The sequence below is a fragment of the Paenibacillus sp. NPDC058174 genome (assembly GCF_042883865.1).
GTDB lineage: Bacteria > Bacillota > Bacilli > Paenibacillales > Paenibacillaceae > Pristimantibacillus.
On sequence record NZ_JBHVUY010000002.1, the window covers coordinates 761,569 to 813,956 of the forward strand.

Here is a 52,388-nt window from a genome sequence, read left to right on the forward strand (position 1 = left end):
GTCCGTCAGCGTATTTACGATGAGGTAGCCGAATGGGGCGCGCTGGAAATTACGAACTCATCGCCGTGGAACTGGGAGATGAATGCACAAGGCATAACCAAGGCAAGCGCAATTCGCGAGCTTTGCAAGGTGATGGGCATTGACATGTCGCAGGTTGTTGCCGTTGGCGACAGCCTGAACGACATTGCCGCTATACGGGAAGCCGGGCTTGGCGTCGCGATGGGCAATGCGCAGGATGCTGTCAAAGAAGCGGCAGATGCCGTAACCTTGACGAACGACGAGCATGGCATTGCGGAAGTTTTTAAACGATACGTCTTGTAGGAGAGCTGATAGGCAGTGGATATTTTAGGCTGGTCACTGGTCGTTATTTTATTCGTTGTCGGGATGGCTGGTGCCATCTATCCGATATTGCCGGGTGCACTGGCGATATACGGCGCGTTTTTCGTCTATGGCTTCTTCTTCTCCTTCTCACCCTTCAATTGGGTGTTCTGGACGATTCAGACGCTTATCGTCGTTGTCTTGTTTATAGCCGACTATGCGGTTAGCGCATGGGGGGTCAAACGATTCGGCGGCTCAAGGGCATCCGTTGTCGGAAGTACGATCGGCATTATTATCGGGCCGTTCGTCATTCCCGCATTCGGCCTCATTATCGGACCTTTCGCAGGAGCCGTCATCGGTGAACTTTTTGTTGGCACGGGTTTCGTTCAATCGCTTAAGGTCGGATTCGGCTCGCTGGTCGGCCTGTTAACCAGCGTCGTTGTGAAAGTCATTTTACAAGCCGCGATGATCGTATTGTTTATTTTTTGGATTTTATAGATCGGGCACAGAAAGAAGAGACGGACTGCTATGAAAAAAGATTCGCTTATTAAAGGTACGCTTATACTAGCTGCAGCCGCGCTCATAGCGCGGTTTCTTGGCATTTTCCAGCGTATTCCTCTGGAGCATATTCTGCTGGAGGAGGGAATGGCGCATTTTGCCGTTGCCAATACGCTTTATTTAACGCTGCTTGTCGTCGCTACGGGAGGCATTCCGAGCGCGATAAGCAAGCTCGTATCGGAGCGTTACGCGCTGCAGCGCCCGGAAGAGGCGCAGCGGATTTATCAGGCCGCGCTTTTATTCGGACTGGTAACCGGTGTTATTTTGACGGCTCTGCTTTATGCGGCGGCTCCGTTCTATGCCGTTCATATTGCGAAGACGCCGGGCGCTGATCTAGCGATTCGCGCTGTTGCACCGACGCTGCTTATTTTTCCAGTCATCGCGATGATGCGCGGCTACTTCCAGGGCAGACAAATGATGTCGGCCGGGGGCCTCTCGCAAATTGTGGAGCAAATTTTAAGGGTTATCGTCGGGGTTGGCTTGGCGATTCTCGTATTGGCCTGGGGCTGGGGAGACCGCTGGGCAGCAGCCTCCGCTACGTTCGGCAACGTGCTGGGCGGCGTAGGGGCGTTTCTCGTTATGCTCTGGTTCGCACGCAAGCTTAAGCGGATGGATGCGAAGGATCCTGTCGCTCAGAGATCAGAGGCGGAGCGGGCGGAAGCAAAAGCAGCCGCAAGCAAGCTGCCGTACCGTTCGATCTACCGTGAAATTTTCAAAATGTCCATTCCGGTCGTCATTACCGCAATGACGGTTCAGCTCATCTACATGTTCGATACCTCGCTCCTTATCCGGTTGACGGAGGGCTGGTATTACAAGGATTACCGGCAAGCATTGAGTGCATTGACCGAGTTCAGCTTTAAAGCGCAGTCGATTGCAGGCATTCCGCCGATTCTGGCAATTGCCCTCAGCACATCGATTATACCGGTCATTTCCTCTGCCTACTCGCTTCGCAATATGGGGGAAGTGCAGCGGCAAACCTCGCTTGTTATGCGGATTGTTCTGTTCACAGGAATACCGATTGCCTTAACGCTGACGGCCGCCGCTTATTCCGTTACGGGCTTCCTGTTCAGCGGGCCTTCCGGCAGCGGCATTGTTGCTGCGCTGACAGCCGGCACGGTATTCCAGATTACGATGATGACCAGCAACTCGATTCTGTTCGGCCTCGGCAAGCCGCGTCTGCCGATGAAGCATACGTTCGCCGGCATCGGGCTGAAGCTGGTGCTCAGCGTAGCATTAGCGCCGCTTCTCGGCATCTATGGACTTATTCTGGCATCGACCGTCTGCTTCATCGTCATTACATGGCTTAATTTGGACTCCATTCGTGGAGATGTGAAAATTACCGTTCTAGGCCGCCGCTGGCTGCCGTATTTGGCGACAATACTAATCGCTATTGCTGGAGGCTGGGGAACGGAAATTGGCGTCCGCAAGCTGGTTCACAGCTGGCCGGACAAGCTCGAATATTTGACGGCTGCTGCTGCTGCGGGCATCGTTATTGGCGTGCTGTATTTGGCGCTTCTGATCGTATTCCGCGTCGTGACGATGGAAGATGCTAAGTCCTTCCCGGGACCGCTTCGCAAGCTGTTCATGAAGCTCCTGAAACCTTTTGCTAAATCAGCACAGTCATAAGACTAAAATCGCGAGTTTTCGACGTTTTCCATACATTTACAAGCTATTCATCTCATTGTACAATTATTTAATGCTCGTTCTTTTTTTATTATTATCTTTGTGCGAGAGAGGGGACCATTATTTTGAAAAGATTTCTTACTTGGAGAACAGGGCTGGCGTTGATGCTTGCTCTCGTCCTTGTTGTTGCCGCAGGCTGTCAGGCGGTAAATGGACTGAATTTGAACACCGTATTGAAGAACACGCTGAAAGTGACTTCGATGGAGGGCAAGCAGACGTTAGAGCTGAATTTGCTCGTTAACGAAGAGGCTTATGAAGGACTGCCTGAAGAGGAATTGGCACTTATTCAATTATTCTCGAAACTGAAAGTACAGCTGGACGATATTAAATTGCAGGATGCTTCCAATGCTTCTTATAAAGGAAAGCTCATCCTTGGTGAGAAAGCAAGCATAGCTTTCTCCGCCAAAATCTCGCCTAAAGCGATGCTGCTTGAGATCGAAGGGGCGAAAGCGCCAATTGCCATCGATCTTACAGAAGCGGGCCTTGCAGAGCTGACAGGCTTGCCGGTTGATGCGGCAGGAGCTCCTTCGGCTGAGGCTCAAGCTTCGCTTGCTGAGCTGGGCCACAAAGTGATCGACAGTGCAGGAGATTTCCTGATCAACAACTTGCCGAATCCGCAGAAGCTTTCTGTTGAGACTGTGAATGAGCCGATTAATGGCGTATCCACTTCACTCGTACATGTGAAAGCCGAGCTTGACGGTCAAGCGATCTGGGCTTGGATCAAATCGTATGTAGACGCGCTTGCAGCGGATAAGAAAGGTCTGGAGACATTCGTGACGACGATCGTTACGATCATGTCGGAGAATCAAGATATCTGGACTGCGCTTGGCGAAGTTAATCCGTTCGAGGATGTGAACCTTGACGCGGCAACGAAAGAAGAAACAATTAAGGAAGCTGTCAAAGAAATTACAGATCTGCTCCTTAGCCTGCAAGAGGAACTGAAAGCATTCGAGAAAGAAGATAAAGAAACGCTTGATACCATCTTCAACAAAGACAGCTCGGTGAAAGCGGAACTGTTCGTTGACAGCAAGCTGGATATCCGCAAGCAAATTGTAGAAGCAACCTTCAAGCCTTCGGATGATGTGCTGTTCCCTATTCAAGCCATCGTGCTTCGTACGGTTAGCGAGCAATGGAATGTTAACGGCACGGTAAAATCGGATGAGGTGGTTATTCCGGCAGGTGCGATTACGAGCGAGCAACTGTTTAATATGCAAGCGTATGAAACGCTTCAACTGTTCGACAACAAATCGGTCGTTTACGATCTGCTCAAAAACAAGCTGCAGCTAGGCCATCAATCTGTACAAATCTATTCCGACTATGATTATCGGCCGGCAATCGTGACACCGCAATATGTAACGATTATTCCGCTTCGTGACGTTGCTGAGCAATTGGGCGGAGTTGTAAGCTATGATTCCAAGACGAAGCAAGTCAAAGTAGTCGATAAAGCGACAAACACAACGCTTGCGTTTAAAGAAGGCAGCGATATTGTGAACGTAAACGGGAAAACTGTTAAAATGCCATTCCCGGCTACAGTAGTCAACGGTACGCTTTACGTGCCAGCCCGCAGCTTCGCTACAGCGGTCAAAGCTAAAATCCACTGGGAATCCTATGGGGACGGGCAAGTATTTGTACTTGAGCGCGAAGTGGGCTAACATCAAGGAGGTTGCAGGCTGATGAATAAACTAAATACGGAAAACGCGTTCCGTGAAGCGATTCAAAGCGATGCGGTTACGGTAGCGGTATTCAAGACGACCTGGTGTCCAGATTGTCATTACATTGAACCGTTTATGCCTGATCTGGAACAAAAGTACAGCGGCAAGATCTCGTTCTTCGAGGTAGACCGTGACGAGCTGCCGGATATTTGCTCGGAGCTGAACATCCTTGGCATTCCAAGCTTTGTCGCTTTCCGCGGCGGGCAGGAGCTTATCCGCTTCGTAAGCAAGCTGCGCAAAACACGGGAAGAAATTGAACAATTTCTGGATCGTGCCGTACAAGTTGCTGAGTCTCTGCCAAAGGCGTAATTCAATCAAATCCGTGCAGCGATGCACGGATTTTTTTTTATCGTCCGCAGATAAGCATAAGGGTAAGGCGAAGTACAAAAAATAAGGCTTATCAAAGCTTCTCCTTGCGAATCGTCACATTTTCAACATGGCTTTTGCCGATTGTTACCGATATAATGTGAGGTGTAAAGAAAACCCGAAAAAAGGTGATTTTATTATGGTAACCGGCCGTTTTCGCACGCTTGCTATCGCATCGTGCATCGGAATGCTTCTCGTACTGCTTGCCGGAGCATTAGTCACGAACACCGGATCGGGGCGGGGCTGTGGTGATGACTGGCCGCTCTGTAACGGCAAATTTATTCCTTCTTACACGCTGGAATCATTAATTGAGTATTCGCACCGTCTGGTCACAGGCTTCGAGGGGCTGCTTGTATTGGCTGCTTTCCTTGCCACTTACCGGCTGTTCCGCTCCAATAAAGTGGACTTCAAAGAGCCGCTTTATTACGCGGGAGGCGCATTGCTTTTCACAATTGTACAGGCGTTAATGGGAGCTGCTGCCGTATTATGGCCGCAATCTCCGCCAATTATGGCCATTCATTTTGGGATCTCACTGCTTGCATTTGCGGCAACGCTGCTGCTCGTCGTCTGGTCCTACCGGGTCAAGAACGGACGCCAGGCGGTCTTCACCGTTCCGCGGTCCGTATACCCAAGAGTGCTGGCTGTATCGATTTTCTGCTATGTTGTCGTTTATCTGGGGGCATTCATTCGTCACACTGAATCGGCAGGCGGATGTCTCGGCTGGCCGCTGTGCAACGGACAGGTTATTCCTGAATTCGAAGGGGCGACAACGATCGTCTTTATCCACCGGGTTGCCGGTATGCTGCTTGGCCTTTCGATTCTGGGCTTGTATACGCATATCCGCCGGGTTACGAATGGCAAAGCAGGTCTGTTAATTCCAGCAGGCTGGGCCGTGCTGCTCGTCGTTTGCCAAGTGTTAAGCGGCGCATTGCTGACGGCTACACTTACGAATGACAATTGGTTTATTTTCACAAGCTTGCTTCACAACTTAATTATTACCGGTTTGTTCGGCATTTTGATCGATATGCTGATACGTTCCAAGCGGTTGCAGGAGAGGACGGATAACGGTTGATTTTTAACAATTTGCGTGAATTTATTGAGGTACTGAAAAAAGACAATGATTTGGCCATTATCGATGCACCAGTCGATCCTTATTTGGAGCTGGCCGAAATTCATCGTCGCGTTATTGAATCGGAAGGACCGGCGCTGCTGTTCACGAATGTGAAGGGCAGCTCTTTTCCTGTCGTGACCAATCTATTTGGCACAAGCCGCAGAGTCGATTTGGCTTTTGGCCCTCGGCCGGAAGCGCTGATGAAACAAATTATCGGTGCAACGGACCGGATTATGCCGCCTACGCTGAAGGCGATCTGGGGCGAGAAGAACTTGATTTGGGACATGCTGAAGGTCGGCATGAAGGAAACGCCTCCAGCGAATGCGCCAATTCTGCAGACGCTCCGGAAGGAACGTCCGCTTGCCGGGCTGCCACGACTGACAAGCTGGCAGGAGGACGGCGGACCGTTCGTTACGCTTCCGCTCGTCTATACGGAAAGCCTGCAGGCCCGTAAAAAGCATAATTTGGGCATGTACCGGATGCAAATCTTTGATGATTCGACAACGGGCATGCATTGGCAAATACATAAAGGCGGCGGCTTCCATTATTACGAAGCTGAACAGCGCAACGAAGCGCTGCCGGTTTCTGTATTCCTTGGAGGTCCTCCGGCATTGATCGCATCGGCGATTGCTCCGCTGCCTGAGCATCTGCCTGAGCTGCTGATGGCTTCGCTTATTCTGGGAGACAAGCTGCCTGTCGTGCAAAATCCGCAAGGCGGACACCGTATTCCGTCCGAGGCTGAGTTTGTGATCAGCGGCAAAGTGCCGCCGCATCTCCGCCGTCCGGAAGGGCCGTTTGGCGACCATTTCGGCTACTATTCGTTAACGCATGATTTTCCGGTATTTGAAGTTGACCATGTATGGCATCGGAAGGATGCGATCTATCCGGCGACGATCGTCGGCAAGCCGCGTCAAGAGGATTATTATTTGGGCGAATATTTGCAGCGTCTGCTTTCGCCAGCCTTTAATATGGTCATGCCAGGCGTCAAAGAGCTATGGGCTTACGCCGAAGCTGGCGTTCATGCGCTTGCAGCTGCGGTCGTTAGGGAATCCTATTCCCGTGAAGCGCTGTCGACGGCGTTTAGCATTTTGGGTCAAGGCCAGCTGACGCTGACCAAGTTCTTGATGCTGACTGATCAGCCGATCGATTTGTCTAAATTCGATGTATTGCTGGAGACGGTTCTGGAGCGGTTCCAGCCGCATTCCGATCTGTTCGTCTTTGATGAGACGTCTCATGATACGCTTGATTATACGAGCGGCAAGCTGAATCACGGCTCTAAGGCTGTTATGCTCGGCGTTGGTGAGCCCGTCCGCAAACTGCCTGCTATTTATGAAGAAGGCGCAATTGAAGAAATTACGAACGCGCAGGTTTACTGCCGCGGATGTCTCGTAGTATCGGGCGCTTCTTATGAAGCCGAGCCGAAGCTGGCGGAGCGTTTATTGGAGCGTCTGTCGCAGCGCGGCACCGAATGGCCGCTCATTATTTTGGCTGATGACGCTGAGATTGCTCATGCACAGACTCCATTCCTATGGACGGTATTTACGCGCTTTAATCCGGCTGACGATATTTACGCCTATGCGGAAGTCCGCCGTCACCACTTCGGCTACAAGCTGCCGATCGTCATTGATGCGCGTATGAAGCCGGGATATCCGGATGAATTGTTCCCGCGGGAGGATATTTCGTCACTGGTGGACAACCGCTGGAAGGAATATTTCAACAAGTAACGAAATCGCTAATAGAGAAGGGTGCTGATCCGTATGCTGCGATTCATGTTTGGCGAGCCTGAACGGAAAGCCGAGGGCTCATTAGCGGATGCCGTCCGCCCGATGGAGAGCTTTATTTCCATGCTTCAGAGCCGGGTAGAGGCAGGCAAAGATACTGATCACAAACTTCGAACGTATGAAATATGGACCAAAGGCTTAATCGCGTCATTGAATGAGCTTGAGCAGAGCTGCTATGCAGCTCAGGGCTTCCGCGAACGGATTAAAGCCAATACCGTTAACGATATGTCGGCTGAGGAGCTGCTGGATTACCGCCGTTACGTCTATTTTGACAAAAACGCCTTTATCCGTGTCTTCTCGCTAATGGACAAATTGAGCATTTTTCTGAACGATTTCCTGGAGATGAAGACGGAGCGAATTAAGCCGCATTTTTCTTATTTTACTGTGCTGCGCAATATGCGCGAGAAAAACGCGCATCCGAATCTGACCTGGAAGCTGAATGACGTGAAGGAAAGGCTGAAAGAGTCCACGAACCGGCTGCGTAAACGGCGCAACGTAGAAATTCATTATATGAATTCAGAAATGCAGGATGACCTGGCGCAAAGCCACAAAGAGTACGGCGAAGAGGTGCAGTTGGAAAACATCGCTTCGCAATCGGCGGATCTGACGCAAGGATTGGAGCTGGTGACGGAATCACTCCGGCTTACCTTCCAATATGCTTGCGACAAGCTGCGAACCAAGCAAGGGTAATTGCGAGGGGGGAATACTCGTGGTGCTGAATGGCCGGACGGCACTGGTTACAGGAAGCGCAAAGGGACTTGGCAAACGGACGGCGCTGCAGCTTGCGGAGCTGGGCTGCCACATCGTACTGAATTACGTCGACAGCGAGGCAGAGGCGCTGCAGACGAAGAAGGAAATCGAGGGACTGAATGTTAAGGCGACCGTCGTGCAGGCCGATATTGCGACTGTAGAGGGAGCGGAAAAGCTTGCCGCCGAAGCGATGGCGTGGAATGGCGGTATTGATATTCTGGTCAACAATGCGGGGCCTTTCATCCGCGAGCGTGTGCTGTTTGCTGATTATGATCAGCAGATGATCATCCGATTGATGAACGGCAATTTGCTCGGTGTGATGCTGCTCGATCATCAATTGCTCCCGGGGATGCGGCAGAGAGGCTGGGGACGCATCATCCATCTGGGCTTCGGCCATGCTGGTGAAGCCCGGGCATGGCCGCACAGGGCTGTCTACGCCGCTGCGAAGACGGGGCTCGTCTCCTTCACGAAGACGCTGGCCGTTGAAGAGGCGCCCCATGGCATCACGGTCAATATGATTGGACCAGGCGACATCAAGGGAGCGAACAAAGAGCGTTCCATCTCGGAGGTGGCGGGTGAGCGGGACTGTGAGTCGCCAGTCGGCCGTCCCGGAACGGGCGAGGATGTGGCTCGCGTTATCGGCTTCCTCTGCCATCCGCAATCGGATTTTTTAACTGGAAATATTATGAATGTGACGGGCGGCTTTGATCCGATCCGCAACAATATTTTGTAGTAGTGAAATGTGAACAAAGAACAACCCGGCGTTATTAGATCACGCCGGGTTGTTCTTTTATTTATTTGATCCTATACTGCCGTTCTTGAGTCAAAATGTAAAAGTGCAGGTTGTTAGCTGCTTTTTCGGCAATTTCTTGCTTCAAAAGATGACGTAAAGTATTTTGTGTACCAACATTTGGAGCATTAACAAGCACAAAAAAAGTAGGGTATCCTCGGGATGTCGAAGCCACGAAGAAAGGACCCTACCTCATGACTATATTACCCGAAAACCAGCTGAATGATCTATTTGAAAAACTTGTCACCCAGTTCGTCAAAGAAAACCTGGAATCCATTATGAAAGCTGAAATCAAGCATTACATGGACGACAATGCGGATCAGCGTAATAGCCGCAACGGTTATTACACGCGTGATTTACACACCAAATATGGTCACATCGAAGATCTTCAAGTGCCACGTGATCGTAATGGCCTGTTCCAGACTCACGTATTTGAACCGTATCAGCGCCGTGACGGTTGGCTAGAGGAGGCCATCATTCAAATGTACAAAAGCGGTATGGGCACACGGGACGTTGCCCGATTCATTGAAGGTATGTTTGGTAGCCAGTATTCTGCAACTACCATCAGCAACATTACGGCGACGGTATTGGAAGATATTCAAGCCTGGCACCAGCGTTCCCTAAACAGACGCTACTCCGTCATCTATCTCGATGGTCTCTATGTCAAACTCAAACGTAGCACCGTCAGCGGAGAGGTCGTCTATTTCGCCATGGGCATTGATGAGGATGGGCATCGCCAGATTCTGGGCTTTTACGTCGGTGGCCAAGAAAGCGCAAATGGGTGGCGAGACGTGCTCAAAGATCTCCATCAACGGGGGGCTCAGGAAGTACTCCTGGGTGTGTTTGACGGACTCCCTGGGCTGGAAGAAGCGTTCCGAGAAATCTACCCGAAAGCGGATGTGCAGCACTGTGTCGTCCATAAAGTTCGCGCCACCTTTCCCAAAATCCGAGTGCAGCACAAAAGCGATTTTCTGAACGATTTAAAGACCATTTACAATGCGCTGGACCATGACTTAGCTTTAGCTGCCTTCGATACGGTCAAGGCGAAGTGGTCGAAATTGTATCCGAAAGAGATCCAGTCTTGGGAGAACCAACTGTCGACTTTATTGGCCTTTTATTCCTACCCATCAGCCATCAAAGAAGCGATTTATACGTCCAATCCGATTGAGCGTATGAATAAGGAAATTCGCAAACGGCTCAAGCCGATGAACAGTTTAACGAACATAGAAGCTGCAGAAAAGATTATTTATCTCGATGCTTTAGACTACAATGAACGATTCAAGACTCGCGTGATGCGGGGATTCAACAGCTCCGAAGTCCGAGAAAAATTACAAGAAATGTTTGAATCGCGTTATGGTTCGGAGGATACGGTAGACTCCAGCGAAACTGTCACCAGCTCCTTTGAATCCAATACTAAATAGCTGATTATTTAAAACTCTCGATGGAAAACCCTACTTCCTTACACAAACTTCTTGACGCTACCCTTCAAAATGCAAATGTGCATGTTGATTGGCCTAAAATGCTTATTTGGAGTAAATCCGAGGGTTTTCAAATGCACTTTTGCATTTTGAAGGCTGTTTCAGAGCTTTTGGATACCCTTCAGCATGTACTTTTACATTTTGTTGCTCATTCAGGTAAAGGCGCTGCCAGTCCGCAGACAAAAAATAGGGGCGTCAGGGATAATCCCTGACGCCCCTATTCTTAATTAGAATACTTGAACGACTTCTTGAACGCCTTCTACCTCTTCGAGCAGTGCCCGTTCGATACCGGCTTTCAGTGTGATCGTCGAGCTTGGGCAGCTGCCGCAAGCACCCATCAAGCGGAGTTTAACGATGCCGTCCTCCACATCTACGAGTTCAACGTCGCCTCCGTCACGCTGCAGGAACGGACGCAATTTATCGAGTACGTCCAATACTTCGTCGTACATAGTGTCTTGTACTTGTTCACTCATTGCAATCATCTCCTTTCTCCCCTATTATAGTACAAAGTGAAGCGAATGAAAATGGATATCAAACCTTTAAGGCGTGGTGAGCAAAATTGTGTAAGACGACAATCGAATTTTGCGCCGGCAATATGCACCATGATGGCACGGAAGCCTTCATGCAGGAGCTGGAGAAGGATGCCTCTCTTCAAGTGATTGAATACGGCTGCCTAGGCAATTGCGGCGAATGTTATTTGCTTCCGTTCGCGCTTGTCGACGGCTTGATCGTCTCGGCTGCCGACGTGAAGCTGCTTAAGGAACGAGTTATGAAGCAAGCTTGCAGCGATAGGGAACGAGAGGCGAGCGGGGGACGCTCTTAATTAGCATTACCCGAAATGCCGTTTCGATTTCCAGAGCACGCCGCTTTTCACGAGACGCGGAATTTTGCCAACGAGCGGCGTGCCGCCCATAAGACCAAATCCGCTTTTTTTGCCAAGCGATCCGAGAACGCCCTTGAGCTTGAGCTTGCCAAGCTTAGGAGGCGTTTTGTCTTGCCATACCGCATGCATCACTTCGGCAATTTGCTTGCCCTGTGCGCCTGCCGCCTGACCGCTTGGAGAAAGCGGGAGGGAAGCGCAGTCGCCGACAACAAAAACATCGGTGTGATCCGGCAGCTGATGCCATTCATTGATGAGAAGACGGCCTTGATTGTCCTTCGGAAGGTTCAGCTGTTGAACGAGCTCAACGGGCTGAATGCCCGCAGTCCAGACGGTCACGTCCGTTAAAATCGTTTCGCCGGCATTGCTGTCATACAATGCGCCATGCTCAACACGGGAAAGCGAAACATGGCTCCGCATCTCTACTTGGTGCTCATCGAACCATGCGGCTACAAACTTCTGAAGCTGGCCGGGAAAAGCCGACAGAACGCTTGGCCCGCGGTCGATAATCCGGATATTAAGATCCGGACGGCTTTCTCTAAGCTCCGCTGCAACTTCAACCCCGCTAAGGCCCCCGCCAATAATGGATACTTGTCCATACGGGTTTACGTCATTGAGCAACTGATAAGTGCGTCTAGCGGCTGAAAAGGTCTGGATGCTCGTGGAGAACTGCTCGGCGCCTTCAATGCCGTGATAGTTGTCCGTACAGCCTAGTCCGATGACCAGCCATTCATAGGCGATTGAATCATGCCCTTCAATATGCACCATTTTACCGTCCAAATCGAGCCCGGTTACTTCACCGTATTTAGTCGTTATTCTTGGATCATGCGGAAACTTTACGCGCAGCTCGAGGTCGGATACAGTGCCAGCGGCAAGCGCGTAATATTCGGTTTTCAACCCTTGATGCGGCATACGGTCGATCAGAATAATCTCTACGTCAAGCGGGAGCTGCTTATCCAGCAAATCTGCTGCAATAGCTTGACCTCCGTATCCGCCGCCTAAAATCACAAATTTTCTCATTCCGGTTCCCTACCCTATCAAATGTCTGTAATGATGCCGATTATATGATACTAATATGTGCGTCCGTATGGTCAATTACTCGTATACTTTAATTTCGTTATAGAAGGTGTCGCGTTCTACAGGAATACGTCCTGCACCTTTAATGAGCCAGATCAGATCCTCGCGTGTGATGCCTTCCGGCGTCAAAGCGCCCGCTGCGTGGCTGATTCTTTCCTTCACAATGGTGCCATGCGCATCGGATGCCCCCATTGTCAGCGAGACCTGCGTCAGCTGCGTGCCGATGTTAATGAAGTAAGCTTTAATATGCTGAATATTGTCCAGCATGAGACGGCTGATCGCGATTGTCTTCAAGTCCTCGAAGGCCGAGTTGCGGCGGCGAATGCCCGCTTTCGGGTTAATCGGCTGCATTGACAGCGGGATGAACACTTGGAAGCCGTTTGTTTCGTCTTGAAGCTCCCGTATTTGCAGCATATGCTTGATACGGTCTTCATGAGATTCAATGGAGCCGTAGAGCATCGTCGTATGCGTGCGCAGTCCAAGCTCGTGAGCCGTACGATGAACCTCCAGATACTGGCTCACATCGGCTTTGTCGACCCGCATTTTTTTACGGTATTGATCGGATAAAATTTCAGCGCCGCCGCCGGTCAGCGATTTCAGGCCGACCTTCATCAGCTCCTGCAGCACTTCTTTATAGCTCAATCCGCTAATGCGCGAGAAGAAATCAATCTCGGCTGCGGTATATGCTTTCAGAGTGACATCGGGATATTTTTCATGCAACGCTTTGATGGAGTCCACGTAATATTGGAAAGGCACATGCGGATTGTGGCCGCCTACGATATGAAACTCTCGAACGCCCGGGTGAATATGCTGCTCGACGTATTCAATCATTTGCTCCCCGCTAAGCGTATAGGCGCCTTCCTGGCCTTCATCCTTGCGGAAGTTACAGAACGCGCAATGCGCTTCGCATACATTCGTGAAGTAGAGGCTCATATTTTCGATAAAATAAACCTTTTTGCCGTTCTTTTGCAAATTGACTTCGTTCGCCAACTGTCCGATTGTGAGCAGATCGTCGGATTTGTACAGAAACACTCCGTCTTCCAGCGTGAGTCTTTCGCCCCGGCGAACCTTCTCAACGATTTCCTGCATTTGCTTATTCTCGTTTTGTACAGCTATGTTCATGCTGACAGCCTCCTTTGTCTAAATACAGTCCGTATAGACATCATCTAACTACATACGCTTCTATAAAACTGGCGTAACGAAAAGCTTGCCGCGTCTCTAGCAGGAGGCGCAGCTTTGGTGCGAAGGGAATCCTATAGCGATTCGATTCGTTTGTCGAATACGATTGTGAAAAAAAGAACTTGCTATAACGATTAAGAAGCTGTCATTATTATAAACCTGTTCCGAAACAGGGGCAACCATTAAAGTGAATTCACAGCGCTTACAATATTGTTTCGTTTTATGCTGGATGAGACAGGCGTTATTCTCTTGAGGAAGCGGCGGAAGAGGAGTATACTACAGGTAGGTAACGGCTGTTTTACCGCGGCCTGATTGATGTATTTAGTGAAAATTGGAGGGATGCGGCATGATCACAATTAGTGATTCGGCAACAGATAAAATAAAAGAAATGCTGGAAGAGGAAGGCACACCGGGCTTGTTCCTGCGTATTGGCGTTAAGGAAGGCGGCTGCAGCGGCTTCTCCTACGGCATGGGCTTCGACGATGAGCAGAACGACAGCGATAAATCGCTGGAATTGTCCGGCTTGAAGGTTGTTGTGGACGAGGAAAGCATGAAATATTTGAACGGCTTGCTGATCGATTGGAAGGACTCCGCAATGGGCGGGGGCTTCACAATTGACAATCCTAATGCAACTGCTACGTGCGGCTGCGGCTCGTCGTTCCGCACGGCGACGGCAGCGGGCAACCCGGCTGCTGATCCTTGCTAAGTTAAGGGTTTTTGGTGTTTTAGGGACGTTGGTTTTAACTCATACGTTAGCTTTACGAAAGTTATATAACGTAGGATTGTAGATAGTATAGCGAAATTGTACGATAGAGAATACACTAAGTGTGTGCACTCAATCCCAATTCACGTGATTAAAGATTGTTAACTACGACCTCCTTTGACGGTAAATGCGAAAATTTACTCGTTATTGGAGGTTTTTATTTTGGTATTGAATAAACGTAAAAAAGCGCATCATGTTGCGTGGATGAAGTATGAAACGATAAAGTACCGCGATCACATCCATCCAGTTAAAGCGAGATGTAATCAGCTTGAATGTGTTATTTAAGGACAATTTGATTACATTGTTAACCTTTTGTGTCCTTAGATTTAACTAGTTGCTTTTTGGATGGTGAAGTTAGAGTAATGCTTCTGTAGCCTGATCAACTTTATCGAAACAGGATACCTTTTTCCGCACTGCGCGCGGTGACATCGCGGCACGCTGTGCTCAGTCACACGTCGGAGGTCAAAATTCCGGTAGACTACGGAAAGAATTCGCTAGAAGTGTAAATTACGTGTTTTGTTTTTTGTTTTGTTTGAGGTTGTTCGGCAGCATCATAGGCGACAATGTCCAGCTTACTTATTATATAACTTCGTTTTTATGCGTAGGTCATTTATTGATGAGAAGTTGTGTTCTTTATTCAGGGTTAGATATCAAAATTTACCTATAGCTCATTAATGAATGTTTGATAACAGTATAAAGCCATCCATCGTATGAATGGATGGCTTGTTTTGCTTATTTTAAAAAATTCAATATAGGTTCGAGTAATTGTCTTCCGTTATTTACAATCGAAATGATTTGGTCTGTCATACTAATGAAACCAACAAATTTTTTGGTGATTTCTTTTTCTTCTTCACTCTCTGCTAAATCAAAATTTAATAATATTGAACCTAAACTTGATTCTAGAGTGGTTGACAGAACTTCTGAACCCAGAATTTTGTACTGACTTAAACCCAAGCGTATTCTATAAATATTTATAATAAAAATGGCTTTAAGCTGTTTGTTTATATCTAGTGAATGAATATCAGATTCAATACTATTCAATTCGTTAAGTATATTATCAATTTTCTCATCATTTATTGAGTTATCATCGTCTAGCATATCGATTGTATATTCTAATCTTATGAGAGTTTCTTGGTCTACTTTATCACTGAATTTATATAAAGTATCATTACCAGTGAAATCAATGTAGATAAGGGCACTTTGAATAACATCTATAGGTTTTAAATATTTATCTTGATTAGATAAGTTTTTATTAATTACATCCTCCCTTGCTTTTTTAGTCAATTTTATTAGTTTGACAAATGATACTAATAATATATCAAGCTCTGTGGATTTTAAATCAAAAACTTCTGCAAAAGCTTTGGAACAGCTTGTACCTTCACTAAGGTCTTTTAATTTTGTTACAATTTCATACAATCTACTAACAGAGTTACTCATAAATCAATCCCTCCGTCCTATCATTTAACCAGATATATCCATTATCTATGCTTTCTTTGTTAATGTAAAGTTCGTGACGCATTTCAGAAGATATTTTCCTTTGTCTGCATCCCAAAAACAATTGAATAAAATAAACTCCGAGTGTATAGTTATTCATTATAAAGAATAATTATTCATTAGAGGGTGATGATCATGCCGTATAAAGTGTTTGTTGACGGGCAAGAAGGTACGACCGGGTTGAAGATTTTTGAGTATTTATCCAAACAACCGGAAATCGAGATTCTTAGAATAGACTCCCACAAAAGAAAAGATACCGAAGAACGAAGCCGGTTATTGAATGCAGCGGATCTCGTATTTCTGTGTCTTCCGGATTCGGCTGCACTAGAGTCCGTTGCGCTTGTGAACAATGAAAAAACGAAGATTATAAATGCCAGTACCGTATTTAGAACGGATCGCAACTGGATTTATGGCTTGCCTGAGCTGAAAAATCAACGTGAATTGATTCGCAAGGCAACGAGAGTTTCCGTTCCGGGCTGCCATGCGACTGGTCTTATTTTATCCATTCGGCCATTGATTGAGGCTGGCATTCTTCCGCAGGATTACCCGGTTTCATGCAACTCTGTAACAGGCTATTCAGGGGCCGGCAGAAGCGGGATTGAGGAATATGAGAATCCAATTATTGCGGCTGAGAAAAAGCTGAATGTGCCCCGGCATTATTCCATGCAGCTCAATCATAAGCATCTTCCCGAGATGAGGATGTATGCCGGACTATCGTATGAGCCCATATTTACACCGATCAAAGCTAATTATGCGCAAGGCATAGCGATGTCGGTTCCATTAACGGGCAGATATATGAAGGATGCTTCTGCCAAAGATGTCCATGAAGCATTGTCCGCTTACTATGAAGGAGAGCGTTTCGTTCAAGTCATGCCGTATGATTCAGAAGCTTACCTCGATGAAGGCCACTTTATATTGTCCGAATGCAATGATACGAACCGGCTCGAAATATTTGTTTTTGGACAAAACGGCAAAATCAATATTATTTCAAGATACGATAATTTAGGCAAAGGGGCATCAGGTGCTGCTGTGCAAAATATGAATCTCATGCTCGGATTCGATGAGAGCACTGGTTTGTTATAAACGCAATATGCAAAACGGACTTGCCTCTAAATTAAGGCGAGTCCGTTTTTGTCGTTCCAGCTATTTGTATGAAGGCTGCTCCTGCATCTTTTTAATATCCGCTATTCGGTTCTGGCCCCATATGTACATCATCTCCAAAATCGGCAGCAGCGTCATGCCAAGCTCTGTCATCGAATATTCGACTCTTGGAGGCACTTCGGGAAATACTTCGCGATGAATAATGCCGTCATCCATTAATTCTTTCAGCTGGCTGGTTAACATTTTATGTGTAATTTTCGGCAGCAGCCTCTGCAGCTCACTGAAGCGCTGGGGACCTTGTTTTCCAAGATGCCACAAAATGATTAATTTCCACTTGCCGCCGATAACGGACAGCGTTAATTCCTTTTCACAGTTGAAATCCCCGTTGCTGACCTTATCCATAATTTCTTTTCTTAGATCGGACATCTGACTTTCCCCTCCCCGCACAAAGGTTACTTTTTTGTAACTACCGCACATTAAAGTGCATTCTTCTTTTTTTTGAACACATCCATTAGTATTTGAACAGCCGGCAGCTAGCATGATTTTGAACGATAGTCGAATCATTATACCAAAGAATCATTCCATAAATAAAATGCATAAGGAGAGGATTATAGATGGAATTGCAATTAGCATTAGACCTTGTCAATATCCCGGAAGCGAAGGAACTGATTAAAGAGGTGGAGCCTTATATCGATATCGTTGAGATCGGTACGCCAGTCGTTATTAATGAGGGTCTGAGAGCGGTAAAAGAAATTAAAGCGGCATTCCCTGATTTGAAGGTGCTGGCTGATCTCAAGGTGATGGATGCGGCCGGTTATGAAGTGATGAAGGCATCTGAAGCCGGTGCTGACATTATTACGATTCTTGGCGTGGCTGAAGACATGACGATCAAGGGTGCAGTGGAAGAGGCAAAGAACCAACAGAAACAAATTCTGGTCGATATGATTGGTGTTCATGACATTGAAGGACGGGCGAAGGAGCTTGATGCATTCGGGGTCGATTATATCTGTGTGCATACCGGCTATGATCTTCAAGCGATTGGCAAAAACTCGTTTGAGGATCTGATGACGATCAAGCGCGTCGTGAAGCATGCAAAGGTAGCAGTCGCAGGCGGTATTAAGTTAAGCACACTGCCAGAGGTTATTAAGGCGAAGCCGGATCTTATTATTGTAGGCGGAGGAATTACCGGCTCGGAAGATAAGCCGGCTACGGCCGCTGAAATGCAAAAATTAATTAAACAAGGATAATGCCCTTATGCGGACTATTGAGTATGGCGCTGAAATTGTAAAAGAGCTGAATCAGACGTTAGCTCTCATTGCAGAGGAAGAAGCCGGCCAACTTGCCGATAAGATTGTTCGAGCAGGCAAAGTTTTTGTGGCTGGAGCTGGAAGATCAGGGCTGATGATACGGGCGTTTGCCATGCGCTTGATGCAACTGGGGATCGAAGTGTATGTGGCAGGCGAGACGGTAACACCAAGCTTCGGCAAAGAGGATCTGCTCATCATTGGATCGGGTTCAGGCGGGACCAGCAGTCTGGTGTCCATGGCCGAGAAAGCGAAAAGCTTGGGCGGAACGGTCGCGCTTATAACCATTTCCCCGGAATCGGCTATTGGAAAACGGGCAGACATTATCGTTAAATTGCCAGGCTCTCCGAAAGACCAATCAGGCGACGGATCTAAGACCATCCAGCCATCAGGAAATGGATCTAAGACCATCCAGCCTATGGGAGCCTTGTTCGAGCAGACGCTGCTATTGTTTTGTGACGCGGTTGTTCTGAAATTGATGGAGGACCGGCAGCTGGATTCCGCGGCGATGTATGGCCGACATGCTAATTTGGAGTAGGATCTGCAAGGGAGTTATTTGGGCTAGAGCAGCCCAATAATATCGTTATATGTTGAATAAAGCCGTTTTCCTAATTAGGAGAACGGCTTTGTTTGTTTCTTCTATTTCTCCAATAAAGAAGATCTCTTCGCTAACGCCCGATGGTCAATGCTAGGAAGCTGCAATTTTTAATAGATTACTAGATGCGGCCAATGGTAAAATAAGTTAGTATGCTGAAGAAGACTCTTTCAACAGAGAATGGGGATGAAATCGTGAAAGTACGCGGGTTATTAATCGGCCTTGCTATTCTATTAGCTGTAAACGTTGTGTGGCCGGGCGATTGGAAAAGAATTGCTTGGGCGCAAGTAGGTCCTTCAATCGAAATGACAGAGTTCGCCGAATGGCCGGACGATCTGCAACTGAATTATTCCGCTTTTGCAAACGGGGTGTCGGACGGACATCATATATGGATGATCCCTCAGGAGGTGAATCAAGTTGTTAAGCTTGATCCGGCCACGGGGACAATGACGGGCTATGGCAATTGGCCAAGCGGGTTTACGAAGGGCAACGGGGCATTTAGCCAAGGGATCTTTGTCAATCAGTCGATATGGATGATTCCTTCACTTGCCAGCAGCGTTATTCAGTTGGATACGGTGTCAGGGACGATGACGAAGCATAATAATTGGCCGAGTACTCTTACCGTATCAAGCAGCGCATTTTCCGGTGGCATCTATGACGGCCGCTTCATATGGATGGTTCCGTCTACCGCCAATCAGGTGGTGAGAGTAGATCCGACAACCGGTGAAATGACAGGTTATGATGATTGGCCGGATGATTTTACTTTAACCAATATGCTTTTTCCGGCGGCGTGTATGACGGCCGGTACGTATGGCTGGTGCCTAGTACAGCCAACCAAGTCATCAGGCTTGATCCGGTGACTGGAGATATGACCGGCTATGACGGCTGGCCTAGCGGGTTCAATAAGACAGGCTATGCTTTTGGCGGAAGCCTGTATGATGGCCAAAACGTATGGATGTTTCCTTACTCGAGTAATCAGATCGTGAAGCTGGACCCTCAGACCGGTGAGATGACGGGGTATGATAATTGGCCAAGCGGTTTTGATAAAAGCCGCAATTTTTTGAGCAGCGGGGCGTTTGACGGCCATCATATCTGGTTAAAGGGTCAGAACGATTCCAATCTGATTAAGCTGGATCCTGATACCGGGGATATGATGACTTATAACAATTGGCCGGCTGGTTTTAATGGCAATGGCAATTTTAGTGTGGACTATATCGATAGTGAGCTGTGGCTCATTCCCAAAACGGCAAACCGGGTAATTCGGGTGTCCAGCTTGCCTGTACTGAAGTCTGCCGCTGGGGGAGACAAGAGTGCTGTTCTGACCTGGGAGCCGGTGGCCGGTGCAGTGAATTATAAAATTTATCAAAGCTTGACCCCAGGCGGCGGAGGATCGGAAGCGGCTGTCGTTAGCGGTTCGTCAGTGAGCCATACGGTGACGGGCTTGGACAATGGCGTTACGTATTATTTTACGGTTAAGGCGGAGTACTCGTCACATCTGAGCGGTTCTTCTAATGAAGCTAGTGTTACCCCTTTATCCGGCAATGCGGATCTGAGCAGCCTCATATTGTCCGGAGCTGCGCTGAATCCGGCATTTGAAGCTGGAACAACGAGCTATACGGCAGCAGTGGGAAGCGATATCGGACAAGTCACTGTAACGCCGGTCACAACGGATGACGGGGCGACGGTCAAAGTTAATGGAACGGCTGTTCAAAGCGGCAGTGCGAGTGAGCAGCTGCTATTAAATACAGGTGCCAATACCATTACGGTTGAAGTGAAGGCGGCAGACGGTTCATTAAAAGCCTATACGGTAACATTGACGCGAGCTGCGCCTCCTGTAAGCGGCGGCGGAGCGGGAACTGCGCCGGTCAAGCTGTACATTGATTTGAACGGGAAGGCAGTCGACCCCTCCACGTTTGATTTAACGAAATCCTCCGTTACGCTGGAGGCTGAGCCGGTAAAGGGCAGCGTCTATGCCAGCCTCCCGGCAGCCGTTCTTAAGGAGCTTGCAAGCCGGAACTCATCTTTTATCATTGAAATAAAGGCTCCTTATGGCAGCTATCGCATACCTGTAAATTTGGCGTCGATGATCTCAAACTTGAACGAAGTTCGTACAGCAAACGGGCTGGCGATGGAGGATATGGGGTTCAAAATCAGTTTGACGGACTCATCCGCCAAACTTGAATTGGACTCCAAGCCGGCATCCGGATTGCCGGGCGGTAAAGCGTTAGGCGCTGCCGTCGATTTCCGCATAGCGATTGTAAATGCCAAAACCGGGGCCGTTATTGGAGCAGCGGATTCGCTTAGCGAGCCATTGTCCAAAATATTGGCACTGTCTGAGGATATGCTCAATCTTCCAAAACATTGGGGCGCATTCCGCTATAACGAAAAGGCGGGGAAATTTGAATTTGTATCCGCCACAAAGCTTCAGCTTGGCAGCGGAGCGTGGGCGGTGCTTGTTAAGGATGATGTCAATGCCAGTGGCGTTTACCTCGCTGCCGGCAACGAGGTTACGTTCACTGATATCAGCCGTCATTGGGCGGAAGCCTACATTGGAACGGCTGCGGCTAAAGGGCTGGTCAATGGCATTGGCAGCGGGCTGTACGCTCCAAACAGAGGCGTCACGGCGGCCGAGTTTACGATTATGCTTAACCGGGCATTCGGTGATACAGAAGCTGTGAACAGCGGTCTGCCAGCCGGACGGGTATTGACGCGGGAGGAAATGGCAGGTATGCTGGCGGCAGCTATTGCTCCGCTGCAAACTGCCGAAGCGGGTGAAGATGACACTCGTTCGCATCAATTTACAGATTCCGGTGCGATTGATCAAAAATACGCGCAGGCCGTACAACGGCTGGCTGATTTGAATATTATGACAGGAACGGGCGGGGATTTGTATCGTCCTAAGGAGCAGACGACGCGAGCCCAAGCAGTTACAGTAATCATTCGGGCGCTGGTTCAACTGGGCCGAATCGACGAGTTGACTTGACCCCCCGGCGCCGATGAATATTGGGAATTGAAAGCAGGCGATTTTCGGGCATCTGTGGAAAGAATTAGCGTCAGGAGGGTACGGGGATCGATGGCAAGCGATAAAATTACCGGTTATAGAGTCATATTCCGCATGGGCAGATTCAATATGAATGTATATATGAAGCCAGAGTATTATGAGAATTGGAAAGATGTTCGGGATAAGAAAATAAAAGATGTGAGCATCGAGGAAGTGACGATGCATGCGAACCAATTTATCGGATAAGTAAGAGTCTGTGGTAATCGGTTGATTAGGGAGGAACGCATTTATGAATCGTACCGCTTTGCTGGTCATTGATGCTCAAAACGACATGTTAGCGGAAGGAAATGCTGTGTACAATGCCCGTTCCGTTCTGGATCATATGAAGCAGCTATTGGCGGATGCGCGAAAAAGCGGGACTTCGATTTACTATATCCAGCATAACGAGCCGCCAGAAAGCGGCCCATTGGTTAGAGGGACACAGCCGTGGCAAATTCATAGCGAACTGACTCCTGAGAACGATGACGCTCTCATTCATAAGACGATGCCGAATGCTTTTGACGGTACCGACTTGCACGAGCATCTCCAACAGTTGGGGATTCAACAGCTTGTCTTGGCGGGCATGCAAAGCGAATATTGCGTGGAGGCGACGTGCAGAGGCGCCGTTGAGCTGGGTTACACTGTTACACTCGTTAAGGATGCGCACAGCACCTGGGACAGTGGGGGAAATACAGCGTCAGCCATCATAGATCGCTGCAATAAGGAACTTGGAAGTATTGCGGCTGTGAAAACAACAGAAGAAATATCGTTCGGCAACCTATGAACAAGGTTGAAAAATGATAAAAAACAAGAGGCTGCCTGCGAAGGCAGTCTCTTGTTTTTTATAGAGGGAAAGCCGCACACTGTATGCGGCGCAGGTTGTTTTAGGGGCATTCTGCTTTCCTGTCTTTAGGTTTCACATCTTTAAGGAGGGCGCCGGCACTGTGTGGTCGTAGCAGAGGCCGGGGCTGCCGAGCGGTAATAGCGAAGCTGCTTCGCAAAAGAACGAATCAAAGTTCGTTCTTTTGCTGCAGAATGGCATTTGCAGCGGCTGCAGCGAACCAAATTTCGCTTTTCAAGAACACAGCTTCGCCAATTGCGAAAATCTCTTCGCTAATGTTGATGAGCAGCTTCCAATCCCTGGTTTACAGCCAAATCAGCGAAGTACTCTTCGCTATTTAACGAACCAGGTTCGTTGGAACCGAATCGCGCAGCGATCCGGAAGTATGCAGGAAGGGAGAGCGGAGTGATTCGAGTTCAGGACGATTTTTCGCAGATTCTATCCATCTAACATCGTGAAAGCGATGTGATAATGGAATCAAGAATAGCGGCATGAACCGAATCACGTAGCGACCCCGGAAGTATGCAGCAAGGGAGAGCGAAGTGATTCGAGTTCAGGACGATTTTTCGCAGATTCCATCCATTTAATCGTGAAAGCGATGGGATAATGGAATCAAGAATAGCGGCATGAACCGAATCACGCAGCGACCCCGGAAGTATGCAGGAACCCCGGGGTAACGCAAAGTCCGGCTACTTCACATAAGCTCCAATAAACTCCGATACCTCGCGATCGTACGAAACCGGATCGGTCTTCCGCGCCTGACCGTGACCAGCACCAGGAACGACATAGAGCTTTTTATGCTCCGGTCCATTCTCGTAGAGCTCGTAGACCATGTCAGTCGGTACGAACAGGTCGGCATCACCGTGGATGAACAGCATCGGCTTATCCGTTTTTTTCACTTGCTTCAAAGCGGAAGCTTCATTAAAAGCATAGCCGGCGCGTATTTTCGTAAGCAGGCTGGTTGAGTGCAGCAGCGGAAAAGAGGGCAGGCGATACATCCGTTTCAACTGATACGATAATTCATCTTGTACAGAAGTGTAGCCGCAATCTTCTATAATGGCTTTCACTTGAGACGGAAGCTCCTCGCCGCTGGTCATCATAACGGTCGCACCGCCCATGGAGACGCCATGCAGCACGATTTGAGAGCCGCTTCCGCTGTGATTGAGCACACTTGCGATCCAACCAAGATAATCCTTGCGCTCCGGCCAGCCGAAGCCGATGTAGCGGCCTTCGCTTCGGCCATGACCGCGGGCATCAGGCAAAAGAACGTTGTAGCCGAGCTTCTCGTTATACATTTGCGCCAGCTTGCCCATGGTTGCGGCTTCGCCGGAATAACCATGCGCAATAATGACGGTTTTATCAGTTGGAGCAGGAGCTGCCAAATAATAAGCGTGCAGGTTCAGGCCATCGTCAGAGTATAGTTGCCAATCTTCGAAATGCTGCTTCTCCCACCAGTGCTCGTCCCCGTCGATAACGTCAGCTTCTGCAGCCGCTGCGGTAACAGCGAGATCGGGATTGCCGTTCAGGAAGCTTTTGTCATCCCTTGCAATCGCGACATTGTAGAAATAAAAACTAGCGCCAGTAATAACGATTAATAGAAGAGCTGCAATGGAAATTACCAATTTTAACAACATCCTTTTTAACATACATAACCTCCCTTGTCGGTGAATGGATGCTGCATGTACGCATGCAAGGCAGGCGAACACGAGACCAATTCCTTTGCTGCCGGGGAGACTGTGGCTTGTGATAGCTGATTCTAATCATAACAAGAAGCACCTTCCATGATCAAATGAAAAAGGTGCTTTTGTCCAATTTTTCCGAATCGCTCCACTACTCTTGCCGACAGTCAAAAATGCTTGCTGATATAGGAAATGATGCCAATGAGAGCGAGGGCTGTTAAGCTGATCAAAAGTCTTTTCTCCCAGTAGGTAAGTTTTTTCAAGAGAACCTCTCCTTCAAGAAAATGATCACGAAATACAATAAGCTTCTGATCCATTCCAATCTGTAAAAAAATCCAGCAACCTGTTATCATAAGATGACAACGCTTTAATGGAGGTGCCCAAAGAAATGGAGAAATTTGCGATTTGGCCAGAGGGTACGGTTAATGGGGCTAGTGAAATTCCGTTTTTAACTCCTTATTTGAAGGAATCGGACAAGCCGCTTGCGGCCATTGTCGTGCTGCCGGGCGGGGGCTACGCTTACCGGGCTGAACATGAAGGAAAGCCGATTGCGGAATGGCTGAACGATATCGGCCTGCACGCATTTGTATTGGATTACCGGGTAGCTCCTAATCAGCATCCGCATCCGCTGAATGACGCGAAGCGGGCCCTCCGCATCGTGCGCAGCCGAGCAGCAGAATTCGGTGTAGACCCGGACCGCATCGGCATATTAGGCTTCTCAGCGGGCGGTCATCTTGCCTCTGCTGCAGGTACGCATTACGATGCCGGCGATTCTTCGAGCGCCGATCCTGTGGAACAGGTCAGCAGCAGGCCGGATCTTATGGTATTGTGCTACCCCGTTATTTCATTAGGGGAGCACACCCATCCTGGGTCATTGCTGAATTTGCTAGGCGAGGATTCATCCCAGCAGCAGCGTGATTTGCTGTCAGGCGAGCTGCAAGTAACGTCAGACACGCCGCCGGCTTTTCTATGGCATACAGCTGACGACAGCGCCGTTCCGGTACAAAACAGCTTGATGTTCTCACAAGCGCTTAGCGAGCATGGCGTACCTTACGAATTGCATGTCTATGAGTCCGGGCATCATGGTCTTGGACTTGCTTTTGATCATCCAGAGGCGCATACCTGGACGCTTAATTGTGCGAACTGGCTGAAACGGAGAGGCTTTGTGGACGAGCAGCCAATCGTGGAGCGGCAGCTGCAGGAATAAATCAAATTAACCGGTACTGGCTTTACAAAAGGGGATGAGGGAGAAAACGATGAAAAAGCTTGCGATCTTAGCGTTACTGTCGCTTGTTTTGTTATCCGCTTGCGGCGGAAACAACGGAGGCAGTGCGAAGAATGAACATGCCGGCCACGGCAATGACGGGCATAGCAGTCACGCTGCAAACGGCGATTTGCAGGAGGAGACGGCATCAGCTGCTGTGCTTCCGAAGTTTCTCGACGGCCAAAGCGAGGATATGCGACTGGTGTATCAGGCGGCAGGACAAGCTGCTGATTTGCTGGAGTGGATTCCTTGCTTCTGCGGCTGCGGCGAGAGCGCGAATCATAAGAGCAATTTGAACTGCTTTATCGCGGAGCTGAAAGATGACGGCTCAGTAGTCTGGGACGATCATGGAACGCGATGCGGCGTCTGCCTGAAAATTGCTGCACAGGCCGTTACGATGAAGCAAGCGGGCAAAACAACGCTCGAAATCCGCGAATGGATCGATGAGGCTTACGGGAAAGGTTATGCTAAGCCAACTGATACGAAAATGCCAACAGCTTAAACAGCACAAAGAAGGCAGGAACCTGAGAATGACGGTTCCTGCCTTCTTTGTGTCTGTATATCGTCCGTTTAAACAGCTGCCGTGCTTTCTGCGGTTGCTGTTTTTTTCACCGCATTCTTATCCTTATAGGGCTTAACTGCTGCAGCAAGCAGCGAGAGGCAAAGCGCGATTGCTCCAATAATAATTAAAGTAACTGCGGAGGCAGAGGAGAACGAGCTGCCGCCAAAGTAAAGCACTTCGCGTAAAATTTCGGTTCCGAAGCGAAGCGGAATCCACGAGTACAGCCAATCCTGTGTAAAGGCAGGCAGCATTTGAGACGGTAATGCGAGTATCGGCGAGCCAAAGAAGAAGATCAGAATCATAATCGGCATTCCGCCCAAGCCAAGCCAGTTCAACAGACAGGATTGCATCAGGAAGAAGCAATAGCTAATGAACGTAAAATAAATGCTGAATTGCCAGCTGTCTGCAATCGTCATCCCTAGCGTGCTTTTTGCCAGTAGAAGCGTTGCGCCTAGTGCTACCAGCACATACAGCAGTCCGATAACGGCCTGCGAGACAGCAACGCCTGCGTTGCTAAGTTTGCTTGCAGAGCGGGCTTTGGCAGCAGCCTGGAACGTTAGAATGGATGCAATCATCGCACCGAACCATGCCAAAATGGTAAAAGCGACCGGGGCATTGCCGTTCGCGCTATGTGCGGGTACGGGATGCACCATTTCTGTCTGCAGCGTGATGGGGGAAGCCAGTGCGGCTGCCTGTGCACTATTCAAAACATCACCTTGCGCTTTTACGCCTTCCAGCACCTGTTTGCGCAACTGTTCGTTCATACCCTCGCCGATCTTCGTAATGACTTGGGAGACGAGAGTGGATCCGGTCATGTTCATGCCTTGATTGAGATAAACCTCTACCGTTGCTGTTTTTGGCTGCGGACTGAACAAGGTTGCGATATCGGCGCTGAGCGATTCCGGCAGAATCAGCACACTGTAATATTTTTTATCGTCGAGACCTTGCATCGCGACAGCTTTATTGTCAACCTGTTCCCACTTGAGCGGAGGCTCTGTGCTCTGAGCGGTGGAGGCAGCGGCAGTCATGAGCTGCTGTTCGATCATTTTGCCAATAGCGAGCGTCTGGCCATTAGGCAGCTGCACTTCTTTGTCGAGCGAAACGAGCGCTACCGGCATGTTTTTGGGCACCGGATTGGAGGATGAGCCCAGCTGTGCCAAGCCCATAATAAAAATAACGCCGACCACTAATGCTAACCCGATCCACACTAATTTATTGCGGAGCATGTTTTTTGAACCATTCATCGTTCAGTTCTCTCCTTTTTTCTCTTTAATAAATAATAGACAAAATGTTCATTAAGGATCACAATGTTAATTATAATGATGTGAAGTAGCCATTCAATAATCAATCTCGCTCCATTTGTCGAGTAATCGGCATTTTGAGCTTACTCTGTTTATTAATTTGAAAAAAAGGAGTTCGACTGATGGGAGAAAAAACGGATCTGCGCAAAAAAAGAACGAGAAGGCTGCTTCGGACAGCCTTGCTTGAGCTTGTCGATGAAAGGGGACTCGAGCGGGTTACCGTAAGTGATTTGACCGAGAAAGCGGAAATTAACCGGGGGACGTTTTATTTGCATTACCGGGATGTGCCGGATTTAATGGAGCAGATCAAGCAGGAGGTCTTTGTAGGCCTTACGGATGTGATGAGTCATTTGAATCCGTTGGATTTGATCCGCTACGCGGAGAAGGATCAAATTTATCCGGTTAGCTTGAATGTACTCAACTATTTTGCAGAGCATGCCGATTTTTTCCGTGTCATACTGGGGCCAAACGGAGATGCCCGGTTTCCCATGCGGATTAGGGAGTTTATGACCGAACGAATGTACAATCAGACGTTTATGAAAATAGTAGGCGATCGGGATCCAGGTTTCCCAAAAGAATATTTGATCGCCTTTATGACTTCGGCCAATATTGGCATGCTGACACACTGGATTCGCAGCGGCATGAGCCTCCCAGTCGAGGAGCTGGCTCTGTTGCTGACCCGAATTATGTATCGCGGACCTCTGGCCGTCGCTCGCATCATTGAATAACGAACCAGCCCGGCTTCTTCGGAGCCGGGTTTTTCCGACTGAAGTAAAACCAACTAGTAGCGAACTGCTCCATCGCGAATGCTAAAAAATAAAAGCTGCTGCTTAAGCTCCAGTTATTGCTTAGAACGACGCATGACTGTTGCCATAACTAACTTTTCTCTTAGGCGCAGGCGGACCTTGTGTCTGGCCGGGCTTCACACGACGACGGCCGATCACCTAGTTAGCGAACCTGCTTCGCAAAAGAGCGAATCAAAGTTCGCTATTGGGGTACCAACTGGTGCCAATATAAGCTGCAGCGAAGAAAACTTCGCAACTGGTGAACCTAGCTTCTCCAAAAGCGAAATTCTCTTCGCAAATGCTCGCAAACGCATCAAAAGTGGCAGTCTCACGCATAATTTGCGAACCGGTCTTCGTTAAATAACGAAGTAGCTTCGTTCCCAGTTAATGTTGATTTCCGTGCAGCAGGTCGAAGGGAACTTCAAATGTAACTGTCAAACGAAATAGAGCTCGTGCCGCTAAACCGCTCAGCACTAGCCCCATAGCGAACCTCCTTCGCAAAAGAGCGAATCAAAGTTCGCTATTTGAGTACCAACTGGTGCCCACATAAGCTGCAGCGAAGAAAACTTCGCAACTGGTGAACGCAGCTTCTCCAAAAGCGAAATTCTCTTCGCTAATGCTTGCAAATGCCTCAAAAGTGGCAGTCTCGCGCATAATTTGCGAACCGGTCTTCGTTAAATAGCGAAGCCGGTTCGTTCTGCGGTAAGTCCTTGCTACTTCTTGCAAAAGGTTCAGGCGAAGACTCGGGTGATGGCTAACATTTAGGTTACCGTTTGAAAAAGCGGGTTACTGTTGTTAGAAGGATTAAGGAGTAGGGTGCAAGGCTCTTGCGGAGCTGGTTATACGGTTCTAGGATGAGCCTAGAGTTTCGAGCTCAGATGACGGAGGTGAAGTTTGCAGGTATGGAGTGGTTTCCTGCTGAAGAAATCAGCGGGATTGTACAGTAGTTTAGTTTTAATGGTTCATGTTAAGTAGTTGCACTTAGGCAGAGGGTGAGCGGAGTGTTTCGAGTCCGGGCTGACTTTTCGATGATTCTATTCATTCGTGCATCGTGTTAGCGATGGGGGGAAATGGAATCAAGAACGGCAGCACGGACCGAAACACGCAGCGATCCCTAATGTTGTAAGCGTGCTAGCGGACCGAAACACGCAGCGATCCCTAATGTTGTACGCATACGGGCAGCATACTACAAAAAAGACTGCCGAGAAACTCTCGGCAGCCTCTTACTCTACAACCCCACCAACCCTAGCCCTTCATCTTCCGAGCCTTCAGCCAAAGCGGAATCCGGAACACCAGATTGATGAACAGCACGACGAATACAAGCACCGCCGCCGCCTTCTGAGCAATTTGCTGAGCATCAGGAACGATGGCTTCCGACTGTACATACCAAAGGTGAACGGCAAGCGTAGCGCCCGGCGAGAACAAATTAAAGTCCCACATTTCGCCTGACGTCGTTACGCCGGCTGTCAGAATGATAACGGCGCTCTCGCCGAATGCACGTCCAGCCACGAGGCAGATACCGGTGACGATGCCTGTCAGTGCAGCCGGGATCAGCACGCGAGTGATCGTCTGCAGATGCGTGCCGCCAAGAGCGAAGGATGCGCTTTTGAGCTCCTTCGGCACAGCACGCAGTGATTCCTCCGTTACCCTTACCAAGACGGGCAGGTTCAGGAAAGCCAGACTTACCGCTCCGCCGAGGATGGTCAATCCGATCTGGAAATATTCGACGAACAACGCAATGCCGAACAAGCCGAAAATAATCGATGGAACGGAAGCCAGCGCTTCTACGCAAATACGCACGAAGCCGATCAATTTGTTGGCTGGTGCAAATTCGGCCAAGTAGATGCCGGCAGCCATGCCAAGCGGAATGGAAATGACCAAGGAAATGAACAGGATGTAGAAAGAGTTGATCAGCGTAGGGCCGATGCCGCCGCCTTCATCAATCTCGCTTGGCAGTCCGAACAGAAAGTCCCAAGTCAAATTGGGAAGGCCCGCTTCCAAAATAAGAAATAGCAGACCGAAAATGAACAGGATGGCTGCCGCACCTACAACCCAGACGAGCAGCGTGAAGATGCGGTTGTTCAAACGGTTCATTTTACCGACGCCTTGGAAGGGGTTAGCTGTTGGTGTTGTCTTCATCCTTGTACCCCCTTGCGTTGCAGCCAGCGAACGGTAGCAATCATCAGAATCGAAATAACGAGCAGCAGGAAGCCCATCAAGTAAAGGGCATAGTTCCACGTTGAATCAAATGGAACGTTGGAAATTTGCATAACGATGTTACTTGTGAGTACCGATGTCGGCTTCAACAAGCTGTCTGCAAGCTGAGCCGTATTGCCGATAACCATAACGACAGCCATCGTCTCGCCGATTGCACGGGCCATTCCTAGAATGACAGCATACATAATACCGCTGCGCGCGGAAGGAAGAAGTACTTTCCATACGGTATGGAAGCGGGTAGCTCCAAGAGCGTAGGAAGCGTCGCTATATTTTCTCGGTACCGCGGAAATCGCGTCATCGCTAATCCGGCTGATTGTCGGCAGTACCATGATTGTCAAGACAAGTGCAGCTGCCAGAAGACCGTCGCCCATGCCGCTGCCCGTTACATTGCGGATCATCGGGATGAGAACGGTAAGACCGAGGTAGCCGTATACGACGGATGGAATGCCTACGAGCAGATCCAGTATCGGACGCAGCGCATTTTTCAGCCAGCCAGGTACGAACACGGACAAGAAAACAGCAATTGCAATGGATAGCGGAACGCTGATGAGCAGTGTTAATGCTGTTAAAGCAAACGTTCCGAAAATAAAGACTAACGCGCCATACTGTTCATCCATCGGATTCCAGTTGGCAGACAGGAAGAAGTCCGCTAATGAAATATCACTGAACGTTAAAACACCTGTACGGAACATAAGAATGAGAATAAGGAAAAGAATAAGGCAGACGAAGACTGCACTGGCAATACATATGTAACGGAACAAACGGTTCATGGCAAACAGTCGTTTTTTACGGTCGAACGGCTTGCCGCTTCCGGCCATAATACTGCTGCCAAGATCCGATTGCTTTGGGGCAGCGACGGACGATTCTAACATTTTGGGTTCGGCTCCTTTGGATAAAAACAGCCGGCTTCGCGCCTTACGCGCAAGCCGGCCGCTCTTTCCTTCTTATTTCATTGCGGAAATCGGAATGAATTTCAGCTTTTTAAGCGAACCGTTTTGGAATTTCGCACTTTGTACATAAGCGATGAATTCCTTTACAGCGCCTGTAGGCTGGCCTTTAGTCATGTAGTAGCCGTAGCCCCATACTTTGTATTTGCCGTTGATTACGTTAGCTTCAGTTGGAGCAACACCGTTAACGCTCAAAGCTGTCATTTTGTCTGTTACGTAGGCAAGGTCCATATAACCGATAGCGTTCGGCGTAGTTTCGATAGCCGTCTTCATATCGCCGCTCGTTTTTACTTCTTTGTAGTTGTCGCCTTTAGTCATGAAGTCTTCGCCAGCAAGCGCTTTGTCTTGGAAGTTAACGCGTGTGCCGGAACCGAACGTACGGTTTACAACGATGATTTCAGCATCTTTGCCGCCAACATCTTTCCAGTTCTTGATTTTGCCGGAGAAAATGCCTTGCAGATCCTTCGTCGTCAGGTTCGATACGCCAACGTTTTTGTTCACGACAGTCGCGAAAGGAATAACAGCAACTTTATGTGCAACTTGACCGTCGAATTTTTTGAAGCCAGGAACGTCTTTCGTAGCATCCCAGTCTACTGCGCCGATATCAGCGATACCTTTGCGAACCGCTTGCGGGCCTGTAATCGAACCGGCAGCGGATGCGGAGATTTTAACTTTCGGATTCGCTTTTTTGAATTCATTAGCTGCTTGAAGCGTCAATGGAAGAAGTGCGGAAGAGCCATTGATAACAATTTTGCCTGAAAGTTTGCTTGCTGCGTCTGCAACATGCACGGAGCTGAAGCCAATTACAGCGATAAGCGCTGCGATCGTAATTTGTTTAAACCATTTCATTGCATTTTTCCCCCAGATAAATTATTTTGTGATCGTTGTGAATTTGCCGTTGATTGCTACTGCAAGCAAGCCGTTGCTGATAGCTGCAAGCTGACCGTTATTCGATACGATGATTTCGCTGACGCCGTCCGATACGCTATGTAAAAGAGTAGCTGCGCCAGTTGCGGCATCGATGTTGTAAATAGCGTTGCCTTCGCCTTTGGCAGTAAGCAAGTACAATTTATTGCCTTTTGTTACAAGCTGGTACACGTCTTGCTCGTTGAACAGCGGTTTTACCGTTTTGCCAGCGATGTCCACAACTTCAAGTGTACCTGTGCTGTTAGCGTCGTCGCCGAGGCTTACGAAATATGCCTTCGAGCCGTCTGCAGAAATTTGCGTGAAAGCTTTATCCGTTTTATCGTTAGTCAGTTGAACCGGCTTGTTGTCGGCTTTCGCTGCATCATAGAAGTAGAGCTGCGGTTCTGTGCCCGTAGCGTCGATCGCCACGTCGTCCAAGCTAACGTCTTTACCAGCATCGGCTGTAACTTTAGGCTGTTTGATAACGGTGAAGGCAAATTTGCCGCCGTCGGAGGATACGCTCAGATCAGCCTTGTAGTCAACTTTGTCTTCCAGTACTTTTGTTACTTTGCCGTCAGCCAGATCTACTTTAGCGATAACGGAGTTTTTGTCGCCTTGCAGGAAGAACAATGCGGAACCGTCAGCGGACCATTGCAGTTCGTTTTTAATCGAGCTGTCCGTGCTGGCTTGAACCGTTTGTTTTGTAGCAAGCGTAATTACATATACAGCACCGTTCTCGTCGGTATAAGCTGCTTTAGCGCCGTCATTCGAGATTACAAGGTCAGAAGTATTGGAGGAAGCAAGCAGCAATTCGCTGCGGCCTGTCGCTGTATCGATCAGGTAGTCTTCACGTCCGCCTTCGATGGATTTCGATGCAAGCAGTGTAGAGGAATTGATCCATGCGGCTTGTTCGATGTCAGCAAGCAGTTTAATCGAAGTGACTACATTGCTTCCTGCTACATACGTTGCGCCAAGCTTTTCAAGCAGTGCTTTTGGCTCTGTGAACGAATTGCCGCCAACAGACGTAATCGCGCTGCCCGTCAGGGTTGCACTTTTGTGATTCAGTTGAACTTTGATCACGCCTTTGGAAACATTGATCTCAGCTCCGATTGCCAGGGCAATGTCACGCACCGAGACGAGTGTTATCCCGCTCTTGTTGATCGTGCGGATTGCAACTGCTTTGCCGTTTACGGTAAAGGTTGCGTTCTTGATTTGCAGTGCCTGCTGGTTTTGCGAAGCTGCATTCGTTTGTGCCATTACCGGTGTTACGGCTGTTGTTCCAATTGCCGCTGCCAGCATGGAGATGACCACTACTTTTTTCATTTGCATCGGTTTTCGTCACCTTTCTCGATATCGATCTCTTAATTCAAAATCAGTTTAGCAGTCGATTATTATCCCATTATTTAGAATTTGTAATGATTTCGTAAATAAATGTGGGAATGTAGTCCTTCTTTCAGAATCGAAATTGCTTCGAATGGCGGATGGCAAAGGTTAATTTTTACAGTCAAATGTTACCTAATGAATTGGCTCTTAAAGACTAAACGCTTGACAGCAAAGGATATTTATTATATCTTTAATTCAAGATAATTGTTGATGGGGAGGTGAGCGGATGAAGGAAACGACAAATGATGAGCAGCAGACGGCGCTGAAATTGCTGGTTGTGTTGTCCAAATCGTTTAAGAGTGTTATGGATGTTGCGGTTAAAGATATTAAGAGTTACGGCTTGTCCTCTACCGAATTTGGCATATTGGAAGTGTTGTACGCGAAAGGCCGCATCCCGATTCAGCAGATCGGCGATAGAGTATTAATTACGAGCGGCACGATGACGTATAATATCGATAAGCTGGAAAATAAGGGCTATTTAAAGCGTGTGCCATGCAGCCATGACCGGCGGGTGACGTATGCGGAAATTACGGACGTTGGACGGAAGCTGTTCGATGATATCTTCCCTCAGCATGCGCAGCGGATTGAGACGGTAATGAACAGCTTGACGCTGGAGGAACAGAAGCAAGCTATTGAGCTGTTAAAAGTATTAGGCAAAGGAGCCGCCGGAAAGTAGTCTCGGCGGTTTATACCGACCCTATATCTTGAATTGAAGATAACTATTAATATATTAACATAAATAAGGAGATGGATTCTCATGACAAACACTGCAGCATATCGCGAAATTGAAGGCGTATTTCAAGGCTCCCCGTTTCATATGGTAGGCGACGGCTTTCGCGTATCGAATTATTTTCCGGGAGGCAATTCATTCGAGCAGCGTATTAGCCCGTTTGTACTGCTGGACTACGGCGCTCCGGTTGAATTCCCTCCAGGCTCCGCGGTGAAAGGCATCGGCGCTCATCCGCATCGGGGATTTGAGACCGTAACGATCGCGTATCAAGGCCGGATCGAGCATCATGACAGCGCCGGCAATCACGGCATCATCGGTCCTGGAGACGTACAGTGGATGACGGCAGGCTCCGGCGTGCTGCACAAAGAATACCAGGAGAAAAGCTTCTCTGAGCAGGGCGGCGTCATGCAAATGGTTCAACTCTGGGTTAATTTGCCGCAAGCGCACAAAATGACAGCGCCAAGCTATCAGGAGCTGATGTCCTCTTCAATGGGAAGGATTGAACTGCCAGGCGGTGGAGGCAGCGTACGGATCATTGCTGGTGAGTACAATGGGGTTCGGGGACCGGCAAGCACTCATACACCGCTCAATCTGTTCGATATTGCTTTCAATAAAGGCGGGCAAGCAAGCTTCACGCTGCCATCATCATACAATGCGGGATTGATTGTACTTCGCGGTGAAGTCGTCATTAATGAACACAAGTCTGCTGCGGAAAATGATTTTGTTCTCTTCCGGAACGAAGCCGGCGAGATCCGGATTGAGGCGCTGACGGAGGACGCCCTTGTACTCGTATTAAGCGGTGAACCGATCAACGAGCCGATGGTTCAGCGCGGGCCGTTCGTTATGAACACCGAGCGGGAAATTACGCAAGCCTTCCACGATTTCCGGACCGGCGCTTTCGGCAATCCGAATTTTTAATGTCGGCAAGGCCCCGGCTGCCTCTTGTGCAGCAGGGGCTTTTTCGTTTGAACGCCTTTATTGAAACTGCTATCATTAGGAGGTTCAATACCGCGCTTGATTTGGAGGCGACCGTTAGATGTATCGCATATTTATAATAGAAGATGATGAGAAGATCGGCGGAATTTTAAAAGCGAATATGGAGAAATACGGCTTCGAGGTGCGGCGGGCAGAACGGTTTAAGGAGCTGCTGGCTGAATTTATCGAGTATGATCCGCATCTCGTGCTGCTTGATATTAATTTGCCTTATTTCGACGGATTTTATTGGTGCAGGCAAATCCGTACGCGCTCCAACGTGCCGATCATCTTTATTTCGGCGCGCGCCGGAGAGATGGATCAAGTGATGGCCATCGAGAATGGCGGCGACGATTATGTAGCCAAGCCTATCCATCTGGATTTGCTGATGGCAAAGACGAGGAGTGCGCTTCGCCGTGTTTATGGTGAATATGCGGCAGCAGCTGGCGGACTCGGCGGTGGCAACGGCAATGGAGATTTGGAGGCAAATGGACTTATTCTCTATCTGAGCCGCAATGAGCTGGAATGGCAGGGCAAGCGGGTTGAGCTGACGAAAAACGAGCTGCTGCTCGCGGAATGCTTCCTCCGCAGGCCGGAGCAGGTCGTCACCCGCGAAGAGCTATTGGAGGCGCTGTGGGATGACGTGCAGTTCGTCGATGACAATACGCTGACAGTCAATGTTACAAGGCTGCGCAAAAAGCTTGAGGAGCTTGGCATCGTAAAGGCAATTGAGACCGTTCGCGGCCAAGGCTACAAGCTGATTTTGCCGGATATGCAGAGAGGAGCCGGGGCATGAGCTGGAAAGGTTATTTATGGGATCGTAAAATTATGATTGCCTTTTATTTGGGATGCATCGGAATTGCTTCCGTTCTGTTTCTGCTAGATAAGCTGCGTTATGCGGAGCAGGCCGATCCCGGCTTGCTCTATTATTTTATCGAGCTGGCGCTGCTGCTTCTAATTGTGGGACTTGCCATCGATTATCTAAGGCAGCGGGCGTACTACAAACAGCTGACAGAAGCGCTTCAAAAACCGGCATCGCTAAATGATTTGACACTTGTGAAATCAGGGATATCGGTGGAGCAGAAGGCGGTGCAGCAGCTGCTTGAAGCGCAGCACAGCGCTTATATGACCGAGCTTAACAAATACCGACGCCAGCAGGAGCAGCATAACCACTTTGTCATGCAATGGGTGCATCATATGAAAACGCCGGTGTCGGTCATCGATCTGCTTGCGCAAGAAGGAAGGGAGCCGCCGCTGAGCGGGGAGAAGCAAGCAGAGCTGCTGACGAGCTTGCGGGAGGAGACCGACCGGTTGACGCGCGGACTGGAGATGATGCTGCATACCGCAAGATTGGATAAATTTGAGCTCGACCTGCATCCTCGGCAGCTGCAGCTGCATGAAGTTGCACGAACGGTCATCAACGGGCATAAAAGGCAGTGCATCCGCTATTCGATCTATCCGAAAATCGAAGGGGAAGCTGCCGCTGAGTCGGATGAGAAATGGCTGACGTTCGTGCTGAATCAGTTAGTCAACAATGCAATTAAATATGCCAAACGCAAGCCGGGCGACAAGAAGCTGACGATTCGGATAGTTAAGCAGGATAATACCGTCAGACTATCGGTCGAGGATGAAGGCATCGGCATCGAGCCGCAGGATTTGCCGCGTATATTCGATCCCTTCTTCACTGGCGAGAACGGGCGGGCCGTTGAAGAGTCAACGGGTATGGGCCTTTATTTAGCCAAGCAGGTGTGCGGGCGGATGGGGCATGAATTGTCTATGGAATCGCGGGCAGGCGAGGGAACGACGGCAACGGTATCCTTTTACCCGGATGGCATTCACCGGTTTGGGTGACAACATTGTAAGGTTAGCCGTCCCGCATGAAAGGGAAATCGATGGGAGCAGGTGTGCTCTCAAGGATATACTATTCATGCAAGCAACGATAGAAAGCTTTGGGAGGCTAGTTGAAGATGAGTGTATTGCATACGAAAGGGTTAGGCAAAATATACAGCTCGAAAGGGAATGTTTCTTATAAAGCGCTGGAGGATATTGATCTTAAGGTCGAAGCCGGCGAGTTTGTCGGGGTCATGGGGCCGTCGGGAAGCGGGAAGACGACGCTGCTCAATCTGCTGTCGACGATCGACAAGCCGACTTCAGGTGAGCTTGAGATTAATGGTGTTAATCCGGCAAGGCTGAATGAACGCAAGCTGGCGCTGTTCCGGCGCAGAGAGCTTGGCTTTGTGTTTCAGGATTTTAATTTGCTCGACACGTTGTCGATTAAGGAAAATATCATTTTGCCCCTCGTACTGGAGGGGGTCTCTCCCCGGCAAATTGATGAGAAGCTGCGGCCGATTGCCGAGCTGCTGCAAATTACAGCCATTCTCAGCAAACGAACCTATGAGGTGTCCGGCGGACAGAAGCAGCGGGCGGCGATCGCGCGGGCGATCATCCACCAGCCTTCGCTTGTATTGGCCGACGAGCTGACCGGCAATCTGGATTCCAAGTCGGCGAAGGATGTCATGGACTCATTGAAGGATATGAATGAGCGGCTGAAGGCAACGGTTCTGATGGTTACGCATGATCCGTTCTCTGCAAGCTATTGCCAGCGGATTGTCTTCATTAAAGACGGCAAGTTTTTCTCGGAAATTCGGCGCGGCTCAAACCGGCAGGCATTCTTCCAACAAATATTGGACGCACTGAGCGTGCTGGGAGGTAATTTCGATGACGTTCCGTTCGCTCGCGCTTAGCAATATCCGCGGCAACTGGCGGTCCTACAGCGCGTTTTTCTGGAGCAGCGTGTTTTCCGTCATCATTTTCTACATGTACGCCGCCTTTATCTATCATCCGGATGTTATTAACGGCAACATATTGCAGGCGCAAAAGATTCGGACCGGCATGCAGTTCTGCCTTTATCTGATCGCTATTTTCTCATTCCTGTTCGTGCTGTATGCGAATTCGGCGTTTCTGAAGACGAGAAAGCAGGAATTCGGCCTGTTCTCATTATTCGGAATGACCAGGTCGCAATTGCGACGGCTCGTTATCTACGAGAATGCCGCGGTAGCGCTATTGTCTCTTATTACGGGCATTGCGATCGGCATGCTGTTCAGCAAATTGTTCTTTATGGCGCTGGGCGCCATATTAAGCGTGAAGGATCCCATTCCATTCGCGGCTCCCGTCTTCGCGATTGCACTGACCGGCATCGGATTTTTCGCCTTGTCGATGGGGATTGCACTGTTGACTTCTTTACGTATTGGCAAATCGGAAATTGTTGACCTGCTGAAGGCAGCCCGCAAGCCGAAAGGCGATCTCGTTTTTTCCAAATGGCTCGTCGTACTTGCTGTATTATGTTTAGGAGCCGCATATGGCATGGCTTTGAATATGACGGTTGAGACGTTCCTGCTGCTGGCACTGCCGATACTGATTACGGTCACCATCGGAACCTATTTTTTATTTACGCAATTGAGCGTCCTGGCCATCCGTTTTCTGCAGCGCAAGCATTCGGTTTTTTACAACCGGACCAATATGATTGTTTTGTCCCAGCTTGGCTATAAGCTGCGAGACAATGCGCGCATCTTATTTATGGTATCGATCATGAGCGCGGTCATTTTGACCGCCTCCGGCACTTTTTATTTGATGCAAGTGGGCTATAAACTGATGGTGTCGAATTTCTCTCCTTATACCATTGCATATGTCGAGCGCGGCCTTCATACGAATGAGGTCGTTGATCCGGAGCAAATGGCGGGCATATTGGAGAAAAATGGCCACCCGATCACTAGAGAAGATAAGCTGGTCGGAGCGGAGATTACGAAGCTGAAATTGGAATCCGAAAATAAGCAATCCCATGATTACAGCAATTCCAAGGGCTTTGTCATATCGGCCTCTGAATATAATCATAGTGCAGCTGCCCTTGGTCTCCCGGCAGTTGAGGTAGAGCAGGATACCGTTATTTTGCAAGCCAGCTGGATAAAAGCTCCGCAAACCATACAGGGCGTTATTAACGGAGTGACGGTCGATTATAAAATATCGGAAAGTGTAAACAGTACGATAATGAACATGACCAGTTATCTTTTTACAATTATTATGGATGACTTTGCTTACAGCAAGCTAATGGCCTCTATCCCGGAAGAGAAGCAGATTGTCGCTTACGGCTATGAAGTGAAGGATTGGGAAAGCGCGGCAGAAGCTGTCGGTCAAGTGCAGAAGCTCGTACCGGAGAGTAAAAAAGAGCAGACGCATATGACGCGTGCGTCTATGTATCAGGATTATATGCAAGACGCGAATTTAACGCTGTTTATCGGTTTATTCATTAGTCTGCTGTTCTTTATCGCTGCAGGCAGTCTGATCTACTTCAAGCTGTTCACGGAGCTGCAAGAGGATCAGCAGCAATTCCGCGCCTTGAAGCGGATCGGCATGACACTTCAGGAAATCAGGCGGATATCGGTATCGCAAATTGCGATTGTATTCTACATTCCTTGCGTCGTAGGCACAATTCACGCCCTTGTTGCGATGAAGGCTTTGGATACGCTGATGGGATCTTCCGTATGGCTTTATTCCTTTGTCGTCATCGGTATCTTTATCATCATGCAGACGTTTTACTTTATCATCGCGTCGGTCAGCTATATGAAGAGCATTAACCGGCCGGGGCCGGCGTCGTAAATGGTATGGAATTTTAAAAAAGCTGTTGCTTCGTTAATGAAGCAGCAGCTTTTTTTGCGAGTGGAGAGTTGGATTTTAAGTTGAATTGCCTCCCATTGCTTGTCGCGACCGTCGGAACGATGAATCAGCGCCCTATCTGTTAGCCTCGTTCCAGCTAAATCCGGCAACAAAATGCAAAAGTGCAGGCTGATCATGCTAATATAGCATAAAATCGCGATCAAAATGTAAAAGTACATTTTAAATCGCTCCATTTCGCTCCTTTGAGGCTTTCTGGGCTGAACAAACTGCACATTTGCATTTTGAAGCGATAAATGGCCGAAATATCGGTAAACAAACTGCACATTTACATTTTGATTAATGTTCATGACCGCCATGAGCGATAGAGAAACTTTTCCCATGAAAAAAGCGTCTATATATACATATATTTGAATTTCATGACCATTCAATCAGCAGCAGGCTTCGTGCTAGTGGAGGGAGCAGTAAGATGACATTTTTGAAGCGGGCTTCCTTTGACTGGAAAGCAGCGGAAGCGGCAGGCAGGCTGGGGCAGTATCCCTTTCATATCCCGGCCTTGCAGCGGGTGGACGAACTGGATCTCGACAGCAACATTACATTCTTTATCGGCGAGAACGGCTCTGGTAAATCGACCCTGCTGGAAGCGATTGCGCATCTTTGCGGCTTCAATATTGTAGGCGGAAAAAGCTCGCTTTTATCCAGAGAGAAGGACGACGTGTCGCTGTCTTCCATCATAAAGCTGTCTTGGACGCCCAAGGTGAGCAACGGATTTTTCTTTCGTGCGGAGACTTTTGATGCTTTTGCCGATTATATCGATGAATTGGCTAAGGAGGATAGAAGAGCCTACGATTCCTATGGCGGCCAATCCTTGAATGAGCAGTCGCACGGGCAGGCTTTCTTATCTTTGTTTACGAACCGGCTCGGCGGAAAAGGGATTTATTTGCTTGATGAGCCGGAGTCGGCGCTCTCCCCGCAAAATCAGCTAGCCTTTATCCGGCGGATCTGGGAGATGGAGCGGGAAGGCCAGTCGCAATTCATTATTGCGACACATTCGCCGATTCTGCTCTCGTACCCGGGCGCCGCGATATGGAGCTTCGATCATGATCCGATCAAGCGGATCGATTATGAGGAGACGGAGCATTACCGGCTGACGAAAGATTTTTTGAACAATCGCGGACGATATTTTCGAACCTTGTTTGAGGAGTGAATACGGAGAACCAAAGGGGGATTTAAGATGAAGCTTCAGGAATTATCCTTTGCTGCGGTAAGATTGCTGGCTGTATGGATGCTTATACGCGCTTTGCTGTTTGTTGGGACAACGATTCAAATGATTGCAGTCGGAAGCGAAGGGCTGATGATATGGGGGATTTCGCTCTTGCCTGCGCTGCTGCTTACCGGTGCAAGTCTGCTGTTATGGCAAAAAGCAGGCTGGGCAGCCTCACGCATTGCGGGGGATAAAGGGGATGCGGCTTTCGATTGGAATCGTATGGAAGAGGGCGCATTATACCGCTTTGGCTTCTCGCTTGTGGCGGTCGTTATTATAATAACGACGCTGCCGGCTTTGATCGGCAGCGTCGCTCAAGTGTTGCAGGTCTATGCGGAGTCGTACACGATCTCCCAGCCATTCCTCATTAGCGCATGGAGCAGTCTCGTCGTACAGCTGGCGAAGCTTGCCCTGGCGGCAGTGCTGCTGCTGCAGGCGGATGTTATCTATGGCTGGCTTCGCCGTACGGCGCTGAGGGTAAGGGAAAACAACCAGTAGCGGGAGTGCTTTACTTTACCCTTTATTGTTAAATGCCAGATCGATCTGAATGACCTCTGACCGGCTGCCGATTCGAATCGGCGGTCCCCAGCTGCCGAAGCCGGAGGAGACGATGGCATGCAGGCCGCCTTTCTGCTTGTAGCCCCAATCGAGCTCAAACAGTCTGCGGGTAATGAGATGATTGGGTGCCATCTGGCCGCGATGCGTATGGCCGGATAAGGAAAGATCGATACCGTTAACGGCAGCCTGCTCCAAGTCGGAGGGCTGGTGATCCATCATAATGAGCGGCAGTGCTGCATCGACCTCGGCTACAAGGCTGCGGATCGGCAGCCTGCCGCTTTTGTCGTTGCGGCCTGAAGCAGCGGAAGCGTCTTTACGGCCGATAATATAGAAGCTGTCCGCAATGAGCACGTTCTCGTCACGCAATACGCGGATGCCGATCGCATCCATTTCCGCTACAAACTGCTCGATATGGCCGCCGATATATTCATGGTTGCCAAGCACGGCGTATACGCCAAGAGGTGCTTTCAGCTGCTTCATGACATCAGCCATTTTATAGCGGATGAACGGATCGATGTCGTCATCGATAATATCGCCAGGCAGCAGAATAATGTCCGGCTTCATCCGGTCCATCTCGTCTACTAGACGCTGCAGATGCCGATTGCCAACCGTTGTGCCGAGATGAATATCGGAAGCCATGCCGATTTTCAGCTTTTTCAGCTTGCCAGCCTGCTTCGGAATGACAGCGGAATAGACGCGGACAATTGGCGTCCAGGCATTCCAGGATCCCCGAATGAGCAACGCGGCGAGTATAACGACAACTGCTGAACCTACTGCAAGAATAGCGTTCTCGGTTGTAATAGAGGTTTTCGTTAACAGCCAGACGATTAGGTCAGCTGGAGGAAGCAGAAGGACTGAATATTCGAAGACGGCAATCCAGTAGGAGCCGAGCAGCTTCAGCTGGCGGGCAAGCGGCCGGGTAAAGTTGGATTGTCCCATCCTCCCGACGATATAGCCCAGCGCGAGAACCGCAATGACGATGCTGTACAGGACCGGCGACTCCCATCCGAACAGAGTTGAGGCATACACCCAGCCATTCCAGCCGATGTACCAGTTGATGAGGCCGTAAATCAGTAGAACCGATGTAATGACGGCAATTAAGCGGGGCTTCATTCGGGCACGCTCCTAGTTCATTCATAAATTTAGAAAAGCAGATAATGAAGATACTATAGCACACTCGGAATTGCCGGGTAAAATAGAGCGGTTAGCAAGGGGGGAAACCGGATAGTCGGCGGTTTCTCTTTCCTGTGGTAGAATAAGAGGAAACCCGATAAGATTGGAGAAAACAGCAATGAAATCACTTGTTCTGGCGGAGAAACCGAGCGTGGCCAGAGAGCTTGCCCGCGTGCTTGGCTGCAGCCAAAAAAATAAAAGCTACATAGAAGGTCCGAAATATATCGTAACGTGGGCGCTTGGCCATCTCGTTACATTAGCTGAACCGGAAGAATACGATGCGAAATACAAGACCTGGAGCCTGGAGGATTTGCCGCTGCTTCCGCCCAAGATGAACCTGAAGGTGATGAAGGAAACCTCCCATCAATATAAAGCTGTGGCTCAGCTATGCCGCAGGCAGGATATTAGCGAGCTGATTATTGCGACAGACGCCGGACGCGAGGGTGAGCTTGTGGCACGCTGGATTATGGAGCTTGTGCATTGGCGCAAGCCGTTCAAGCGGCTCTGGATTTCGTCACAGACGGATAAAGCGATCAAAGAAGGCTTTCAAGCGCTGAAGCCAGGCAAAGACTACAACAATTTGTATGCCTCGGCGGTGTGCCGGGCGGAGGCCGACTGGCTGATCGGCTTGAATGTAACACGTGCGCTGACCGTTAAATATAATGCGCAGCTTGCAGCTGGACGTGTTCAAACGCCAACGTTAGGCGCTATGATGGATCGCGAAAAGGAAATTCAGCAGTTTCAATCGCAGCCGTATTGGACGATTTCTGCCGATCTAGGCGGGTTTCAAGCGGTATGGCGGGAATCGGATTCGCATGACGGCAGAGTCTGGAAGCATGAGGAGGCAGAGGCTGCAGCAGGCCGGCTGCACGGCAAAGGCGCGAAAGTAGACAAGCTGCGCACCGTTGAGAAAACAGAGCCGCATCCGCAAGCTTACGATCTGACAGAACTGCAGAGAGATGCGAACAAACGGCTTGGCTTCTCCGCCAAGCAAACCTCGAACGTACTGCAGAAGCTGTACGAGCAGCATAAGCTGGTTACGTATCCGCGAACCGATTCCAAATACTTGTCCAGCGATATCGTGCCGACGCTGAAAGGCAGACTGGAGAGCATTGCCGTGGGGCCTTATTCGGCTATGGCACGCAAGCTGCTGCGCGGCCAGCTTCCGGTGACGAAACGTTTCGTTGACGACAGCAAAGTAAGCGACCACCATGCGATTATTCCGACGGAGCAATTCGTCAATCTATCAGCGCTGAGCAATGAGGAGCGCAGACTTTACGATTTGATCGTGCGCCGCTTCATCGCTTTGTTTTATGCTCCGTATCGTTATGATGAGACGAGCGTAGTGCTGACGGTCGGAGGCGACAAGCTCTATGCCAAAGGGAAGGTCATGAAGGATATGGGCTGGAATGAGCTGTACAGCGATCGCGCAGCCGAGGACGATGAGGACGAGGATGAGGGCGGACGCAGCGGGCAAGGGGAACGCCAGCCGGAGCAGCTTCTGCCTGCCCTGACACAGGGCCAGACGATACCGGTTAAGCAAAGCCGGATCAAGGAGCTTCGAACCATGCCGCCTGCCCGTTATACGGAAGCTTCGCTGCTGGGGAAGATGGAGAAGCATGGACTAGGAACGCCTGCTACACGTGCGGACATTATTGAGAAGCTGCTGTCCACCGACACGATTGAGCGGTCGCAAAACCGTCTTATTCCGACAGGCAAAGGAAAGCAATTGATTGAGCTGGTTGTTGATGAGCTGCGCAGCCCGGATTTGACGGCGCAATGGGAGCGGGAGCTGCAACGCATCGCGCAAGGCAAAGGCGAGCCGGCCAAGTTTATGGCCTCCATTCGTGAGCAGGCCAGCAAATGGGTGACGGAGGTCAAGAACGAGACGAAGGAATACAAGCCGCATAACTTGACCCACTCCCGCTGCCCCGAATGCGGCAAGCTGCTCATGGAAGTGAAAGGGAAGCGGGGCAAATCGCTCGTCTGCTCCGACAGGGAGTGCAGCTACCGCCGCTCAACTGAGCCGGTATTATCCAATAAGCGCTGTCCGCAATGCCATAAGAAGATGGAGATTCATAACGGCAAAGCAGGCAAATATGCGCAATGCCGCCCTTGCAACGTAATCGAGATGCTGGGGGACAAGCAAGGCGGCCGGGTGAACAAGCATCAGCAGAAAAAAATGATTGAGCAATTCAGTGACAACGTCAGCTTGTCGAATAGTTTGGCCGATGCTTTAAAAGCGGCAATGGAGAAAAACAAAGAGTAGTCATGCAAAAGGTACAGTATCCTCAACCAATGAGGAAATGTACCTTTTTAGCATTTTCAGCGGCAGATTGTGTCGTTATTGAATAATTTCTTCTATTAATATAGTTCAACTATTCAACTGGCACTCGCCCATTCGCTAGGCTGATCACTTGGGAGCTGCTTGTTAGCGCGGCAATTGGGGCTTCTATCCTCCGACATTCATCCAAGAGATAGATGATTCGCTGTCATATGCTATGGATGAAGCCGCAGGAAAGGAGATTGAAAGTATTGGGTGAACATCAAGGCAGGCAATTAGCCAGCAAATGGGCTAAAACGGCCGTGCTTCGCTCGAATCCGCAAATTGCGCCACATATCCCGCCTACTAGCAGATATACGAGTGAGAATCTAAGAAGCATGCTGAATACGCATCAGATGGTAGTCGTCAAGCCGGTGCGCGGTGCCGGGGGGAACGGGGTCATTAAAGTTTCGAAAACGAGCGGAGGCTACTCCTACTCCTATTATGCCAAGACGAAGAGCTTTACGAATTTCGAGAGTATGAAGCGCTCGCTGGACCGGTGCAAGAAGAAACGGGCTTATTTAATCCAGAAGGGTATTTATCTGGCGACGGTTGGCGGACGTCCAATCGATTATCGCGTTAAATATGTGAAAACGGACAGGGGCTGGGTATACCGCGCTCTGGTTGGGCGGATAGCCAAGCCCGGCTTGTTCGTAACAAACATCTGTCGCGGAGGCACGTTGGTTACAGCTGCTCAAGGCATACGCCGGTCGATCGGGGCATCATTCGTTGGCGCGAAGAAGCATAAAATGCGTGAGCTTACTGTCCTTTCCACACAGCTTCTGGAAGCGAAATTTCCCGGAATTGGACAGCTTGGGTTTGACTATGGCATCGATAAGAGCGGGAAGATATGGATTTTTGAAGTCAATACGAGACCTCAATAGAGAGAGGGAATCGTACCGCTTAGCATGAAATAAACCCCTTGGCGGGTTTATTTTTTTGTGCGAGGAGAGCGAGAGAGCGCTGTAACCTGCATTTATATGAAGGAGATGGGTAATATATTCCATTAATGGAGTTCCGAAATCCCATTAAAGTTTTTTATTGAACTTGGCGAAAAACAGGCTGTGTATAACAATATCCACATCATCCACGTTGATTTTCCTTATTTTTCGACTCATGTCCACAAATCATGCACAGCATGTCCACAGGTGATTGTGAATAAGGCGATCTGTTGTTGGATTGAAAAATCAATGCTACTATGAGGAAGAAATTAGGATAATCCATGAGGAAAGGAAGTGTCCGCTATGGAATTGCTCAATGATGAACTGCTGGAAGATACCTATATCGCGGCCGTCCAATTTGAGCTAGAGCCTGAATTTATTTACATGCTGCAAATGGAAATGAGACGCAGAAAGCTAGGTTTGCGCGAGGAGCTCGTGACGGCTTAGACAAGCCAGCGGCTTGCGATTGCCAGGACAAGCATAGAAGAAATTAATGAAGCAACTACACCCACTCCGTTATTTCCACATCTACGGATCGCTCACAATTCAGGCAGAAAGCAATGTGCTTGCAATGTGCTGTTTCCGCCGTTTGTTCAAACACTTGCTCTGACGCTTCCCATGGCTCATATGGCGCATAAGGGCCAGTCCAATCCGCTATCCGTCCCAAATCACTTAATGGTTCATGACAATTTTCGCATTGTGCAAAAAGGGGCTGCAAGCCGTTGCAAACCGGACATAACATAAGGGTATCCTCCTTGGCTGGACTCGAGCGCTGAAAAAAGCGCAACGGGAATTGGAAAAGCCAAGGTTAGGATACCCTTTTTTTTGATCAGATACGCGTATGCGCGAGTATTATAGTTTCATGTTGCTGCTATGTCCCGGAGACAGCTTTGCGCTCGGATCGACGTACACCTTGGCATTATTAATTGCAGTAGGCGCTTCGCCGAAGCCAACGGCAATCAGCTTGAGTTTGCCCGGATAAGTTGTAATGTCGCCGGCGGCAAAAATCCCCGGAATGTTCGTCTCCATTCGAGTATCGACCATGATTGAGCCGCCTTCAATGTGAATGCCCCAATCTGCGATAGGACCAAGCGAGGAGACAAAGCCGAAATTGACGATTACTGCGTCGACATCGAGCTCTGTAGTTTCCTTTGTTTTGACGTCGGTCAGCGTTACCCGTCCGATCCGTCCGCTGCCATTGTCATGGAGCGCCGTAATTTCTTTTGGCGTTGCGATAGTAACGGTTGAATTCATCAGATTTCCGACACTATGCTCATGCGCCCGGAATTTGTCGCGGCGGTGAGTGAGCGTGACGCTTTTGGCAATCGGCTCTAGCATTAGCGACCAATCGACGGCAGAATCGCCGCCTCCGCTGATCAGCACATTCTGATCCTTGAACCGCTGAAGATCGCCGACAAAGTAATGAAGATTGCTGCTCTCATATTGCGCAGCTTCAGGCAGCTCCAGTCTGCGGGGCTCAAAAGCGCCTACGCCAGCCGTAATAATGACCGCTTTTGCATAATAGGCCGATTTATTCGTGACGATCTCGAACAGCCGGTCATCCTTTTTCGTAACGGCCGATACCTTTTCTTCTAGACGAATGTCCGGTTTGAACAGGGAGAGCTGCTCAATGAGACGGTCAACGAGCTCCTGGGCTGTTACTTTCGGAAATCCGGCAACATCATATATATATTTCTCGGGATAAAGGGCTGCTAATTGCCCTCCTAGCTGAGGCATGCTTTCTATTAATAATACGGATGCTTGACGCATTCCTCCATAAAAAGCAGCGAACAAGCCGGCGGGCCCGCCCCCGATAATGGCAATGTCGACGGTCTGCTCCAAGGATTCGGAATTAGGCATGATGCACCTCCAATATGGGATTAAACGATACTTCATTATAAGCTTTTGACAGGCAGGATTGAAACCGCGAATTTGTATGCCTCTCTAAAGTTTTTCGTATACTTTGCTCTTGAACTTTTAAAGAAAACTATGTAATATTTCTGATGTATATTACGTAAGTCACTGGAAGCTTGGACCGTCAAAGTGAATGGATTTTGACCAAAAAACCACGATTGCGATGAGAGATGAAGATGTCAAAAAGCCCAGTGTTTATAAAGAGGAACCGAATTGCACAAGCTACCGATAGATATTATAAATTAGCATACGGGTTTGTGTAATTTTTCACAGAGAAAAAGCACAGGAATGGATGGGATCATACGATGAGCAACATACCGAAAATCGTTATTTTAGGTGCAGGGTACGGTGGAGTACTGACTGCGTTGCGTCTCCAGAAGGAGCTTAACTACAACGAAGCCGACGTCACCCTCGTAAATAAGCATGACTATCATTACATTACTACACATTTGCATATGCCTGCTGCCGGGACCGATAATCCGGAAAATGCCCGCGTCAGCATTTCTAAACTGATCGACGAGTTTAAGATCGACTTCGTTAAATCGACGGTTGTTCAAATTCGTCCGCAAGATAAAAAGGTCATTCTGGAAGACGGCACTCTTTCCTATGATTATCTTGTTATTGGCCTCGGCGGCGAGCCGGAGACATTCGGCATTCCGGGTCTTGGTGAATACGCGATGAACATTCGCAGCATCAACTCGGTTCGTCTGATCCGTGAACATATTGAATATCAATTTGCCCGCTACAAACGCGAGCCTCATCGTACTGATTACTTAACGTTCATCGTAGGCGGAGCAGGCTTTACCGGCATCGAATTTATCGGTGAGCTGTCCGACCGCATTCCTGAGCTTTGCAAGCAGTTTGACGTTGATCCCGCTCTTGTGAAAATTTACAATATTGAAGCGGCGCCAACCGCTTTGCCTGGCTTTGATCCCGAACTGGTGGAATACGCAATGGATGTGCTGTCGAAGAAGGGCGTTACGTTCCGCATCGGCACAGCCATTAAAGAATGCACGCCGGATGGCGTCGTTGTTGGCGAAGGTGAAGAAATCAAATCGCAAACCGTTATCTGGACCGGAGGCATCCGCGGCAACCGTCTGATTGAAGACGCTGGCTTCGAAACGATGCGCGGCCGTGTAAAAATCGATGACAACCTGCGTGCTCCAGGCCATGAGAACATCTATATTGTCGGCGACAATTCGCTGATGTTCAATCCGGAAGGCCGGCCGTACCCGCCAACTGCGCAAATCGCGATGCAGCAAGGTGTCGTATGTGCGCATAACCTGGTCGCCTCGATCCGCAACCAGCCGCTGAAAGGCTTTGTGTTCAGCAACAAAGGTACCGTTGCCTCGCTTGGCAAAGGCGAAGCGATCGGCATCGCTTTCGGCAAAAAATATAAAGGCCGCGTTGCCGCTTGGCTGAAAAAGCTGATCGACCTGCGTTACCTGTTCATTATCGGCGGTATTCCGCTCGTGCTGCGCAAAGGCAAGTTTCTATAATGCGCCACTGCAGCGTGCAAGTTCGAGGCTTGCTGACCCGGGATGAGCTGGACCGGTACAATGCATTAATGGAAGTAGGCTCCTTCCTGGAGTCGCAGAACCGCTACGATCTCGCCTATACGGTGCAGAAGGAAGTCGACCTGCTCATTCAGCCGGCGATCGAGCGTCTGAAGGATAAAGGCCGCGAGCGCGACCGCGCGACGCAGGAGTACCTCGATGCCAAGCGCCTGGCGCTGCTCGAGGACGAGGAAGACGAGGACTAATACATGATAAGCTTTCGCCAGCCGAACGTTTCGCGTTCAGGGTGGCGAAAGCTTTTTTTCGTGTTGAACTAGGCTAGCTAAGGTTCGTTGCCAGCCGTATTAAGTGGTAGTTGCTTAATTTCTTATGTGCTTTTCGCTTTTCGGCGGGGTTCCTCGCCAGCTTGGGCTTGTTGTCGATTAGCGAAGCACCTTCGCAAAATAAGGAACCTAACTTCGCTGTAGCGCGGTTCTGGGTTTGACATTGGAGATTAGCGAAGCACCTTCGCAAAATAAGGAACTTGTCTTCGCTGTAGCGGGGTTTTGAGCCTGATATTGCCGATTAGCGAAGCACCTTCGCAAAATAAGGAACTTGTCTTCGCTGTAGCGAGGTTCTGCGCCTGATATTGCCGATTAGCGAAGCACTTTCGCAAAATAAGGAACCTGTCTTCGCTGTGCCGGGGGATTCCGACTGATAATTGCCGATTAGCGAAGCTAGCTTCGTTTTCCGTGAACCTAGGTTCACGGAAAACGAAAATCAGTTCGCAAAAAGTGTGAGAGGGCAGTTAAAGGCGGTGATTTTGCGAAAATGGCTTCGTTAATTAGCGAATCTGGTTCGTTGTAGACTGATGGGGCAGGGTGGTGGCCCTCAATACTATGTAAATAGTTACTTTTCTCCGTATATTCTCGCGCCAATTCCCCCGCCTGCTAGGCCTAAGCTGATCAGCGAAGCACCTTCGCAAAATAAGGAACTTGTCTTCGCTGTAGCGGGGTTCTGCGCCTGATATTGCCGATTAGCGAAGCACCTTCGCAAAATAAGGAACTTGTCTTCGCTGTAGCGAGGTTCTGCGCCTGATATTGCTGATTAGCGAAGCACCTTCGCAAAATAAAGAAGCTGTCTTCGCTGTGCCGTGGTTTTCCGCCTGGTACTGTCGATTAGCGAAGCTAGCTTCGCTTTCCGTGAACCTAGGTTCTCGGAAAGCGAAAATTAGTTCGCAAAATGTTCGAGCGGGTAGTTAAGACGTTGATTTTGCGAAGATGGCTTCGTTATATAGCGAATCTGGTTCCTTGTAGGAGGAGAGGAAGCGGACAGGAGCTTCGATACTATGTTTTGGTTGCCAGTTTTTTCAATATCTACTATACTAGTAGTAGGTAACTAGGAGTGAAGCACACCCTGATTGCGGCGATATTCGTCTGCGGTCAGGGTGTTTTCTGTTTTAGGGACCATACTAAACGAAGCTATGATAAGGAGGAGACGACGATGCAGCAGCAATTGGATAGTTTTATTGAGGCGTTTAACCGGGATGCGGCCATTAGCGGGAAGTTTCGCAACAAGTTAGGTAAAATTGAACTGCAATTTCTTGAACAGGTGTGGGGACCTGCGTTTGGTTACAATTATGAGGGGTTGAAGGCGGAACATCCGTTTTTGGACCATAAAGGCGGACAACGGTTTGCGGACTTCATTTTTGTAAAGCACGGGATAAAGCTTATCATGGAGATCGATGGCTTTACCACGCATGCACGCGATATTTCACCGGGAGAGTTTAACGACCATCTTCTTCGTCAAAATGATCTTGTGCTGTCAGGCTGGCTCGTTCTTCGATTCTCGGCTTGGCAGGTGGAGAACCAGCCGAAGCAATGCGAACGCCAGATTAAGCAGGCGATTGGCCAATGGTGGTCGCAAGCTTACCGTGAGGACGAAGGTCATAGCAAGCAGGTGTGGGAGTCCCGGAAGCAGCTTGTTTTACAAATGGCCATGAGAAAAGATGGTAAAATTAAAGCATCTGATATAGCGGGACAGTTCCAAATCAGTAACCGTTCAGCCACTAACTGGCTGAAAAGATTTGAGGTTGATGGCGCCATCATACCTGTTCCCTCGCCATATCGCGTAACCCTCTACCGTCTGCCAAACTATATTAGATGAAATGGTTAGTTAGCGAAGCACCTTCGTTATTTAACGAAGGTAAGTTCGCTGTATGGCGTGTACGGTAAGCGGATATTGTCTACAACGAAGCTGCTTTCGCAATTGGAGAACCTAGGTTCCCGAATAGCGAAAGCAGCTTCGTTGTGAGGAGACGGGATATACAAATTACGGTGTGCAGCGAAATTTGGTTCGTTATTTAGCGAATCAGCTTCGTTCCAAGAGCAAGAGCAAGAGCAAGAGCAAGAGCAAGAGCAAGAGCAAGAGCAAGAGCAAGAGCAAGAGCAAGAGCAAGAGCAAGAGCAAGAGCAAGAGCAAGAG

At 49.1% G+C, this 52,388-nt stretch carries 50 protein-coding genes (1 of these 50 running past the window's edge); 36 read left to right on the forward strand and 14 right to left on the reverse strand.

Features of this window, described 5'->3' with window-relative positions; translation table 11 throughout:
• From ACFVVF_RS14970 to ACFVVF_RS15015, 10 genes are all read left to right on the forward strand, one after another.
• A protein-coding gene (locus ACFVVF_RS14970) for a Cof-type HAD-IIB family hydrolase (protein ID WP_387810755.1) crosses the window boundary here: on the forward strand, positions 1–321 show its 3' end. The gene continues 426 nt to the left of window position 1, outside the view; 321 of the gene's 747 nt are visible here — the last part of the coding sequence; its start codon lies beyond the left edge, outside the window; the stop codon is at positions 319–321.
• 15 nt (positions 322–336) lie between these two features.
• The gene (locus ACFVVF_RS14975; RefSeq protein ID WP_387810758.1) at positions 337–816 is read left to right on the forward strand and encodes a DUF456 domain-containing protein; all 480 of its coding nucleotides are present in this window, start codon (positions 337–339) and stop codon (positions 814–816) included.
• A 30-nt stretch (positions 817–846) separates the two neighbouring features.
• Positions 847–2,502: a putative polysaccharide biosynthesis protein gene (locus ACFVVF_RS14980; RefSeq protein WP_387810761.1), complete on the forward strand. Its 1,656-nt coding sequence runs from the start codon at positions 847–849 to the stop codon at positions 2,500–2,502.
• Positions 2,503–2,624: 122 nt separating this feature from the next.
• The gene (locus ACFVVF_RS14985) at positions 2,625–4,211 is read left to right on the forward strand and encodes a copper amine oxidase N-terminal domain-containing protein (RefSeq protein WP_387810764.1); all 1,587 of its coding nucleotides are present in this window, start codon (positions 2,625–2,627) and stop codon (positions 4,209–4,211) included.
• A 21-nt stretch (positions 4,212–4,232) separates the two neighbouring features.
• Positions 4,233–4,580 carry a thioredoxin family protein gene (locus ACFVVF_RS14990; protein WP_387810767.1) on the forward strand — a complete coding sequence of 116 codons (348 nt, stop codon included), beginning with the start codon at positions 4,233–4,235 and terminating at the stop codon, positions 4,578–4,580.
• A gap of 196 nt (positions 4,581–4,776) precedes the next feature.
• Positions 4,777–5,709: a COX15/CtaA family protein gene (locus ACFVVF_RS14995; RefSeq protein WP_387810770.1), complete on the forward strand. Its 933-nt coding sequence runs from the start codon at positions 4,777–4,779 to the stop codon at positions 5,707–5,709.
• A complete protein-coding gene (locus ACFVVF_RS15000) occupies positions 5,706–7,472 on the forward strand; it encodes a UbiD family decarboxylase (protein ID WP_387810773.1) in 1,767 nt (588 codons plus the stop codon). Before ACFVVF_RS14995 ends, ACFVVF_RS15000 begins: the two co-directional genes overlap by 4 nt.
• 45 nt (positions 7,473–7,517) lie before the next feature.
• Complete coding sequence (locus tag ACFVVF_RS15005; protein ID WP_387810776.1) at positions 7,518–8,219, forward strand: Cthe_2314 family HEPN domain-containing protein; 702 nt, start codon at positions 7,518–7,520, stop codon at positions 8,217–8,219.
• 25 nt (positions 8,220–8,244) lie between these two features.
• Positions 8,245–9,012, forward strand: a complete 768-nt coding sequence (locus ACFVVF_RS15010) for an SDR family oxidoreductase (RefSeq protein ID WP_387811512.1) — start codon at positions 8,245–8,247, stop codon at positions 9,010–9,012.
• A gap of 251 nt (positions 9,013–9,263) precedes the next feature.
• Positions 9,264–10,490, forward strand: coding sequence for an IS256 family transposase (locus ACFVVF_RS15015; protein WP_387810779.1), 1,227 nt, complete (start codon positions 9,264–9,266; stop codon positions 10,488–10,490).
• Between the two features lie 284 nt (positions 10,491–10,774).
• On the opposite strand, the gene ACFVVF_RS15020 is transcribed toward ACFVVF_RS15015, so the two are convergent.
• On the reverse strand, positions 10,775–11,020 hold the full coding sequence (locus ACFVVF_RS15020; RefSeq protein WP_042165422.1) for a NifU family protein: 246 nt from the start codon (positions 11,018–11,020) through the stop codon (positions 10,775–10,777).
• Positions 11,021–11,106: 86 nt separating this feature from the next.
• On the opposite strand from ACFVVF_RS15020, the gene ACFVVF_RS15025 reads away from it, so the two are divergent.
• Entirely contained in the window at positions 11,107–11,370 is a 264-nt protein-coding gene (locus ACFVVF_RS15025; RefSeq protein WP_387810782.1) for a DUF1450 domain-containing protein, read from the forward strand.
• 6 nt (positions 11,371–11,376) lie between these two features.
• Here the strand turns inward: ACFVVF_RS15025 and ACFVVF_RS15030 are convergent, their stop codons facing one another.
• Positions 11,377–12,447 (reverse strand): NAD(P)/FAD-dependent oxidoreductase, encoded by a 1,071-nt coding sequence (locus tag ACFVVF_RS15030; protein ID WP_387810785.1) that lies wholly within the window; start codon positions 12,445–12,447, stop codon positions 11,377–11,379.
• Positions 12,448–12,522: 75 nt separating this feature from the next.
• Positions 12,523–13,626, reverse strand: a complete 1,104-nt coding sequence (mqnE, locus tag ACFVVF_RS15035; RefSeq protein ID WP_387810788.1) for an aminofutalosine synthase MqnE — start codon at positions 13,624–13,626, stop codon at positions 12,523–12,525.
• A gap of 403 nt (positions 13,627–14,029) precedes the next feature.
• Here mqnE and erpA point away from each other — a divergent pair, with 403 nt between their 5' ends.
• The gene (gene erpA, locus ACFVVF_RS15040; RefSeq protein WP_387810790.1) at positions 14,030–14,389 is read left to right on the forward strand and encodes an iron-sulfur cluster insertion protein ErpA; all 360 of its coding nucleotides are present in this window, start codon (positions 14,030–14,032) and stop codon (positions 14,387–14,389) included.
• A gap of 789 nt (positions 14,390–15,178) precedes the next feature.
• Here the strand turns inward: erpA and ACFVVF_RS15045 are convergent.
• Positions 15,179–15,883 carry a hypothetical protein gene (locus tag ACFVVF_RS15045; protein WP_387810791.1) on the reverse strand — a complete coding sequence of 235 codons (705 nt, stop codon included), beginning with the start codon at positions 15,881–15,883 and terminating at the stop codon, positions 15,179–15,181.
• 192 nt (positions 15,884–16,075) lie between these two features.
• On the opposite strand from ACFVVF_RS15045, the gene argC reads away from it, so the two are divergent.
• Positions 16,076–17,023: an N-acetyl-gamma-glutamyl-phosphate reductase gene (gene argC, locus ACFVVF_RS15050; protein ID WP_387810793.1), complete on the forward strand. Its 948-nt coding sequence runs from the start codon at positions 16,076–16,078 to the stop codon at positions 17,021–17,023.
• Between the two features lie 60 nt (positions 17,024–17,083).
• Here argC and ACFVVF_RS15055 read toward each other — a convergent pair whose 3' ends face one another.
• Positions 17,084–17,467, reverse strand: coding sequence for a winged helix-turn-helix transcriptional regulator (locus ACFVVF_RS15055; RefSeq protein ID WP_387810795.1), 384 nt, complete (start codon positions 17,465–17,467; stop codon positions 17,084–17,086).
• A 188-nt stretch (positions 17,468–17,655) separates the two neighbouring features.
• Here ACFVVF_RS15055 and hxlA point away from each other — a divergent pair, with 188 nt between their 5' ends.
• From hxlA to ACFVVF_RS15085, 6 genes are all read left to right on the forward strand, one after another.
• Complete coding sequence (hxlA, locus tag ACFVVF_RS15060; protein ID WP_387810798.1) at positions 17,656–18,288, forward strand: 3-hexulose-6-phosphate synthase; 633 nt, start codon at positions 17,656–17,658, stop codon at positions 18,286–18,288.
• 7 nt (positions 18,289–18,295) lie between these two features.
• Positions 18,296–18,883, forward strand: a complete 588-nt coding sequence (gene hxlB, locus ACFVVF_RS15065) for a 6-phospho-3-hexuloisomerase (RefSeq protein WP_387810801.1) — start codon at positions 18,296–18,298, stop codon at positions 18,881–18,883.
• A 209-nt stretch (positions 18,884–19,092) separates the two neighbouring features.
• On the forward strand, positions 19,093–19,800 hold the full coding sequence (locus ACFVVF_RS15070) for an NHL repeat-containing protein (RefSeq protein WP_387810803.1): 708 nt from the start codon (positions 19,093–19,095) through the stop codon (positions 19,798–19,800).
• A complete protein-coding gene (locus tag ACFVVF_RS15075) occupies positions 19,731–21,923 on the forward strand; it encodes an S-layer homology domain-containing protein (protein WP_387810805.1) in 2,193 nt (730 codons plus the stop codon). The genes ACFVVF_RS15070 and ACFVVF_RS15075 overlap by 70 nt, the downstream gene beginning before the upstream one ends.
• Before the next feature lie 90 nt (positions 21,924–22,013).
• Entirely contained in the window at positions 22,014–22,187 is a 174-nt protein-coding gene (locus ACFVVF_RS15080) for a hypothetical protein (RefSeq protein ID WP_387810808.1), read from the forward strand.
• A 43-nt stretch (positions 22,188–22,230) separates the two neighbouring features.
• Entirely contained in the window at positions 22,231–22,764 is a 534-nt protein-coding gene (locus ACFVVF_RS15085; protein ID WP_387810811.1) for a cysteine hydrolase family protein, read from the forward strand.
• Between the two features lie 746 nt (positions 22,765–23,510).
• Here the strand turns inward: ACFVVF_RS15085 and ACFVVF_RS15090 are convergent.
• Positions 23,511–24,467, reverse strand: a complete 957-nt coding sequence (locus ACFVVF_RS15090; RefSeq protein ID WP_387810814.1) for an alpha/beta hydrolase — start codon at positions 24,465–24,467, stop codon at positions 23,511–23,513.
• A gap of 421 nt (positions 24,468–24,888) precedes the next feature.
• Between ACFVVF_RS15090 and ACFVVF_RS15095 the strand changes: the two genes are divergently transcribed.
• A complete protein-coding gene (locus ACFVVF_RS15095) occupies positions 24,889–25,707 on the forward strand; it encodes an alpha/beta hydrolase (protein WP_387810817.1) in 819 nt (272 codons plus the stop codon).
• A 49-nt stretch (positions 25,708–25,756) separates the two neighbouring features.
• Positions 25,757–26,266, forward strand: coding sequence for a PCYCGC motif-containing (lipo)protein (locus ACFVVF_RS15100; protein WP_387811514.1), 510 nt, complete (start codon positions 25,757–25,759; stop codon positions 26,264–26,266).
• Between the two features lie 68 nt (positions 26,267–26,334).
• On the opposite strand, the gene ACFVVF_RS15105 is transcribed toward ACFVVF_RS15100, so the two are convergent.
• Entirely contained in the window at positions 26,335–27,570 is a 1,236-nt protein-coding gene (locus ACFVVF_RS15105) for a YhgE/Pip domain-containing protein (RefSeq protein WP_387810819.1), read from the reverse strand.
• Positions 27,571–27,749: 179 nt separating this feature from the next.
• On the opposite strand from ACFVVF_RS15105, the gene ACFVVF_RS15110 reads away from it, so the two are divergent.
• Entirely contained in the window at positions 27,750–28,355 is a 606-nt protein-coding gene (locus ACFVVF_RS15110) for a TetR/AcrR family transcriptional regulator (protein ID WP_387810822.1), read from the forward strand.
• 1,302 nt (positions 28,356–29,657) lie between these two features.
• Here ACFVVF_RS15110 and pstA read toward each other — a convergent pair.
• The 4 genes from pstA to ACFVVF_RS15130 form a co-directional block, all read right to left on the reverse strand.
• Complete coding sequence (gene pstA, locus ACFVVF_RS15115) at positions 29,658–30,551, reverse strand: phosphate ABC transporter permease PstA (protein WP_387810825.1); 894 nt, start codon at positions 30,549–30,551, stop codon at positions 29,658–29,660.
• A complete protein-coding gene (gene pstC / locus ACFVVF_RS15120) occupies positions 30,548–31,501 on the reverse strand; it encodes a phosphate ABC transporter permease subunit PstC (protein ID WP_387810828.1) in 954 nt (317 codons plus the stop codon). Before pstC ends, pstA begins: the two co-directional genes overlap by 4 nt.
• A 72-nt stretch (positions 31,502–31,573) precedes the next feature.
• The gene (locus tag ACFVVF_RS15125; protein ID WP_387810831.1) at positions 31,574–32,425 is read right to left on the reverse strand and encodes a phosphate ABC transporter substrate-binding protein; all 852 of its coding nucleotides are present in this window, start codon (positions 32,423–32,425) and stop codon (positions 31,574–31,576) included.
• A 21-nt stretch (positions 32,426–32,446) separates the two neighbouring features.
• On the reverse strand, positions 32,447–33,805 hold the full coding sequence (locus tag ACFVVF_RS15130) for a hypothetical protein (protein WP_387810834.1): 1,359 nt from the start codon (positions 33,803–33,805) through the stop codon (positions 32,447–32,449).
• Positions 33,806–34,091: 286 nt separating this feature from the next.
• Here ACFVVF_RS15130 and ACFVVF_RS15135 point away from each other — a divergent pair, with 286 nt between their 5' ends.
• From ACFVVF_RS15135 to ACFVVF_RS15160, 6 genes are all read left to right on the forward strand, one after another.
• Entirely contained in the window at positions 34,092–34,541 is a 450-nt protein-coding gene (locus ACFVVF_RS15135; RefSeq protein WP_387810840.1) for a MarR family winged helix-turn-helix transcriptional regulator, read from the forward strand.
• Positions 34,542–34,622: 81 nt separating this feature from the next.
• Positions 34,623–35,513 (forward strand): pirin family protein, encoded by an 891-nt coding sequence (locus ACFVVF_RS15140; protein WP_387810843.1) that lies wholly within the window; start codon positions 34,623–34,625, stop codon positions 35,511–35,513.
• 118 nt (positions 35,514–35,631) lie between these two features.
• Positions 35,632–36,363 carry a response regulator transcription factor gene (locus ACFVVF_RS15145; RefSeq protein ID WP_387810845.1) on the forward strand — a complete coding sequence of 244 codons (732 nt, stop codon included), beginning with the start codon at positions 35,632–35,634 and terminating at the stop codon, positions 36,361–36,363.
• A complete protein-coding gene (locus ACFVVF_RS15150; protein WP_387810848.1) occupies positions 36,360–37,418 on the forward strand; it encodes a sensor histidine kinase in 1,059 nt (352 codons plus the stop codon). The genes ACFVVF_RS15145 and ACFVVF_RS15150 overlap by 4 nt, the downstream gene beginning before the upstream one ends.
• Before the next feature lie 116 nt (positions 37,419–37,534).
• Positions 37,535–38,311, forward strand: coding sequence for an ABC transporter ATP-binding protein (locus tag ACFVVF_RS15155; protein ID WP_387810851.1), 777 nt, complete (start codon positions 37,535–37,537; stop codon positions 38,309–38,311).
• Positions 38,286–40,220, forward strand: coding sequence for an ABC transporter permease (locus ACFVVF_RS15160; RefSeq protein WP_387810854.1), 1,935 nt, complete (start codon positions 38,286–38,288; stop codon positions 40,218–40,220). The genes ACFVVF_RS15155 and ACFVVF_RS15160 overlap by 26 nt, the downstream gene beginning before the upstream one ends.
• Here the strand turns inward: ACFVVF_RS15160 and ACFVVF_RS15165 are convergent.
• The gene (locus ACFVVF_RS15165) at positions 40,181–40,585 is read right to left on the reverse strand and encodes a hypothetical protein (protein WP_387810857.1); all 405 of its coding nucleotides are present in this window, start codon (positions 40,583–40,585) and stop codon (positions 40,181–40,183) included. The genes ACFVVF_RS15160 and ACFVVF_RS15165 overlap by 40 nt on opposite strands.
• A gap of 119 nt (positions 40,586–40,704) precedes the next feature.
• Between ACFVVF_RS15165 and ACFVVF_RS15170 the strand changes: the two genes are divergently transcribed.
• Positions 40,705–41,442, forward strand: coding sequence for an AAA family ATPase (locus ACFVVF_RS15170; RefSeq protein ID WP_387810860.1), 738 nt, complete (start codon positions 40,705–40,707; stop codon positions 41,440–41,442).
• A gap of 27 nt (positions 41,443–41,469) precedes the next feature.
• Positions 41,470–41,997: a hypothetical protein gene (locus ACFVVF_RS15175; RefSeq protein ID WP_387810863.1), complete on the forward strand. Its 528-nt coding sequence runs from the start codon at positions 41,470–41,472 to the stop codon at positions 41,995–41,997.
• A gap of 15 nt (positions 41,998–42,012) precedes the next feature.
• Here the strand turns inward: ACFVVF_RS15175 and ACFVVF_RS15180 are convergent, their stop codons facing one another.
• Positions 42,013–43,170: a metallophosphoesterase gene (locus tag ACFVVF_RS15180; RefSeq protein ID WP_387810865.1), complete on the reverse strand. Its 1,158-nt coding sequence runs from the start codon at positions 43,168–43,170 to the stop codon at positions 42,013–42,015.
• A 178-nt stretch (positions 43,171–43,348) separates the two neighbouring features.
• Here ACFVVF_RS15180 and ACFVVF_RS15185 point away from each other — a divergent pair, with 178 nt between their 5' ends.
• The 3 genes from ACFVVF_RS15185 (at position 43,349) to sda (ending at position 46,941) form a co-directional block, all read left to right on the forward strand.
• Positions 43,349–45,499, forward strand: coding sequence for a DNA topoisomerase III (locus tag ACFVVF_RS15185; protein ID WP_387810868.1), 2,151 nt, complete (start codon positions 43,349–43,351; stop codon positions 45,497–45,499).
• Positions 45,500–45,765: 266 nt separating this feature from the next.
• Positions 45,766–46,437: a YheC/YheD family protein gene (locus ACFVVF_RS15190; protein ID WP_387810871.1), complete on the forward strand. Its 672-nt coding sequence runs from the start codon at positions 45,766–45,768 to the stop codon at positions 46,435–46,437.
• A gap of 360 nt (positions 46,438–46,797) precedes the next feature.
• Positions 46,798–46,941, forward strand: a complete 144-nt coding sequence (gene sda, locus ACFVVF_RS15195) for a sporulation histidine kinase inhibitor Sda (protein WP_387810874.1) — start codon at positions 46,798–46,800, stop codon at positions 46,939–46,941.
• A 405-nt stretch (positions 46,942–47,346) separates the two neighbouring features.
• Here sda and ACFVVF_RS15200 read toward each other — a convergent pair whose 3' ends face one another.
• The gene (locus ACFVVF_RS15200) at positions 47,347–48,354 is read right to left on the reverse strand and encodes an NAD(P)/FAD-dependent oxidoreductase (protein ID WP_387810877.1); all 1,008 of its coding nucleotides are present in this window, start codon (positions 48,352–48,354) and stop codon (positions 47,347–47,349) included.
• Positions 48,355–48,713: 359 nt separating this feature from the next.
• Here ACFVVF_RS15200 and ACFVVF_RS15205 point away from each other — a divergent pair, with 359 nt between their 5' ends.
• From ACFVVF_RS15205 to ACFVVF_RS15215, 3 genes are all read left to right on the forward strand, one after another.
• Positions 48,714–49,907, forward strand: a complete 1,194-nt coding sequence (locus tag ACFVVF_RS15205; protein ID WP_387810880.1) for an NAD(P)/FAD-dependent oxidoreductase — start codon at positions 48,714–48,716, stop codon at positions 49,905–49,907.
• A complete protein-coding gene (locus ACFVVF_RS15210) occupies positions 49,907–50,170 on the forward strand; it encodes a hypothetical protein (protein ID WP_042165333.1) in 264 nt (87 codons plus the stop codon). The genes ACFVVF_RS15205 and ACFVVF_RS15210 overlap by 1 nt, the downstream gene beginning before the upstream one ends.
• Positions 50,171–51,407: 1,237 nt before the next feature.
• Entirely contained in the window at positions 51,408–52,070 is a 663-nt protein-coding gene (locus tag ACFVVF_RS15215; protein WP_387810883.1) for a DUF559 domain-containing protein, read from the forward strand.
• Positions 52,071–52,388: the final 318 nt, after the last annotated feature.

Coding starts and splice junctions, on each gene's coding strand:
- ACFVVF_RS14980 (WP_387810761.1), top strand. CDS start 847: ATGAAAAAAGATTCGCTTATTAAAGGTACGCTTATACTAGCTGCAGCC.
- ACFVVF_RS14990 (WP_387810767.1), top strand. CDS start 4,233: ATGAATAAACTAAATACGGAAAACGCGTTCCGTGAAGCGATTCAAAGC.
- ACFVVF_RS14995 (WP_387810770.1), top strand. CDS start 4,777: ATGGTAACCGGCCGTTTTCGCACGCTTGCTATCGCATCGTGCATCGGA.
- ACFVVF_RS15005 (WP_387810776.1), top strand. CDS start 7,518: ATGTTTGGCGAGCCTGAACGGAAAGCCGAGGGCTCATTAGCGGATGCC.
- ACFVVF_RS15015 (WP_387810779.1), top strand. CDS start 9,264: ATGACTATATTACCCGAAAACCAGCTGAATGATCTATTTGAAAAACTT.
- ACFVVF_RS15020 (WP_042165422.1), bottom strand. CDS start 11,020: ATGAGTGAACAAGTACAAGACACTATGTACGACGAAGTATTGGACGTA.
- ACFVVF_RS15030 (WP_387810785.1), bottom strand. CDS start 12,447: ATGAGAAAATTTGTGATTTTAGGCGGCGGATACGGAGGTCAAGCTATT.
- mqnE (WP_387810788.1), bottom strand. CDS start 13,626: ATGAACATAGCTGTACAAAACGAGAATAAGCAAATGCAGGAAATCGTT.
- erpA (WP_387810790.1), top strand. CDS start 14,030: ATGATCACAATTAGTGATTCGGCAACAGATAAAATAAAAGAAATGCTG.
- ACFVVF_RS15045 (WP_387810791.1), bottom strand. CDS start 15,883: ATGAGTAACTCTGTTAGTAGATTGTATGAAATTGTAACAAAATTAAAA.
- argC (WP_387810793.1), top strand. CDS start 16,076: ATGCCGTATAAAGTGTTTGTTGACGGGCAAGAAGGTACGACCGGGTTG.
- ACFVVF_RS15055 (WP_387810795.1), bottom strand. CDS start 17,467: ATGTCCGATCTAAGAAAAGAAATTATGGATAAGGTCAGCAACGGGGAT.
- hxlA (WP_387810798.1), top strand. CDS start 17,656: ATGGAATTGCAATTAGCATTAGACCTTGTCAATATCCCGGAAGCGAAG.
- hxlB (WP_387810801.1), top strand. CDS start 18,296: ATGCGGACTATTGAGTATGGCGCTGAAATTGTAAAAGAGCTGAATCAG.
- ACFVVF_RS15070 (WP_387810803.1), top strand. CDS start 19,093: ATGCTGAAGAAGACTCTTTCAACAGAGAATGGGGATGAAATCGTGAAA.
- ACFVVF_RS15080 (WP_387810808.1), top strand. CDS start 22,014: ATGGCAAGCGATAAAATTACCGGTTATAGAGTCATATTCCGCATGGGC.
- ACFVVF_RS15085 (WP_387810811.1), top strand. CDS start 22,231: ATGAATCGTACCGCTTTGCTGGTCATTGATGCTCAAAACGACATGTTA.
- ACFVVF_RS15090 (WP_387810814.1), bottom strand. CDS start 24,467: ATGTTAAAAAGGATGTTGTTAAAATTGGTAATTTCCATTGCAGCTCTT.
- ACFVVF_RS15095 (WP_387810817.1), top strand. CDS start 24,889: ATGGAGAAATTTGCGATTTGGCCAGAGGGTACGGTTAATGGGGCTAGT.
- ACFVVF_RS15100 (WP_387811514.1), top strand. CDS start 25,757: ATGAAAAAGCTTGCGATCTTAGCGTTACTGTCGCTTGTTTTGTTATCC.
- ACFVVF_RS15105 (WP_387810819.1), bottom strand. CDS start 27,570: ATGAATGGTTCAAAAAACATGCTCCGCAATAAATTAGTGTGGATCGGG.
- ACFVVF_RS15110 (WP_387810822.1), top strand. CDS start 27,750: ATGGGAGAAAAAACGGATCTGCGCAAAAAAAGAACGAGAAGGCTGCTT.
- pstA (WP_387810825.1), bottom strand. CDS start 30,551: ATGAAGACAACACCAACAGCTAACCCCTTCCAAGGCGTCGGTAAAATG.
- pstC (WP_387810828.1), bottom strand. CDS start 31,501: ATGTTAGAATCGTCCGTCGCTGCCCCAAAGCAATCGGATCTTGGCAGC.
- ACFVVF_RS15125 (WP_387810831.1), bottom strand. CDS start 32,425: ATGAAATGGTTTAAACAAATTACGATCGCAGCGCTTATCGCTGTAATT.
- ACFVVF_RS15130 (WP_387810834.1), bottom strand. CDS start 33,805: ATGAAAAAAGTAGTGGTCATCTCCATGCTGGCAGCGGCAATTGGAACA.
- ACFVVF_RS15135 (WP_387810840.1), top strand. CDS start 34,092: ATGAAGGAAACGACAAATGATGAGCAGCAGACGGCGCTGAAATTGCTG.
- ACFVVF_RS15140 (WP_387810843.1), top strand. CDS start 34,623: ATGACAAACACTGCAGCATATCGCGAAATTGAAGGCGTATTTCAAGGC.
- ACFVVF_RS15145 (WP_387810845.1), top strand. CDS start 35,632: ATGTATCGCATATTTATAATAGAAGATGATGAGAAGATCGGCGGAATT.
- ACFVVF_RS15150 (WP_387810848.1), top strand. CDS start 36,360: ATGAGCTGGAAAGGTTATTTATGGGATCGTAAAATTATGATTGCCTTT.
- ACFVVF_RS15155 (WP_387810851.1), top strand. CDS start 37,535: ATGAGTGTATTGCATACGAAAGGGTTAGGCAAAATATACAGCTCGAAA.
- ACFVVF_RS15160 (WP_387810854.1), top strand. CDS start 38,286: ATGACGTTCCGTTCGCTCGCGCTTAGCAATATCCGCGGCAACTGGCGG.
- ACFVVF_RS15165 (WP_387810857.1), bottom strand. CDS start 40,585: ATGAACATTAATCAAAATGTAAATGTGCAGTTTGTTTACCGATATTTC.
- ACFVVF_RS15170 (WP_387810860.1), top strand. CDS start 40,705: ATGACATTTTTGAAGCGGGCTTCCTTTGACTGGAAAGCAGCGGAAGCG.
- ACFVVF_RS15175 (WP_387810863.1), top strand. CDS start 41,470: ATGAAGCTTCAGGAATTATCCTTTGCTGCGGTAAGATTGCTGGCTGTA.
- ACFVVF_RS15180 (WP_387810865.1), bottom strand. CDS start 43,170: ATGAAGCCCCGCTTAATTGCCGTCATTACATCGGTTCTACTGATTTAC.
- ACFVVF_RS15185 (WP_387810868.1), top strand. CDS start 43,349: ATGAAATCACTTGTTCTGGCGGAGAAACCGAGCGTGGCCAGAGAGCTT.
- sda (WP_387810874.1), top strand. CDS start 46,798: ATGGAATTGCTCAATGATGAACTGCTGGAAGATACCTATATCGCGGCC.
- ACFVVF_RS15200 (WP_387810877.1), bottom strand. CDS start 48,354: ATGCCTAATTCCGAATCCTTGGAGCAGACCGTCGACATTGCCATTATC.
- ACFVVF_RS15205 (WP_387810880.1), top strand. CDS start 48,714: ATGAGCAACATACCGAAAATCGTTATTTTAGGTGCAGGGTACGGTGGA.
- ACFVVF_RS15210 (WP_042165333.1), top strand. CDS start 49,907: ATGCGCCACTGCAGCGTGCAAGTTCGAGGCTTGCTGACCCGGGATGAG.
- ACFVVF_RS15215 (WP_387810883.1), top strand. CDS start 51,408: ATGCAGCAGCAATTGGATAGTTTTATTGAGGCGTTTAACCGGGATGCG.